We start from the raw sequence: 57,481 nt of genomic DNA, 5'->3' as shown, positions 1-57,481 counted from the left end.
GTGTTTTTTATATCTCTTTATTATAAATAGATTGCGATAAATGTATTTTGTTTGTATTTTTTTAGTACTTTTTTTGATGTTGTATGAATTCATTCTTACCAACAAGGCTTTCCGGTGATTATTGTTGGTGAGTAGTCGAGTAATGAAAACATGACTTAGCACGCTGAGATATGTTGACGAGTCTTAAAATAAAAACACCACATAGGAATTGAAAAATGAACAACATTGGTTTCCAAATCAAAAATCGCAAAAGAAAAATTGATAGCCGCATCGTAGCCAGCTTTAAAAGCCTTCCTGTTGCTAACGTTAGCGACTGCATGAACCGCTTATTTGCAGGTGGATCCAACATTCGCCCTATTCATGATTCAACAGAAGTTATCGCAGGCGCCGCTTTAACCGTTCGTACTCGCCCTGGCGATAATTTGGTCTTACACCATGCGATTGATATCGCTGAACCGGGAGATATCATTGTTGTTGATGCTGGCGGCGATCAGACAAATGCAATGATGGGAGAAATCATGGCTGCTCTTGCTATAAAAAAGGGCGTAGCTGGAATAATTATTAATGGCGCGATTCGTGATGCGGCTGAAATTCGACGAATGGGGTTGCCTCTTTTCGCAACAGGCGTTTCTCATCGAGGTCCCTACAAAGATGGTCCAGGAGAGATAAACACACCTATATGCATTGACGGAATGGTTATCGAAGCTGGCGACCTAATTTTAGCCGATGGAGATGGCGTACTGTCTGTAAGTATTGATCATGCTGAAGCCATTTTGGCTGCTGCTCAAGCGAAATATGCTGCAGAACAAGTTGAAATCGCAGCGATAGAAGACGGAAGCGTTGATCGCAGTTGGGTCGTCAATGCCTTGAAAGCACGTGGCTGCGTTTTCGAATAAAAACAATAAGTTATGAGGGTATTAAAAATGCGCCAAGAAAGAGTAGTTGCCAGATTTGAGGCATGGATTAATCCAATTTTCGACAAAATAATAAACGAACGCTCTGATACAAAACTTGAAGTTATCGACTTTAACGACAGCGAAGAAAGTGTGTGGGCTAAACTAAAAACAGTGGATGTATTACATTTACGCCCGACGTTAGATGAAATTCCTCCCAAATGGCGAGTCAGTAAGGAGTTACTGGCTAAATGTCCAAACCTGATATGTGTTTCTTCCACTGGCGCTGGTTATGACACTATTGATGTCGAAGCCTGTACAAAGGCTGGTGTGGCTGTCGTTGGGCAAATGGGCATCAATGCTACTTCAGTAGCTGAAATGGCTGTTGGCTTGATGCTTTCTGTGTCACGACGAATAACAGAATCCGATAGAGTTCTAAAAAGTCGACGAGGGTTTAGTCGAGAAGAGCTTATGGGACATGACCTTTGTGGACGCGTTTTAGGGATTGTTGGTTTAGGGTATGCGGGATCGGCTACCGCGAAACTGGCTAACGCATTTGGTATGAAGGTCATTGCTTTTGATCCGTATCTTACCTCCGAAGAAATGACATCGAGAGGAGCTACTTCAGTAGATTGGGAACAGCTACTCAATGAGTCAGACATAATTTCACTTCATTGCCCAAAGGACAATTCAACGCGAAATATGTTCAATGCAGAGGCATTCTCAAAGATGAAAAAAGGCGCTCAGTTTGTCACCACTGCCCGTGGAGGTATTCATGATGAATCTGCCTTATACCAAGCATTAAGTACTGAGCATTTAAGTGGCGCAGGATTAGATGTATGGGAAGAGGAGCCTCCAGCGTTGGATCATCCTTTATTATCTCTACCCAATGTAGTTGCGACCTATCATACGGCAGGTGTATCTCATGAAGGTCGCTATAATGTCGCATCACAAGGAGCGTTACAAATTAGAGAAATACTAGACGGAAACAAGCCGTCTCGATTAATCAATCCTGAAGTATGGGAAGTATTTCTTAAGCGCAATTCACTTTAAGGAAGTATGATTTTACTTGGTATTTTAAATAGATAGTTTTTTAAAGAATAACTATCTAAGGCTTAATGATTGAAAGGGCAGATCAGCCAAAGTCTGCTCTTTCGATTAGCATTTCTCAGCATCGAACCATCGATGTACTCAATGCGATGCTTAAAAAAACATCCTTGGCACGATGAAGCAGTGAATCGACTAAAGCCTAAATACTTTCATCAGTTCTGATCAAGCCTATCAATGAAGTTCGGAGATTAAGATGTCCAGCAATGAGTCTATAAAAACAAATAAAACCACGATTAATACAGTTTATTCTGGGCCCTCCAAAAGAACAACTCGGTTACTTTCTCGTGTATTAAGCTTGGACGATTTTGAAATTGAAGCAAAAAAGCTGCTACCACGCCCTATATTTGGTTATATTTCTGGTGCGGCAGAGAACAATGTTTCTCGAAAACGCAACCGAGAGTCCTTTGATGATTACGAGTTTTTACCTCGTGTACTAAATGATGTTTCTAAAAGAACAACGACAACCGAGTTATTTGGAAAGACCTATGCGGCACCTTTCGGTATAGCGCCGATTGGCTTAAGTGCTCTCTATGCTTATCGAGGCGATATTGTGTTAGCGAAAGGAGCGGCGCAAGAAAACGTACCTATGATATTGAGCGGCACTTCTCTCATTCGCTTAGAAGAGGTAATTAAAGCCAATCCAGACGCTTGGTTTCAAGCCTACTTGCCCGGTGATGATGCAAATATCGATGCTCTACTGCAACGTGTTGAAAAGGCCAACTTTAAAACATTAGTTTTGACTGTCGATACTTGTGTTCCAGCCAATAGAGAGAATAATGTCCGTGCAGGCTTCAGCACTCCACTTAAGCCTAGTTTTCGCCTCTTGCTTGACGGAATACTTCATCCGCGATGGTCTATTGGGACCTTCTTAAAAACAATAACTTTTCATGGTATTCCACATTTTGAGAACAGTTACGCTCATCGTGGAGCTCCTATTTTATCACCTACTGTCGAGCGTGATTTTTCATTTCGTGATCATCTAAACTGGTCTCATGTAGAAAGAATTCGTAAGTTATGGAAAGGGACATTTGTGATTAAAGGTATTCTCAATCCAGAAGATGCCCGGAAAGCAGTTGAAATAGGCGCAGACGGTATCATTGTTTCCAATCATGGTGGGCGTCAACTGGATGGTGCAATCGCTCCTCTTCATGCATTGCCTGCTATTGTTCAAGCCTGCCCCAACATTCCTGTTATGATGGATAGCGGCATTCGTCGTGGTGGAGATGTTATTAAAGCGTTGGCTCTTGGGGCGTCTTTCGTTTTTGCTGGCCGCCCGTTTGCCTATGCTTCTTCTGTTGCCGGCGAAGCTGGTGTACAGCACGCACTGGGCATATTGAAATCCGAAATGATGCGTAATATGGCACTTGTTGGGGTGAATGATGTTCGCGATATCAATATCAACGAACAAGTTATTCCATACTCAAAGCGAGTTCGCTGAATGGATCCAACTGTAGTGGCCTAGTAAAACGGGCCACTACCTTATCGTTGTGCTAGTTTTTTATCGTTGAACTAGTTTCTACCTTGATCTGACAGACTCCTTATTTTAGTTGGTGTCTGCCAGCTCGGACTGGGCTAAATCCTAATTCTCTTCCATCAAATAATGTGTTCAGTGACGTCCTTCCACAACATGTTTACCCCTGATGAATTCGGTCATTCCTGTAATAGATTATTTGGACTTACCAGACCTTTTTCTCCTTAATTGATTGTAATAAATAAAAATACACATCAAGAATGCTGGAATCCAAAAAAGTTCTTTGCTTGGTCGTTCGGAATTAATACCGACCGATATGATTTTTTGGTCAAACTCAAAACCTAGTTTCTCAGCAGGGGAGGCGAAACTGACAGTGTCAATCAATAGCCCATCATCCTTGGATATTAGGTTTAATCCTAAATCCTCAAAGTGTTCGACTTTACCTACCTTATCTATTTCTTTTGGTAGCAATGTGAAGAAGGTTACTTTCTCACCAACTTTATCAAAACCGTCTATTTGCAACTTTAGATAGTGGTCGCGATCCATTGAATCATAAGTACTCTCTATGTTTTGAAGCGGTACTGATTGAAACGGTGGGTACACTAGATCAAGCCAAAATCCAGGACGTAGCAACGTGAAGGCAATGAGTAGGAAAGCAAGGTTTTCATACCATTTGTTTTTTACAATTAAATAGTTTTGCATTCCTGAGGAAAAAGCCATCATTGCAATAGTTGAAACGCAAAAGATGATTATTCCCCAATACCAAGTGACATCGATCAACAAAAGATCAGTATTGTAAATAAAGATGAATGGTAATAAGGCTGTTCTAAGGCTGTATTTGAAAGCTTGTAAGCCTGTTTTTATAGGGTCTCCTTTTGCAACGGCAGCAGCCGCAAAAGAGGCCAACCCAACCGGAGGGGTGACATCTGCCATTATGCCGAAGTAAAACACAAATAAATGCACGGCAATTAGTGGCACAATGAGTCCATTCTGCTCACCTAAAGATACTATTACTGGTGCCAGCAAGGCTGATACAACGATGTAGTTCGCTGTAGTCGGTAATCCCATGCCAAGAATTAAGCATAATAGAGCGGTTAATATCAGCATAATGAGTATATTTCCCATGGAAAAATACTCAACGAGGTCAGCCAGAACTAAGCCAATTCCTGTTTGTGCAACTGCACCAACTACAATGCCTGCCGCTGCTGTTGCTACGGCAATACCTATCATGTTTCTTGAGCCAGCCTCAAGCGCTTCAAAAAGATCTTTTGTACCTGAACGAACACTTTGTAGAATCGATTCTATTTTTTCTTTTCGGAACACCGCCTTTAGTGGTTTTTGCGTTAATAAGATAAAGATCATAGCGCTTGATGCCCAGAAAGAAGAAAGGCTAGGCGACATTTGTTCTACCATTAAGCACCAAATTAAAATCACTACGGGCAACAAGTAATGCAATCCACTCATTAGTGTTTGTTTGAAGTTTGGCAGTACGTTTAGATCGGAATCGTCTTCTTCTAAATCCGGATACCTAGAGACGACTTTAATAATGTAGAGATACGATGCTGAGATACTTAATAGGATGATATATATGGCACTGTCATGGAAAAGACCTTTTACCCAGGACACACTAAAATAAATAAGATAAGACAATGCCGACATTACTAGGAAGCCAAATAGGAATTTACTGGCTTTTATTAGTAGGCTAACAGATTTCGAGTTGTCCTTTATCCCAACTGCACCCATTTTTTGTGCTTCTAGGTGGACAATAAAGATTAATGATATATAGGATATTAACGCGGGTAAAAAAGCGCTTTTAATCACTTCGCTGTAAGGGATTCCTATGTACTCAACCATTAAGAATGCAGCGGCACCCATTACTGGCGGCATTATCTGACCGTTAACCGATGAGGCAACTTCTACCGCCCCTGCCTTTTCTGCAGAGAAGCCAACTTTACGCATCATTGGAATGGTGAATGTGCCTGTTGTGACAACATTAGCGATAGAGGATCCAGACACAAGGCCAGTCAGACCTGATGCTACTACAGCGGCTTTTGCAGGACCTCCTGAATATTTCCCTAATACTGAAAAAGCCGTTTTAATGAAAAAATTACCTGCTCCGCCTTTTTCTAATAACGCACCGAATAATACAAAGAGAAAAACAAAACTCGTGGATACTCCTAAGGCAATACCAAAAACGCCTTGTGTTGTCAGCCATTGATGATTGATTAATGAATTAAAACTTACTCCTTTATGCGCAATCATGCTTGGCATATAAGGCCCTAACACGGAATAAAGTATAAAAATTAGGGCTATGCTTGCTAGAGGTAATCCTAGTGAGCGCCTTGTTGCCTCTAGGACTAATAGCAATCCAATTCCGCCTACAATCACATCTTGTAGTATTGGACTGCCTGGGCGTTGTGCTAATTGGTCATAAAATACATATAAATAAGCTCCTGTTGAACTGGCTACTAAGGCAAATAGCCAATCTAATCCTGATACGCGAAACTTGTTTGATTTTTCAGTGGCAGGAAAAGCAATAAAGACGAGAAATAACGCAAAAGTAAAATGAATATATCGGGCTTCTATACTGCTAAAAATACCGATATTAAGTATGAAGGGGAGAGGTGAGGCTATCCATAATTGGAAAATAGCCCAGCTAACCGCTAGGAATACTAGAAGTTTTTTTTCCACGCCTTCTAAACGTCTTGCTCCAACATCAACAGCATATACAAGCTCATTGAGCGAAGCGTTATTTATATTACTCATAAAACAATCCGATAATGAAAAAGAACTATGTGCGTCTAGTACGCACATAGAGTGATAGGCTAATGAGGATTATTCTATCCAACCGCGTTCTCTATAATAGCGCTTAGCTCCTTCATGTAATGGCGCTGATAGGCCGTCTTCAACCATATTCGCTTCAGTTAAATGAGCAAATGCAGGATGAATTTTCTTTATTCTGTCTAAATTAGTGAAAACCGCTTTCGTTATGGCGTATATGACATCATCTGGAGTGTCTTTGTCGGTAACTATGGTAGCAACAACACCATAGGTGTTTATGTCATTTGGGTTTCCTTTATATAGTCCACCAGGAATAGTTGCTTTTGCATAGTATGGGTATTTTTTGATCAGTTGATCAATGTCATCCCCTTCCACTGGGATGATTTTTGCCTCCGTTACTGTTGTTGCCTCTTGAATTAGGCCAGAAGGATGACCTGTGACGATCGTAAAAGCATCAATATTGTTGTCACTTAATGCTGAGCTTTGTTCTGTGCTGGTTAGCTCCGAGGCAAGAGAAAAGTAACCAAAATCTAGTCCTTTAAAAGACATAAGCGTATCCATTGTGGCTCGTTGACCTGAACCAGGATTACCTACGTTTACCCTTTTACCTTTTAAGTCATCAAAGCTTTTGATACCGGACTTTGTGCTTGCGACTATAGTCAGTGGTTCTCCATGCATGGAAAACACTGATCTTAGATCATCAAATTTAGTGTCAAATTGTTTTAAACCGAGCATGGCATTAAAGCCAACATCTGATTGCGCGACACCAAGATCTAAATCTCCAGAGCGAATACCGTTAATGTTTGCAACGGACCCACCAGTAGATGGCGCATTACATTTTATATCTGAGTCTTTTAAGTTGTTAACCAATCGACAAATCGTTTGTCCTACTACGTAATAGGTGCCTGTTTGTCCACCTGTTCCTATCGTTACGTAGCTTTCTGCACTTGCTGTTCCAGACGCTGCAGCAATGCTAAGTCCTAATATTGTTCCTGATAGATATTTGCTGATGTTTTTCATGTCAGTACCTACTTTGTAGTTATCGTGGTAGCTTTTTAGAGCTGTATTCGATTCAAGCAGTATTTTCATGCTAAGAAAAACGATTTAAATAGATATATTAGTAGTAGTTTTTAGAATGTTATTTTTGTTTTTAATATTCCTTTTTGTCACTATTTAGAATGCGAAAAACTCCCTTTTTTTGATGCGCAAAAAATGTGACTCTGACTCGATTCATCGCAATCTATAGAGAATGACATTATGAATACGGAAAACAATATACCGTCAGCCATTGATCAGCTTAAGAGCATACCGACTACGGTTATTAGTGATGCTCTGGGAAGAAATCGCGGCATTAGTGGGTTGAAAAAATATCACCAACATAGTTTGAAGTTAGTTGGCCGAGCATTAACGATAAAGTGTAGTCCTGGTGATAACTTGTATGTTTATAAAGCACTCAAACTTGTGCAAAAAGGAGATGTGCTTGTTGTTGATGGTCGAGGCGCAGTAAATAACGCTCTGATGGGCGAGTTGATTATGCTCCAAGGGCTTAAAAATGGCTGTGAAGGTTTTGTTATAGATGGTGCGATTAGAGATGTGGAAGCCTTTAGGAATACTCCTGTTTACGCCCGCGATACAACCCATTTTGGTCCTTTTAAAAATGGACCGGGTGAAATAGGTGTTCCCGTTTCTATTGGTGGTCATGTTGTTTGTAATGGCGATTTTATTGTTGCTGATGATGATGGTGTTGTGTCTTTTTCGCCTGAACAAGTAGATGAAATCATACAAAAGTCTCTAGAGATTCTTAAGAAAGAAGAAGGGATTATTGATCAAATCAATACGAACAGAATGGATTGGGTTGATTTGATTCTAAATAAAGCAGGAATATAAAATGATATCGAACGTGTTATCTCAAAGAGTAAATAACCTTAATGAATCGGCAAGCTTAAATACAGCAGCACTTGCCCAAAAGCTGATCTCAGAAGGGAGAGATATCGTCAATTTTTCAATTGGCGAGCCTGACTTTAACACCCCTGATGCAGCCTCTCTGGAAGCTATTAAAGCGATAACAATGGGAAAAACCCATTACTCAAATCCTCAAGGAAACCTTGATCTTCGTGAGGCGATATGTGAAAAGTTACAACGAGACAACGAATTAGCCTACAGCACAGACGAGGTGATCGTCGGAAGTGGCGGTAAACATATTATCTACCACACTTTTTTAGCAACAATTGATCCTGGTGATCAGGTGATTGTTCCAGCACCTTATTGGGTATCTTATCCAGATATTGCATCGCTTTGCGGTGGCGAACCAATTATCGTTCAACCAGACCCTGTTAGTTTGAAGTTAACATCGACAGAACTAGAAAAAAATATAACTCAGAAAACCAAATGGGTTGTTTTGAACTCACCTTCAAATCCAACTGGGGCTGTCTATACAGAAGCAGAGTTACAGTCGATCGCCGATGTACTGAGGAAACATGAACACGTACTAATTTTGTCGGATGAAATTTACGAAAAATTTGTTTATCCACCTGCGAAGCATATTTCCCTCATTAATGTTGCTCCTGATTTAAAAGAACGAACCTTGATAGTGAATGGGGCATCTAAAGGCTACGCTATGACTGGGTGGCGTATAGGGTTTGGTGCAGGGGCGAAAACACTGGTTTCAGCGATCAAAAAACTCATATCACAAACAACTACCTGCCCAAGCTCTATAAGCCAAGAGGCGGCAAAAGTTGCTTTTGGTGACAGTCAGCCTTCCATTGTAATGCGCGATAGTTTTCAGGTTAGAAGAGACACCGCTGTTGCTATTCTATCTTCATCTAGCTTTTTAAGTGAGATACATAAGCCTGAAGGGGCTTTTTATCTGTTCCTTAACTTAGAGAAGATCATCGGCAGTAAAACGGCTGTAGGGCGAGTATTGGTTACAGATAACGATATTGTGAATTTTTTACTAGAAGAAGCTAATGTCGCAACGGTATCTGGTAGTGCCTATGGTATGTCGCCTTATTTGCGTATCTCATTTGCCTGCTCTATCGAGCAAATTAAAAAAGGCTGCCAATCTATTGTTGATGCATTAAGTACCTTGCAAGCTGGGTAATAGCGTCCTCCCATTTTGATTATATGACCGTCAATAATCAACCACTGGAGTTTTTTCAGTGGTTTTTTTATTTTGGCTATTTAACGTTGTTATTAAAATAAGGTACAAGTACTTCTTGGCAATTGAGTATTGAAAAATATTTAGATGTGTCGTTTCGCTAAAATGGTATACGTTGGAGAGCAATGGTGATTACGTTCAAGCAGATAGAGGCTTTATATTGGATTGCGGAATTAGGCAATTTCGCGTTAGCCGCTGATAAACTTAATACGACACAATCTGCTATTTCTAAACGGATTAACGAGCTCGAATCTGTCTTTGACATGGAAGTATTTGATCGTTCGAGAAGAAATGCAAAGCTGACTGAAAAAGGTGCTGAGCTGTTAGCCTTATCGAAAGATATGCTCGATATGCGAGATCATGTTTTGGAACGAATGAGCAGCCCCGAAACACTCCATAAACGTTTTAGAATTGGAGTGACAGAATTGACAGCCCTCACGTGGCTACCAAAGTTAGTGAAGATGATTTCGCAAAGTTATCCTAAGTTAATAATCGAGCCTCAAGTCGAGCTAAGTTCTACTCTGCTTGAAAAATTAGGCAATGATTCATTAGATATGATTATTGTGCCTGATGTTTATGACGATGCTGCCTATAAAGTGTGTCGGCTGAAAACGGTTAAAAATGCTTGGATGTGTACACCTGATTATGTATCGGCAGATGACGTCTTGGATTTCCAACGTTTATCCCAACTTAATGTGCTCACGCAGAGTAACCTCTCAGGTACAGGAGTTATTTATGAACGTTGGTTTGCACAAAACAATCTGAAAATATCACGGACGCTACTGAGCAATAGTCTAGTTGCGCAAATAGGTTTGACGTTATCTGGGATAGGAGTGAGCTATTTACCTATTGCTGCAATGAAAAAGTATTTAGATAGTGGGTTTTTAAAAATACTCCATGTTACCCCTCAACTCCCTGAAGTAAGATACGCGGCTCTATACCGTGCAGATAGAGATTCAAGGTTATACAGCGATGTAACTTGTTATGCGGCTGAAACTTGTGATTTTGATGGGGTTTTAATAGGCGGCTCTTAACAGTAGAAACTTATGTTTTCAAAAAAGATAAAAAAGCATCTACGTGTATGTTTTGCTCTCTGGTATTGGTGACCGCAATGATTGATGTGCTTGTTTCTAAACCTTCTATTGGTATAAATACCACATCTTTAAAGTGATTTTTTGATATGGATTGCGCAACAAGGGTTACACCCAAACCTGCTGATACTAGTGATAATGCGGTATGGATTTCAATGGCTTCATAAGAAACTTCAGGCTTTGAGTCTTTTGTGGCTAAAGCATCTAAGATTTTTTCACCATAGCGAGTTACTGGATCTTTCGGGTAGATAATAAAAGGTTCTTTGTCGATATCTTTCGGAATTAATGATTTTTTTTCGGCTAGCGGGTGGTGAGCCGGTATCGCGACAACAAAAGGGTCTTCCATAATTAAGGTGTGTGTTTGATGATCTGGTGGTGAAAACTTGCCAATAAATCGCGAAATACCAATGTGGATGCGCCTATCAACTAGAAGGTCTGGTTGATATTCAGATAACACTTCTAATAAATCTAAATGAACGCCTGGATAAGCTTCGCGAAATGCTCTGATTGCTTGAGGCATGATGGTAAATAGCGTTGATCTCACCACGCCAATACTTAAGCAGCCGCTCTTGCCTGTCGCGATATCGTGTGTTTCTTCATCCAGTTTTGTCATCTGAGCTAACAGGTCTTTTGCCCTTGGATAAAAGTATTTTCCTAATGCGGTCAATTCCATAGGGCGAGTTGAGCGATCAAAAAGCTCTCCCCCTAAATGGTTTTCTAGCTGGCTGATTTGCATGCTAATTGCTGTCGGGGCAATAAAAAGATGCTTCGCAGCTTGAGTGGCGCTGCCACAACTAACGACTTCACAAAAATATCTGAGCTGTTTTAAGTTCATTTTTTCTTATCTTAAGTTCAAAAAAAGCATGTTTGTTTAAGTTTTTACTTTAGCTTAAATTGGAATTAAGTTCAAAGGAGAATGGTATGACTAAACAAACAATAAAAAATGACGAGTTGTTGAAACGCCTTAAAGAGCTTGGTGCAGCAACTGTCTATGAGGCTCAAGGAGCAAAAGGCGCGCTTGATAGCGGAATGAAACCTTTGAGTAGCAGCATGACTCTAGCAGGTCCAGCTCTAACATTAGATTGCAAACCTGCTGATAACCTGATGATTCATTATGCTTTATTGCAAGCAAAGCCTGGCGATGTCTTGGTCGTTGATGCAAAAGGCTTTTTAGAAGCTGGACCATGGGGTGATGTCCTAACCGAGCAGGCATTGGCGATCGGTTTAGCAGGTTTGGTAATCAACGGGTCCGTTCGAGATGCAAAAGCCATTATCGAAATGGGGTTTCCTGTTTTTTGCAGAGGGATAAGCATCAAGGGTACTGGAAAAAACCAGCCTGGTGAGGTGAATGTTCCGATTTGTATTGGCGATGTTCAGATTTGCCCTGGAGATATCGTTATTGGAGACCAAGACGGTCTTGTTATTGTTAACCCTGATAAAGCGCAGAATGTTTTAGAAATGGCTGAGTTGAGAGAATCAAAAGAAGTTGTTTTTAGAGAGCAGATAAGAGCGGGTAAAACTACGTTAGAGCTATTAGGGTTAGAAAGTAAATTTTTATAACGATCTAAATAAACTTTCCTAAAAAAATAATAAAGGAATCTACAAATGAACATTACGCTTGATCTAGTTCAAACCATGGGTTTGGCTGTCGTCGTCCTTTTCTTAGGTCGTTATTTCAAAGGTAAAGTGCCTATATTTCAAAAATACTTCATTCCAGCTCCTGTCATTGGTGGTTTGTTTTACGCCATTTTGATGCTAATTGGCAAACAAACTGGCTTATATACAGTGACCCTTGATAAAGGGCTTACTAACTTTCTGTTGGTCTTATTTTTTACCTGTACTGGTTTTATGGCCAGTCTGCACGTGATCAAACGCAGCGGTAAACAAGGGGCAATTCTGGCTGTGGCAGCGGTTTCCTTACTATTCCTACAAAACTTGCTTGGCATAGGTTTATCTAAACTATTGGGTATTCATGCACTGCTTGGGGTAAGTATGGGCTCTGTTGCTATGTCTGGTGGTATTGGTTCTGCTGCGGCATTTGGTCCATCATTTGAAGCATTAGGTGTTCAATCCGCTACTGTTACTGGAATTGCAGCTGCAACATTTGGTTTGGTTATGGGCAGTCTTGTTGGTGGTCCCGTAGCAAAACGTTTGATTGAAAAGTTTGATTTAAAAAGTAGTGCTAATAACAATGAAGTAGTAGATCTTGAAGATGATGATGCTCATAAACGTACGCCACTCGGTACCGTTTCTGTTGTGTTATTGACTATGGCTTTTGGCTCGGTTCTTGTCTTATTACTTAATAAAACTGGCATTACTTTCCCATATTATGTGGGTGGTGTTTTCGCAGCAGCAATTGTTAGAAACGTATGTGACTACAATGACTACAAGCTTAAGATGAGCCATATTGACCTGATTGGTAGTATCTCGCTTAGCTTATTTTTAGTACTTGTTATTATGTCGCTAAAAATTTGGCAGCTGTTCGACCTTGCGATACCAATGCTTGTTGTTCTTGTGTCTCAGATGATAATGATGGTGTTATTTGCCTACTTCGTTACCTTCCGTTTGATGGGGAAAGATTACGAAGCTGCGGTTATGGCTGCGGGTCATTGTGGTGTTGGTTTAGGTCAAACGCCTAATGCCGTTGCAAACATGGCGACTGTTATTGATCGTTTTGGACCTGCGCCAAATGCTGCTGTTATGTTGCCTGTTATTACAGTGATCTTTATCAATATTTGTAACCCATTTATCATTACTTTGTTCATGAATTTGTTTAGCTAAAGGGCTAAATTCGTAATGGGTTAGTAAGCTAGTTAGGCTGATTACCTGTATCAAAAAACAGCATGAAAGTTTATCGCTTTCATGCTGTTTTTTTATTTCAGCTCCCTAAAATTTTAAATATGCTTAAGGCTAAAACCTAAACCGCAAGTTTTCTCTCGTCAGTTGATCAATCGAAGTTTTGCCCATGAGTTTCATGTCTCGTTCGAGTTCGGCTTTCATTAGACCGAGTGCGCGTTCTACGCCAGGCTGTCCTGCGGCAGCGAGTGGATACAAGTACATGCGGCCTATGCCGACGGCTTTTGCGCCGAGGGATAAGGCTTTGAGTACGTGGGTGCCGCGCTGTACGCCGCTGTCAAAGATGACATCGATTTCATCACCCACTTCATCGACTATTTCCGCTAGCTGATCGAAAGAGCTGCGAGAGCCGTCAAGTTGGCGTCCGCCATGGTTGGAAATGATCACGCCAGTGCAGCCAATTTCTACCGCTTTTCGAGCGTCTTCTCGGCTCATGATGCCTTTTAAGCAGAACTCTCCATCCCAGAATTTCACCATTTCTGCCACGTCGTCCCAGTTCATTGATGGGTCGAGCATGTTGGTAAAATAGTCACCAATCGAAGTGGCGCCTGAGCCCATGTCGATATGTTCTTTAAGCTGCGGCAAACGAAACTTTTCGTGAGTCACGTAGTTAATGCCCCACATGGGTTTGAGAACAAATTGCAGCATGCCTTTTAAGTTCAATTTAAAGGGAATAGCGAAACCGGTACGCAGGTCTCGTTCCCGGTTACCGCCAGTAATGGAATCGACAGTTAGCATCATCACCTGTACGCCGGAGTCTTTGGCCCGTTGCATCATGGCGCGGTTCAGTTCTCGGTCTTTATGGAAGTAAAATTGATAGACCTGAGGCGTGGTGGTTTGCTTGGCGATTTCTTCCATGCTCACCGTGCCAAGGGACGATACGCCAAACATGGTACCGTATTTTTCGGCGGCACCAGCGACGGCTCTTTCCCCATCATGATGGAACAAGCGTTGTAAAGCAGTGGGCGAACAATAGATTGGTAGGGCGAGTTTTTGTCCCATCACGGTGACGGATAGATCCACATCTTTTACGCCAGTCAGGACGCTGGGTACAAGGTCGCAGGTTTCAAACGCGGCGGTGTTGCGGCGGTAAGTCGTTTCGTCGTCAGCGCCGCCATCAATGTAATTAAAGATCGGACTTGGCAGGCGTTTTTTGGCTAGGGTGCGAAAGTCTTGGAAGTTGTGGCAGTCTTTGAGACGCATGGATTTTGCTCCTTTTATTTTGTTCATTAACTATAGTCTCAGTTCTATTTGTGATAAATACGACATAAACTAATAAACTCTTTCCTAAAACATCTTAATAAAAAAGGGGCACGACATTGAACGCAGCCGATTTAACACTTTTCGTGAACGTTGCCGATGCGGGTTCTTTTAATAAAGCGGCGCAGCAAGCGGGTCTATCGACACCAGCGCTGAGCAAACGCATCAGCAAGCTTGAACAAGACCTTGGTGCGCAGTTAATTCATCGTACTACAAGACGACTCAGCCTGACCGAAGCGGGGGAGAGCTTATACGTTCACGCCAAAAATATAGAAGGCCAAGTGAGCGATGCCATTGCCTCGGTATCGGCGTTTAGCCAAGGCCTAACGGGCACGATAAAAATGTCTGTGCCGACAATTTCGGGGGAGTTGCTATTGGCTGAAGCAGTGGCGGATTTTTGTCAAAAATACCCGAATATTACCGTGGATATGCGCCTTGAAAATGACTTTGTGGATTTGGTGGGCGAAGGACTGGATCTGGCGATTCGTACTGGCAAGCTCGAAGATTCCAGCCTGATTGCTAAGCCTCTGATTCAATCAAACTGGGTGGTTTGTTGCTCACCTAGTTATATTGAGCGTCATGGTGAAGTCACGAATTTAGAAGCGCTAAAAGATCATAATTGTTTGGCTTATACCTACCAAGCCCAAGGCTCATTTGATTGGCGGTTTACCAAGCAAGGTGTCGGCAAAAAAACAGTGGAAGAAAGCGTGCGCATCAGTGGCAGCTTTGCTACCAATAACGCCCAGGCGTTACGCAAAGCTGCCTTGGCAGGCTTTGGTATTGTCTATGTGCCGCGTTGCTGTGTGTATGAAGATCTGCAACAAGGCAAGCTCGTCGCCATCTTGCCTGATTACCAACCGCGGCGACTTGGCGTTTACGCTATTTATCCATTTACTAAATACCTGCCGGAAAAACTGAGATTACTGATAGAGCACATCAAACAGGCTTATCAGGATAAGAAAGAGTATTTTTAAAAGGTCGTTTATATAAGGTGCTTTTCATTCAGCTGTTTTGTCCTTATTCTTAATTTTTTAATGGTTTTATGATGGGAGCGCTTATGTCTGGTCAAGGTTCAGGTGGCAATGTAATTGCTGCACTTTGTAATGTTTTTATTCCTGGATTAGGTCAACTTGTACAGGGGCGTATTTTTATGGCGCTGTTTTTTTTCGTTACAACATTCGTTAGTTATGCGTTAGGAGCCACTGTGATTTTGTTCTTTATGTGGTTGGTTGGTGCTGTCTTTCATCTTTGGTCAATAATTGATGCCGCTCGCTTTTCTCGGTTTCGTTCGGTTTTATGATACGCAGTTAAGGTATTAACAGATAAAGATTGATAATCGAAAGGAAGCAAGGCGTGATTAAGAAAAGAAAACCCATTGTGGCGTTAGTATTATCGATCCTTTCACCGGGCTTAGGGCATGTCTACGCTGGTAATGTTAAGAAAGGTTTATTGCTGTTTTTACTTCAATACGGCGTACTTTTTTTATTAGGTAAGCTGGGCTTGTTATCGACAGCTTATGGTATTTGGTTTTTGATTCTATTTTTAGCATGTCTGTATTTATACGCCATGTTCAGTGCAGTAAGGCTTGCTTTAGCCAATAAAACCTACGAATTGAAACCTTATAATCGATGGTATTGGTACTTGGCTATTTTTGCTTTGATTCTGGTTGTTAGCCAAACTCTAATTTCGTCTCGTGGCTCGATGCTAGGTTTTGAGTTGTATCAAGTTCCTTCTAATCCTATGAAACCAACTTTACAACCTGGTGATTACATTGCCGTCGATACACAAGATCAGTCTTTAAATATTGGCGATGTGGTTGTGTTTCGTTATCCCAATAATAGACAAGTGCTGTTTACGCAGCGAATTGTCGCCTTAGGGAATGACAAGGTTGCTATTAAAGATGGCCAAGTTATGTTAAATGGTGAGCCAGAGCTAATTGCCTCAGTAGATGAGAGTTTCCGATGCAGTGATGTTTCTATTTCTATGCCAGAAAGAGTTGTGCCAGAAGGCCAAGTATTTTTGTTGGGTGATTGGCGAGATAATAGTAATGACAGCCGTTACTGGGGCGCGTTACCTGAATCTGATGTGATTGGTATAGTCACCTATATTTGGCTTTCAAAAGAGTTTAGTCGGATTGGTAATAAGATTAAGCGGTAATTTATTTCAACTAAGTACTTTAGTTTTTGTTTAGAAAGACAGAATAAGAATTGATGAAAGGAAGAGATGGTGTACATCTCTTCCTTTTTTATGAGATAAAATTTTAGAACTGTTTTTTGAATAGACGATCTAGTGAGAAATGAGCCCCGCCGAACGCTGCGATTAACAATGCACCAGCAGTCCAGAAGATAGAGGCAAGTTCTGCTTTTAGTTGTACTGAAGTAAGAAAAGCGCCGCCGCCATCCGCTAAGCGTTTTATGCCATTTGGAGTAAAAAAATCACTACCAGAGTTCAGCGCATCTATGCCTGCTTGAGTTAATAAAGCATCGCCATAAGGATGAGCGAAATGGAACCATAATGTGATGGCTAACATGACTGCATTTGCCAGAGCGATTGGTCGAGTTAGCAAACCCACCGCAATGAACATACCGCCAAAAAATTGCATCCCCGCCAACATTGGTGACCAAAGCCAACCTGGATAGAAGCCTAAGTTTTCAACAAAGCCGACTTGAGCAAAGGGAGCTATGATCTTTGGCCAGCCCTCAACAACAAGCATTCCGCCGATAACAATACGGAACAGTGCCCAGCCAAATGGTTGAGCAAACGTATTGTAGAAGCTGCTCATAAATGGCAAATAAAGGTTATTTTTTTCATTTTTAAAAACAGGTAATTTAGACATGCTATCCCTCTCGACTTTAGTGGTTTCCATAGTGGTCTCCATAAGTGAAAGATTATCATTAGCAATTTTTATGACAGCTGATTTGGATCAATATATTGTTACTAAAAGAAGCGAGTAGAAAGATATATTAGAGGAGAAACAGATAGCCAAAAGGCTATCTGTCTAACAAATGTTGATTGGCGCAGTTTTGTGATATATCACCATTAAGTGCATTGATCAGGTTGTCCACAGCGCAAGTAATCATAGCAAGACGTGTTTCTGCCGTTGCTGAGCCGATGTGTGGAAACAAGACTGCATTGTCGAGTTTACAAAGCGGTGAGTCGCCCGATAGCGGTTCGACTTCAAAGACGTCTAAACCGGCTGCACGAATAGTGCCATTGCTTAGGGCGTCGACAAGAGCCGCTTCGTCAATCACTTTGCCACGGGAACCATTGATGAAAATAGCGCTTTTCTTCATCATGGCGAATTCTTTTGCGCCAATCAATCGTTCGGTTTCTGGTGTTAACGGCGTCATCACACAGACGAAGTCTGACGTTTGAAGCAGTTCTTCCATCTCCATATAAGTAGCGTTTAAGTCTTGTTCAGCATCTGGTTTACGATTGCGGTTGCTGTATTGAATCTTCATATCAAAACCAAAATGCCCACGCTTAGCAATCGCATAACCAATGCGACCCATACCAATAATGCCAAGGGTTTTACCGTGCACATCTGTACCGTAAAGGGCTTCGCCTATGTTGCTGGTCCAGCGACCTTCTCGCACCATGTTAGATAGCTCAACAGCACGTCGAGCCGCACACATAATCAGAGTGAATAATGTATCGGCGGTGGTTTCGTTCAGTACGCCAGGTGTGTGCATCAAAGGAATGCCACGCTCAGTGAGATAATTTAAGTCATATAGATCTGTGCCGACGGAAATCGTTGATGCGGCTTTTAGCTTAGGTGCAAGGCTCAATAGCTCTGAACTCATTTTAGTGCTGGTGCCAATTAAGCCTTCCGCGTCAGCAAGGGCAGCTATGAAGGCACCTTTGTTATCTTCATTGATATTATTAAAGAAGGTAACGTCATACTGTGCTTCAAGTCGCTGGCGTTCTTCTGCTGGAATGTCTCGGTACAAAATTACTTTTTTCTTCATCCTACTATTCCTTTTTAGTTGCCTCTTTCTAGGTCGCTCTTCTCTAAACTGCTTTCTCTAAATCATTGAGGTGTGCACGAGTTGGCAAGCCTTCGCTGTCGCCACGAACCTGGACTGTCAGAGAGCCGAGCAGGTTTCCGCGACGAGCGGCTTGTTCTATTGTTTTACCATCTAGTAGAGCAGATATCACGCCAACAGCAAAGCTATCTCCCGCTCCAACTGTATCTACTACTTTTACTACAGGGAAGCCAGCGACTATGCCAGATTCACCATTACGGGTTTTAAAGTATGCGCCTTTGCTACCGAGTTTGACGATAACCGTTTTGACGCCACGCTGAAGATAAAAGTCGGCAATCACCTCTGGTTGATCACTATTGGCGAGGATTTTACCTTCTTCTATACCTGGTAAAACAATGTCGCTGGCAAAAGCAAATTCATTGATGGTTGCTACCATGGTTGCTTGATTAGGCCAAAGGGAAGGGCGTAAGTTTGTGTCAAAAGAGACGCTGCAGCCTTGTTTCTTAGCGAGTTCTAACGCGTGTTTTGCTGCGTCTCGCATTGGTACCGATACCGCTGCGGCGACACCAGTTAGATGCAAATGTGCGCCTGCTTTGAATAAAGTGTTGTCAATGTCTGTTGCGCTTAATGTTGACGCGGCAGAGTTACGACGGAAATACTCGACCTTAGGATCGCTGCCATCGGTTACATTGGACTTCAGCATAAAACCAGTAGCATGGTTGGCGCTTTCAGAAATCCAATCAGTGCGAATGTTTTCTTTGCTTATTGCTTGGCGAATAAACTGCCCAAAGCTGTCTTTACCTACTTTACTAATATAGCTGGCTTCAAAACCTAAACGTGCCATACCGATAGCGACATTGACTTCCGCCCCAGCTAAAGAACGATGGAATTCTTCAATGTCAGCGAGTTGCCCCGGTGTTTTCGCTACAAACATGGCCATTGCTTCACCAAGAGTAACAAAAGAGTGTGTTTGATTTGTTTCCATAATGGATGATTCCTTCTTGTTTTTAGCCTATATCAACAATATAAATGGCATGAATATAACGGCAACCAGTACTAGTATGATGACTGAAATATATGGCATAACCGCTTTGAATGACTTGTCTATGGACAGTTCGCCAATGGCACTTGCTATTAACAAACACAAACCATAAGGCGGTGTAATTAAGCCAATGGATAAAGTAATAATAACCACAATGCCGAGTTGAACTGGGTCGACTCCTAATGTAAGTGCGACAGGATAAATAACCGGTACAAACAGCACCATGGCTGGAATGGCATCCATAAAGGTGCCGATAAATAGGAAAAAGGCCACAATAATGAATAGGAACAAGTATTCATTATTGCCTATTCCACTGAAAAAGTTCGATACCATCGCATTGATTTGATAATAGCCAAGGAATTCCCCGAGAGCCGAAGCTGCCGCCAAAGCAAATAGTGATAAGCAGCTAAGCTTTAAGGTTTCGGTGAAAATCTTTGGCAAATCTTTGAGGCTGATGGATTTGTAGTAATACGCACTAACGAAGTAAGCATAAACTGCTGAGAACGCTGCAGCTTCTGTTGGAGTGAAGACACCAAAAACAATACCACCAATAATGATAAGAGGCGTGATCATCGCAGGAATGGCGTCTTTGCTTAGAGCGATAAATTCCGCACGACTGATCTTTTCCATCATCGGCAAGTTGTCACGTTTGGCAATAATACTAATGACAAACATCATTCCAAGGCCGATCAAAATCCCAGGCACCATGCCGCCGATAAACAATTGCCCAACCGAGGTATTCGTCAGTCCACCATAAATTACCATGGTAATACTAGGTGGAATAATGCCACCAATGGTAGACGAGGCGGCTGTAACTCCAACCGACATTTCGCGACTGTAGCCTTTGTTGATCATGTTAGGTATGAGGATTTTTCCCACGCCAGCTGTATCGGCAGTAGACGATCCACTAACACCAGCAAACAACATGGAGACCAATACGTTTGCGTGACCAAGCCCGCCCGGTTTGCGACCGACTAAGGCGATAGAAAAGTTGATAAGTCGATGAGATATCTGGCCGCTGTTCATGATGTTAGCTGTTAACACAAATAGTGGCACAGCGAGTAACACATAAGAGTTAAGGCCGTAGAACATCTTCATTGGGATCATGGTCGTTGGCGCGCCAGTCATGGTACCAATACCCACTAAAGAAGCGATACCGATAGAGAAGGCAATGGGTATCCCAAGAATAATAAGACCAACAAATAATAAGGTGATTAACGCGAGTTCCATGAAGCCCCCTTGAAGCAAGACAATGTTTTCGCTTCGTTGTAGATATTATCCACCAGATAAACACTGGAGCTAATAAAGGTGATTGGCATAATCAGCCACACATAGCCTTGTCGAAATTCAGGGATACTGATCCAGCGCGAGTTCCAAAATGCTTGAGTGATTTCAACACTGTATAGCGAGCAGAATAAACAGAAAATCAACATGATAAGATTCTGAATAATCACTAAAACCGAGCGTTTATCGCCTTGGAAATAATGCGTGAGAACGTCAAAACCAAAGTGTTTGTTTTCTTTTACCATGACTGCTGTGCCAAGGAACATGGCCCAGATAAAAGAATTTACGGCGATTTCTTCCGTCCATAACACCGAAATACCTAGGTAGCGAGTAACTACTTGAATCAAGGTCGCGGCGAGGAAAATCACCAGTAGCAAAACGCCTAAACTGATTTGGAGTCGAGCAATAAAATTAGTCAGTATTTTCATACCATATATCCTTGAAGCTCCGAGGAGTCCTCGGAGCTAGGCTAGCAGAGAGCGTTATTTAGTCTGACGGATGGTTTCAAGAACCTCTGTCATGCCATTTTTCGCCGCCCACTGATCTTGGATAGAGCGTGCTTTTTCAATGAAAGGAGTGCGGTCTAACGTATTAACGATGGCACCATCATCAATGGCTTTTTGCTTGTAAGTAGACTCTTCACTATATAACGCTTGGCGTTCCGCTTTAGTCGCCTCTTTTACTGCTTGGTTGAAGGCCGTACGCTGTTCATCATTGAAGCTTTCCCATACTGAATTACGCACTAGCAATAGACGAGTGGTATAGTCATGACCGGTTTCAGAAATGTACTTACCGTTGGATGTTTTGTGGTGTTCCATTGGAATGAAGTAGGGATAAGCATTTTCGGCAGCATCAACCACATTGCTTGATAGCGCTTGGTAAAGTTCAGCCCAAGCAACTGAGGTTGGTACAGCGCCGATTTCTTTCCAGTATTGAGACACTACGCCGGACGTTTGAGTACGGATTTTCATGCCTTTTACGTCTGCAAAGGAATTAACCGGTTGCTTGCCATACCAGTGACGAACACCGGCGGTCCAATAAGCGGCGACACGGTACTTTTCACCAGACTTGGTATAGATGATGTCGGCAATATCCTTACCTACTTTGCCATCAACCACTTTTTCCCAATGGCTGTAATCGTTAAACAAGTACAACAAAGAGAACAGGTCCACTTCTTCAATACCTGATGATGTCATAAAGCCAGGTGAAACCAGAACCATGTCCGCGCCGCCAAGTACCAGTTTTTCAACCAATTCATTTTCATTGGTACCAATGGTTCCTGCGTGTACTTCTACATTGAAAAGACCTGATTTATCGGCGACTTCTTTCAGTTTCAGCATGCCAGTTTGGTATGGACTAGAGAGGTTGGTTTGATTGTGGGCAGCAACGATTTTAATCGTGTCAGATTTGGCTGAGTCATCACTGCATCCAGCGAGAGAAATGGCAGCAGCAGCGGTTAGCAGAGTAAATAGTTTTTTCATGGTAACTCCATTATGGATCGATTTTTATGATTATGATGATCACACTTTAGGCAAAAGACGATATCATGGAATCGATTCCATGAATAGAGTTTGTCAATCGCTTTTAAAAAATTATATGGTTGTTTTTTAGTCAAATTGTTTTTATCTAAATACTTTTTGTAAAGGCACTAGGTGGAATGACGAATAACGAGTTCGGCTTTTAGTTTTATGTGTTGTGCGGGGTTGTTGTTACCTTGGACTCTAGCAAGCAAACGCTCACAAGCGGTTTGGCCTATGAGTTGGGTTGGTTGGCGCATAACGGTAATGCCGCCTTCGAACAGTTGCGCCCATTCAGGATCGTCGATGCTGATTAAGCCTATTTGTGTACCGATGCGCATGTCTAGTTGTTTTAAGGCTTTCGCGGTACTCATCATGGCGACACCATTTGTGGTAAAGATGGCTTTTTTACGGTGTGGGTTTGCATCTATGAAAGCTCGAATTGCTTTGGAAAGCTGGCTGACTGTCATGTTTTCGATTTCAATGATGTCACAAGACATATTTTCATGTTCTTGGGTAAAGGTTTTTATTGCATCAACTCTAGCTTGGCGAGGGTCAATTTCAAGAGATTTGGTAATGACGAGAATGGCTTCATAAGCCTTGGTTTGCAAATGTTGGCAAGCTTCTTTTGCGGCGGCTTCATTATCCAAGCCAACGGTATCGAAGCCAAGTGAGGTATTGATTCTGTCCACCAGAACAATAGGGCAAGATATTTGTGCCAAACTGCTAATTTGTTTCTGCGCCATGCCCGATGTGTTCACTATTATTCCATCGACTCGGTGCGCTTCTAGCAATGCTAAATAGCGATCTTGCAGCTCTTTTTCATTGTCTGTGTTACAGACCATCAACATGTAACCTTCGCGACGACAAATATGCTCCACACCTTGTAAAACGTCTATGGAATATGGATTGGTGACATCGGCGAGCATGAGTCCAATCAGTTTTGAGTGGCCTGCTCGCAGCATGCGAGCCGAATGGTTAGGACGAAAATCCAGATGAGCAATGGCTTGCGCGATTTTTTCTCGCAGCTCTTCTGATAATTTGTCTTGTTCCCCATTAAGGTAACGTGAAACACTGGTCTTACCCACTTTAGCGTATTTCGCAACGTCTGAAATAGTGGTGAAGTTTTTGTTGTTTTTCTTCAGCAATGTGTTGTCTCAATGGTTAGATTGGCGGAAATTACATCCCATATGAGCAAGTATACAGGTAGGCGTTTTTCCGTACTGTAAACTATGATCCTAGCAAGGCGCAATTGTGCTGAGCTGATTCGATGCTCGATTTTTCTCTCTTTTTCATTTTTTACATTTACAGGCTTATCTCTTTTGATAGCAGGAGTTTTATGAAAATTTTCAGCTGCCAGCAATGTGGACAGACGGTGTTATTTGAGAACACTCACTGCGAGCAATGTTCTTCATCATTGGGCTTTTTGCCAGATCAATTGGTAATTAGTGCGTTAAAGTCGATTGATAATGCTTGGTACGCCATGGCCGATAAGTCCATCCCAGCAAAGCGCTGGTACTACTGTGAAAACCATCAACATCAAGTGTGTAACTGGATGGTGGAAGAGGGCGGCAGCACTTTTTGTATGGCGTGTGAATTGAATCGTCATATCCCGAATTTAGAAAAAATAGAAGAGCGTCAAGCATGGCAACAACTGGAGTTTGCTAAGCATCGCTTGGTGTATTCTTTGTTGCGTCTTGGTTTGCCTTTGATAAGTAAAAAAACAGAACCTGAAGACGGTTTGTCTTTTGATTTTATTTCCGAAAATAACGTGGTGCCAGAAGATGTGAGCGCCATGACAGGCCATGCTTCTGGACAGGTGACTATTAACGCTGCTGAGGGCAATTCGGTTGATCGTGAGCAAATGCGCGAGGACATGAAAGAGTCTTATCGAACCGTCATTGGACATTTTCGCCATGAAATTGGCCATTATTATTGGGATCAGCTGGTTTTTGATGATGAACAGGTTTTAGCAGATTTTAGAGCGCTTTTTGGTGATGATCGTGCCAGTTACGCCGATGCGTTAGAGGCTCATTACAAAACGCCAAACCCAGATTGGCAGCAGTCTTTCGTAAGCGTATATGCATCTTCACATGCTTGGGAAGACTGGGCAGAAACATGGGCGCATTACCTGCATATTGTCGATACCTTGGAAATGGCCAGCGATCTTGGTTTGAGTCTTCAACCTGTTGGTTCGAATCGACAAAACCTTGCAGTGATGGTGAATATCGATCCTTATCGACACGATAATTTCGACGAGATTCTCGCGCAATATGTGCCGTTGACTTTTGCAGTAAACAACCTGAATCGTGGTATGGGGCAACCGGATTTATATCCTTTTGTCTTGGTTCCCGCAGTGCGGAATAAGCTGGCTTTTATTCATCGTTTATTGATGGCTTACCAAGCCGAATAGCTGGTAATTAAAGCCAAATCGTCTGATATGCGGCTGTTGGATTACCAGTGGCTGCGTATTTTAACGACTTATTCATGGCGACAAATAAGGCGATCCGTTATCATGCTCGGCAATTGGAATGTGTTACGTCACTTCCAGTCATTCAATTCTCTAGGATCCCAATGAAAAAGACATTTAAGCTATCTCATCCAACAATCAAGTACCCACGCTTAGTTGAAGCGACGAAAAACGAAGTTAAAAAATACCTAAAAAGAGAGCGTAATAAAGCTTTGCCTGAATACGCTGACTTTTGGGGATTTGATTGTCGCTTTGGTCAAACAGAAGCGTTGGCTGAAGAGATTCATGTCGCTCAAATCAATGAAAAAATCAGCTTTGCCGAAAGCCAAGAGTGGACTGAGTTCTATCTTGAAATTCTAGCTGCGCCAGCACAGCGTACAAAACGTGACGCTGCTGATGAGCAAGAAGAAGATGAAGATCTAGAAAACGCAGAGAGCGACGACGAGCTATAAGCTCGCGACTAGATTGCGGACACTAAAAACACGCCAGATCAAGACACTTTGATCTGGCGTTTTTGTTTTAAATTCACTTCTTTGTTTATCCTTCTATCAATTGTTCAACTAAGTAAAAATATTAACCTTTCTCAAAGCCTTGTTTCCTTTTTCCTGACTCTTTAATCACTTGTTCGCGTGTCGAGCGGCCTTATCATTAAGGGATCGCAGGCCCTTTTTTTCATTTGCCTGCTAACTTTTTTAGAGATCTTTGTGCAAAGGTAATGTTTAGGTTGGAGACAAAGCGATGAGTAACGACGCAAATGGTTTAATTGATAGTTTGTTCGAGCGGATCAAAACAGCAGAGAACAATACAGGTGAACGTGATAAAGAGGCGGAAAGCCAGATTAATAAACATTTGGTGGCAAATCCTGCCGCGCCTTATTACATGGCGCAAACTATTATCATGCAAGAAGCTGCATTAAAGCAGTTAAATGCTCGTGTTGAAGAGCTAGAGCGTAAAGCGTCGACAAAGCCTAGTTCTGGTGGTTTCCTGTCGGGGTTATTTGGTGGGGAGCAAGGTTCTTCAAAACACTCTTCTCAGTACTCTTCCCAAGGCACTGCACAGCAACGTTCTGGTTGGGGCGGAGGAAATGGCTCACAACAAGGCTTTGGGCAATCAAATAGCCAGCAATCAAATTCTCAGCAGTCAAACAATCAAGCCTATAGTCAGCCGCAAGGCGCGGGACGTGGCAGTAGCTTTTTAGGTGGCGCGCTGCAAACGGCCGCTGGTGTAGCTGGTGGTATGGTCGTTGGGAATATGTTGATGAACATGTTTAGTCATCATTCTGAAGCAGAAATGGCCAATGTTATTAATGAAACGCCTGCGGCCTCTGATCTTGGACAAGAGCCAGACCTTGGATCTGCATCAGGTTCTGGTCAGGAGAGTTTTGCTGATAGCGGTGGTGGTTTTGGTCAGGCAGGCTTTGATCAATCAGGTGATAGTTTAGATCCTAACCGAGGCTTTGGTCAGGCGGGTTTTGACCAAGCCAATATGGATCAAAGTGACATTGATTCTGGCGGTGTTGATCAGGGTGGATTCGACGATATGGGCGGCTTTGATGATTTTGGTAGTGATGACTTTATTTAGTCATAAGCTCTGATAAGTAAAGAGACCAGATTAATTTCGAATCTGGTCTCTTAGTGAGGGTCTTATGCTTTATGTCACTTCAACAAAACTCATAAAGCCTGTTTTTAGGTGTTCGATAATATGGCAGTGATACATCCAGCGCCCTGGGTTATCGGCAACTAATGCAGCAAGCACAGTTTCGTTTTGACCAAGCAAAACCGTATCCGTATGAAATGGTGTGATGGCCTTTTTGTTCGAACTTAACACGGTAAACGTATGACCATGTATGTGAATCGGATGGTGATACTGGGTTAAATTAGATAGCTCGAATATATAAGTTTTACCACGTTCTAGTGTGGCAAGAGGATCAGGAATGTGACCTTTTGACATGCCTTCCCAAGAGCGACGATTCATTGTCCAAAAGTTGTAGCTGACTTCGCCATCTTTCTCAATCGGCGTTATGTTCGCGTTCCACTCAAAAGCAAATTTAATAGTTTCCGCGTTATCTAAATCTGGAGCGGGAATTGGGTTGAGTGGCAGCTTAGGTAAGCTGCGGTCTTTAAACTGGCTAGCCACGGCTTTGATGGTCACCATAGGTTTACCCTTGTGCTTAAAGGTGACAGTTTCTCCGACTTTGCTAGGCGCGATCACACCAAGATCAAGGCGCATTCCTGGCCCTACTGCGTGCTCAGTTAAGGCAATTGGCTGGGCAATCGGATTACCATCAATGGCGAGGATCTGAGCCTGAGGATCGGTTGAGTTCACTTGATAAAGTAGGGTGTTATCCACATTCAAGAAGCGCACGCGAATAGCTCCGCTAGCAGGGACTTCATAGGTTGGGTGAATCTGGCCGTTGATTGTCATTACTCGACCGGGTGTTCCCATGCGAAAAGCATTTTGTGGCGTCGTCAACGCGGTAAAAGAACCATCGTCTTTGATGTGCCAGTTTTTCATGCAAAGCACCAGATCTTCATCAAAGTCTGGCTTCTCCGCTTCATCAACGATCAGTGCACCAACCAAGCCTTTGCCAAGCTGTTCTACGCTGTTCATGTGTGGATGATACCAAAAAGAACCGGCATCTGGTGGCGTAAACTCATAGTCAAATGTTTCGCCGGGCATAATTGGTGGTTGGCTTAAAAACGGCACGCCATCCATTGCAATCGGGATTCTCATACCATGCCAATGAATCGTGGTGGGTTCGTTTAACTTGTTGATCACACGAATACGAACAGGCTGATGTTGCTTGGCGCGAATCACAGGCGCAGGATAACCGCCATTAAAGCAAAGCGCTGGCGTGCTTCCACCTGAAACAATGTTTACATCGGCTGGCGCGACGATCAATTCATAGTCGAAACCAGCAGACGGTGTAGCAGCAAGAATGACTCTAGGTAGCGTACTTGTCATGGCCACTAAGAGGCTGGATTTTATAAAATTACGTCTGTTCAAAACGGTTTTTCCTATGAATTGTTTGATGATTATTCGCAATGGTTATTTTGCTGAATCATCTGAGTGAAAGCGTCTAAAGCCGGAAAATGGCCACCATCATTGCGCCAAATAAAGCGGTTTTCAATAGTTTCTAATTCTGCAAACTCATATCCAACTAATCCCATGCCCGATTGATATTGTTCGTAAATGCCTTTTGGAACGAGCGATATGCCGCTTCCAGCACTGACGCAGCCAATAATGGTGCCGTAACTGGCGATACTGGTGATGGGCGTTTTTACCTTGTTTTTCCTTAGCCAAGTTGCTAGTGCAGCTCGATATGGGCAGGCTTCCGGCCACATAAAAATGGCTTTTCCTTCTATATCATTCGCGGATTTGATAGGGGCAGCAGAGGCGGAGGAAATAAGCACCAGATCTTCATTGAAGAAAGTGGTGCTGTCTAAAAAAGGTCGGTCAATATCAACGGCGACAATGGCGCCATCTAATCTGTGATGCTGTATGTCGTCTACAAGTTGTGACCAAGTCCCCGTTTTAAATTGCAGCTCAACGTTTGGGTATTGCGCGTGAAACTTTGTCAGCATCGGTGGTAAACGACTGGTTGCCGAGGATTCAATAGCACCAATGCGCAGTGGACCAGATGGTTCAGACGTTGGATCAACGGCTCGTTTGGCTTCTTCTGTTAATGCTAAAATTTTCTCGGCATAAGTTAGAAACACTTCTCCAGCTGGTGTAATGCGCAGTCCGCGTCCTTCTCGGTAAAACAGCGACACTTTTAACTCAGCTTCAAGTGCCTTAATTCTCGCTGTCACATTAGAGGGAACACAGTGCAATGCTGTGGATGCTTGTACCACGCTACCAAGATTAGCGACCGTTTTGAACATTCGGATTTGAGCTAGTTCCATCATTCATTCCAAGTGAATACTGGATGCAGTATTCGTTAATTGTTGTATTGCGCCTTTCTCTTAATACTAACTCCTTCTTAGACGGCGAGTGAATTTAAAAAGGGTTATATATGCAAAAGGTGAATAGAAAGACGGAGGCCAAGCTGGTTATTGCTACGATGTTTGTTGTGGTGTGTTGGGCGTATTCGCCAATCGGTATTCATCTTGGTCTTGCATCATATTCGCCCGGTCAGTTAGCCCTATTACGCTTTATTATTGCCTCGATTTTTATGGGAATAGTGGCGATTTATCAGGGTGTGCAAGTGCCCAAAGTGAAGGATATTCCCTTGTTGTTTGTGCTTGGCTTTTTTGCTGTGGCCTTGCATCACATTGCGTTAAATTTTGGTCAGCGAGGGGTGAGTGCGGGTGCTGCGAGTGTGTTAGCGCAATCAACGCCGATTTTTACCGTGATTATTTCGCGCTGTGTTTTAAAGGAGCGAATTAATTTATGGCGTTGGTGCTGTGTATTCTGCGGCATGATAGGCGCACTGATCGTAGTGATCGGTGATAAAGGCATCGGCAATATCAGCCTTAATGGTTTATTGATTCTTGTGGCGGCTTGCTCTTGGAGTGTGTATTTCATTCTGCAAAAACGTTATTCGCAGAGTTACAGTACCTTAACCATGGTGTGTTATACGGTATGGACTGGCACAGTGGTTTTGTTGGTATTTTCTCCCGGCTTATTGGATTCGATGCAGGCTTCCAATTTTCAGGTGAATTTTGCTGTGGTGATTTTAGGCATCTTCCCGAGCGCATTGGCGTACGTGGCCTGGGCTTATGTTTTGTCGCACACGGAAGTCAGCAAAATATCCATTGTGCTGTATTTGATTCCGCCTACTTCTATGGTAATAGCGTCGTTTGTTTTGGGTGAGTTGCCTTCTGTTTTGGTTGTGCTAGGTGGAGGTATTGTGATTTTGAGCGTATTGGCAATGAGCTTAGAAAGGGTGTTTCGCCATAATGTCTTTGTTAAAAGATAGTATGGCAAAACACGCTAGTGGCTATTTATAATCCTGCGCCGAGCTATTTATAGCCCTGCGCTTGCAAGGTAAATAAATGTGCGTATTGGCCTTGTTGAGCCAGTAGCGATTCGTGAGTGCCGCGTTCTTTGATTTGTCCATGTTCCATGACGATGATCTCGTGTGCGAGACGCACAGTGGAAAATCGGTGAGAAATCAGAATTGCCATTTTGTCTTTGGTGTGTTCTTGGAAATGCTGGAAAATATTGGCTTCTGCCTGAGCATCCATCGCAGCTGTCGGTTCATCTAATACCAAAATATCCGCGTCTTCGCGCATAAAGGCGCGCGCCAAGGCGATTTTTTGCCATTGCCCACCAGACAATTCTTGTCCACCGCGGAACCAGCGGCCCAGTTGGGTTTGGTAGCCGTTTTCAAGTTGATCAATAAAGTCGGTGGCCTTGCCAAGTTCGGCGGCTTTTTTCCATCCGGTTTGATCATTGAATCTGTCATTATCACCAGCGCCGATGTTTTCGCCAACAATAAATTGATAACGCACAAAGTCTTGGAATATAACGCCAACACGCTTTAGCAGCGCGCTTTCTTCCCACTCCAGCAAGTCCAAGCCGTCTAGCAAGATTCGTCCTTGAGTTGGGTTATAAAGACGAGTCAGCAGTTTGATGAGAGTGGTTTTGCCTGAGCCGTTTTCACCGACAATCGCGAGGCTATGGCCTGGGCGAATGTGTAGATTGATGTTGGCAAGGGCAGGTCGTTCACTACCTGGATATTGGAAAGAGACGTTCTCAAATCGAATGCCATCGTTTGGAGTTGGTCCTACTAACAAACCGGATGTTGAAAGCGGCGTTTCTTGCTCTAGATATTCGTAGAGGTTGGATAGATACAAATTGTCTTCGTACATGCCGCTGATGGCAGTGAGCGAGGCAGACACTGAGCTTTGACCTTGCTTGAATAAGAGCAAATACATGGTCATTTGACCCAAGGTAATCGCGCCAATAATGGTGTCGCTGACGATCCAGCCATAGGCGCCATAAAACACCAAGGTGCTGATGACGCCAAGGGCGAAGCCCCAGCTTTCGCGACGTAAAATCAGTCGTTTACTTTCTTTAAATAGCTTGATGAATATTTCTGTGTAGCGCTGTAAAAAGCGGTCACCCAATTGATACAGGCGAACTTCTTTAATGTTGTCTTCCCGAGCCAACAAGGTTTCCAAATAGTTTTGCTGACGCACTTCTGGCGAGCGCCAACGAAACATCAAAAAAGCATCGCCCGAAAACTTGGCCTCAGCGATAAAAGAAGGCAAAGCGCCACAAATCAATAACGCCAATGCCCACGGAGAAAAGTGCCACAGCAAGACCGCAAAGCTGGATAATGAGATAGCATTTTGCAGTAGGGCAAAGGTTTTATTAACCAGAGCAAGCGGGCGGCTGGATGCCTCGCGACGGGCGCGAACTAGTTTGTCGTAAAATTCAGAATCTTCAAAATGAGACAGGGTTAAGCTTTGGGCTTTTTCTAAGATCAATAAGTTAACTTTTTGACCTAACAAGCCTTGTAAAATAGCCTGCTGCGCGGTCAAGGCGCGTTGCGCGGCGGCAATCACCAACACCAAGATTCCCTCTAACACCACATAGTTGAGTGCAGTTTGATAATGCAGAACTTGATCCTGCTTGTAACTTTCCATTGCAGCCAGTACGGCATCGACGATTAACTGCCCAACATACGCCATCGCCGCAGGTAGCACGCCAGCAACTAGCGTTGCTAGTGCCAAGCCAATGGTTAACGCAGGTGAAGTTTTCCAAACCAAGTCAATAGCGCGACGGCTATAACGAAAGACACCAAACATATTTTTATCGACAGTATTATTAGGCGAAGCAGCAGGTTTCATTAAAGGTCCTAGAAGTCAGGAAATGAACACGGAGGAATAGACAGTATAAGTCATTAGGTCGTAATTTTATCCATTAAAAAAAACGCCCCTTAGTGCTTGATAAGATGATTTCTCGCGTTTTACTCGTTTGGCTATAGTGAAAGCTAATGGAATTTATACTGGCTGTTTAGCCATAGAATGTGAGAGATCTGTAATGAGTGAGAAATTGGCTAGGTTGGCGCTTGATCAAGCAGGAAGTGGAACACGGTCTGTATGGAGCGGCGAGCAGATGAAGCATCCTTATCGTGCGACGCAAACTCCTATTATCGCGAGTGCCGCTTATGGCTACCAAGATATCGACGAATGGTACGACGTTGCTTTGGGGGCCGCCCCCGGTTTTATTTATAGCCGTATGAGCAATCCTACCGTAGAAACCTTAGAAGCCAAGATTTGTGGCTTAGAAAACGCTGAGTCGGCGGTTGCCTTTAGTACGGGCATGGCGGCGATCAGTAGTGTGCTTTATACCTTTTTATCAAATGGCTGCCGTGTTGTGTCGACGAAAGACAGTTATGGCGGCACCAATAAAGTTTTTGAAGAATTTTTACCGCGCATGGGGGTGAGCGTTACGCTTTGCGAAACTCACAGTCACGAGCAAATCGAAGAGGAAATCGCCAAAGGTTGCGATGTTTTGTATTTGGAAACACCGACTAACCCGACATTGAAAATTGTCGATGTGAAACGTCTTGTGGCGGCGGCTAAAAAAGTCGGTGCCTTGGTGATTGCGGATAACACTTTTGCGACACCACTGAACCAAAGTCCTTTGGCGTTGGGCGTCGACATTGTTGTTCATAGTGCGACCAAGTTCTTGAGCGGTCACGCCGATGCTATGGGCGGTTTGGTATGTGGCTGTGAAGAGTTAATGGCAAAGGTTCGTCATTATCGAGAAATTAATGGCGCGTCGTTGGATCCATTTTCGGCGTATTTGATTATTCGTGGTATGAAAACCTTGGCACTACGAATTCGTCAGCAACAAAGCAGCGCACTGGCGATTGCGGAATATTTATTGACTGAAACTTTGGTTGAAGCGGTAAATTATCCAGGTCTGCCAAGTCATCCGAATCATGCTATTGCCTGTGAGCAAATGCGAGGCTTTGGAGCAATTGTGAGTTTTGTTCTGGTTGGTGGTATGGATACGGTGAAGATCTTATTGCCGCAATTACAATACGCTCATTGTGCTGGTAACTTGGGCGCGGTAGAAACCATTTACGGGCCAGCCAGAACCACAAGCCATGTTGAAAATACTTTAGAAGAGCGTTTAGCGCTGGGCATTTCTGAAGGTTTAGTGCGGATATCTGTGGGGATCGAAGACACTGAAGATTTAATCGCTGATTTACAGCAGGCGTTTGAAAGAGTCAGGGCGCTTTCTCGCTCAGAAACTGACTTGGCTTAATTCTGAGCAAAATGAAAAATACAGTGGAATGCATTAGCGTTTCAATAGGGACTGTTTGTCGCAACTCCTGTATTATGCGCCGCTAGAAAATGGCGTTCGAGTAATGCATTTAAAACAGATTAGGGTTTGTTTTTTCAAAAATTGGGGACATAAAAGAATGAAAAAAATATTTATTAGTGCATTGGCTCTATGTAGCGCAACGTTGGCATCAGCTTCAGATAATGACCTGTGGGAAAAGTCTACGTTAAACCAAGTACTTAACCGTGGTGAGCTTCGCGTTTGTGCTGAAGCTGGTTATATGCCTTTTGATATGCGCGATAAAAAAGGTGACATTGTTGGTTTCGACGTAGATATTGCGAAAACTATGGCAAAAGCAATGGGCGTAAAATTAGATATTCGTAACACGGCATGGGATGGCATCATTCCAGCGTTGTTGACTGACAAGTGCGACATTATTATCTCTGGTATGACGATTACACCTGAGCGTAACTTGAAAGTGAACTTTACCGATCCCTACATTGTTGTAGGTCAGACGATTCTTTTAAGTCCTAAGCTAAAAGGTAAAGTTACCAACTACCGTGATTTAAACGATGCTAAATACACCATAGCGACTAAATTGGGTGCGACATCCGATTACGCCGTAAAAAGATACATGAGCAACGCTAAGTTGAATCTGTTTGAAACAGAATCAGAAGGTGTGCTTGAAGTGGTAAATGGCAATGCTGATGCTTTTGTTTATGACTTGCCTTATAACGCTATTTATTCTGCTCAGAATGAAGGCAAAGTACTGCATTTAGACGAGTCTTTCACCTATGAGCCACTTGGTTTTGCGATTCGTAAAGGTGACCCAGACTTCATGAATTTCTTGAATAATTACCTTGCGCAAATCAAAGGCGATGGTACCTATGACAAGATCTATCAAAAATGGTTTGCTAGTAGCTCTTGGATCAGCAACGTTCAGTAATATGGTTATCAACAAAAAGTGGCGCAGTGTAGCGCCACTTTTTGTTGACTCTTCTTTGAGTTAAAAAACACGACGGGGAACTTCTCATCGATGGAAAAACAACCTCATCTACTTTTGTGGAAAGCGGTCTTTGTTCTAATCATGATAGGACTTGGCTTTGGCATTTATGCTGGTAGCAAAAGTATTGACTACACTTGGCGCTGGGAACGTATTCCGCAGTACATCATTAACACCGAAGCCACGACGGTTCGATCTCCCTTTGATGGCACAGCCACAATAGAGAAAGGTAATAAGCTGGTGGTGACTTCCGATTATGGTGACGATCCGTTAGTAATTAAAAAGTTTGATAACTTGCTGGTTAATAATGGCGATTTAGTGTTTGAAGGTGATCCTCTTGTCGAAGTAGAAAACTGGAATATTGGCCCGCTGACTTGGGGGCTAGTGATGACATTACAATTGTCTGTGGTGTCGTTAGTTTTTGCTGTGGTTATCGGGTTGTTTGCTGGTTTGGCTCGTATATCGACTAATCCTGCATTGCGTTATTTATCTGTTACTTATATTGAACTTATTCGTGGTACGCCATTATTAGTACAGATTTTTATCTTCTACTTTTTTATTGGCACCGTGTTGGATCTAGATCGTTTTACTGCAGGTGTGGCAGCCTTGTCTGTGTTTACTGGCGCCTATATCGCAGAAATCGTGCGTTCTGGTATTCAGTCAATTAGCCCCGGTCAAATGGAAGCGGCACGCAGTTTAGGAATGAATTACGTTCAAGCCATGGTTAATGTGATTTTGCCACAGGCGTTTAAGCGTACTCTACCGCCAATGGCTGGACAGTTTATTAACCTGATTAAAGACTCGTCTTTGGTATCGGTAATTTCCATTACTGATTTAACCAAGGCTGGCCGAGAAGTGGTGAGTTCTACTTTTGCGCCATTTGAAGTATGGTTTGCCGTTGCGCTTATGTACTTAGTGTTAACTGGCGCCTTGTCTTGGGCCATTCAGCGTCTTGAAAAGAGGTTATCTGCCAGTGACTAATATGACCGATAAGAGCATCATTCAAGCTCGTAATATTGAAAAGATTTACCCGAATGGCTGTCATGCCTTAAAAAACGTTTCTCTCGATATTAATCGTGGTGAAGTCGTAGTGATTATTGGGCCAAGTGGCTCAGGTAAGTCGACGTTTTTACGTACTTTGAATCAGTTGGAAACCATTTCTGATGGCACGATTCACATTGATGAAGTTAGCCTGACAGACAGGAAAACCAACATCAATAAAGTGCGCGAAGAAGTGGGCATGGTGTTCCAGTCCTTTAATCTTTTTCCACACAAAACGGCGCTTGGTAACGTGGCTTTATCTCCGATTAAGGTGAAGAAAAAGCCTCGTGCTGTAGCGGAACAAGAAGGCCGTGAGCTACTCAAAAAAGTAGGTCTAGCTGAACGCATGAATAACTATCCATCGCATTTGTCTGGTGGTCAGCAGCAGCGTGTGGCAATAGCAAGAGCGTTGGCCATGCACCCTAAAATTATGTTGTTTGACGAGCCAACCAGTGCCCTTGATCCAGAAATGGTTGGGGAAGTGCTGGACGTTATGAAAAGCCTCGCCAGCGATGGCATGACCATGGTCGTGGTGACGCATGAAATGGGCTTTGCTCGTGAAGTAGCGGATCGCGTAGTGTTCATGGAAGAGGGCGAGTTAGTATTTGAAGAAAGCCCTGAGCGCTTCTTTAGTTCTGACAATCCGCGTCTACAGCGTTTCCTTGGTCAGGTTCTTTAGTTTTGATGACAAATCTTGGCCACAATTGTTGGTCAAGATTCTCTCCTTTATTGGGTATTCATCATGAATAAGAAATCCCTTCCTCCGTTAAATTGGCTGCATACTTTTGAAGTATCAGCTCGATGTCTTAATTTCACTCATGCAGCGGAAGAGTTGTGCTTAACTCAAGGTGCCGTTAGCCAGCAGATTCGTTTGCTGGAAAGCCATTTGGGCGTGTCGTTATTTAAACGTCTACCGCGTGGTTTGAGTTTAACGGAAGAAGGGCGTTCTTACTTTCCCGTGGTAAAAGACGCCATTTCTCGTTTAGCTGTTGGCACGAACGAGATCTTTACCCAACATGATAAACAAACCATCAAAATTTGCGGTAGCTTGTCGTTCTTTTCTCACTGGTTAGCGCCCAAACTGGCTGATTTTAGTGAAACTTATCCTCAGTATGATATTCGCTATGTGAGCAATATTTGGGTACAAGCATTAGACGATGAAGACGATATGGAAATTCGCTGGGGACATGGCGAATGGACAGGATTGATCTCGCAGCGACTGACTTGGGATCGCTTGGTGCCTGTTTGTTCACCTGAATTGATGGCGCGATCACCTTTGCTGGAGCCAGCGGATTTAGCGAATCATTCGCTTCTGCATGTTATCGGTTACGAAGAAGGGTGGGGCTATTGGCTGAATATAATGGGTGTGGATAGTGTTGATTCGTCAGTGGGCATGCAATTCGATACGCTTGTCTCGACATTGCGCATGGCAGAACTTGGGCAAGGTTTGGCCTTGGCGCGTTCTTCTATGGTTGAAGACATGTTGAATGAGGGAAAACTAGTCGCGCCGTTTGGACAAGGCATTGAAGCCAGTGAATCGTTTTATTTAGTGCGACGATCTGGTGCTGAATTACATGGTGCTGCGGCTGTGTTTTTCGATTGGTTGGTCCGGCAAGCTCATCTTGCCAAAAAATAGGTGATCTGTTGATTGAAGCCTTTCGTATAAGTCTCATCATGGTTATTACTTAAGGGCATATTTTGACTCCAGACAATATTTTAACTCCAGACAAGTCAAGAATTATCGAAATGGCTTGGGAAGACCGCACGCCATTTGAAGCTATTCAAACTCTTTATGGGCTTTCTGAGCCTGAAGTTATTTTGTTAATGCGCAGCAATCTAAAATCTAAGGCCTTTAAAAATTGGCGAGCTAGAGTATCTGGGCGTGCGAGTAAACATCTGGCGTTACGCAATCCTGATATTTCTCGTGGTTATTGTAAAACGCAGTATAAAATTCGCGCTAACAAAGGCCATTAGTTATTTGAACCATTATTAGCTTTGGAGTAGTAACGAAAGGGATGCGGCATTACGCAGCATCACTTTCACGAAAATCGACTATCTCGTCATCAAACACAACCGTGCTTTCGTCTTCCTCATAAACCACATCTTCATCGGGTTCTATCACTAGATCTTCCAGCGCTTTTTTAGGTGCCGCTTCTGCTAGATCAAGCTGTGCGTTGGATGCTTTATTCGTTTTTTTAGGTTTCTGAGGACTTTTCTTTTTGTTGCTAAAGACGTCCAAAATAGAGTCTTTGTTCTGTGCGAGATACATGGAAAGCGCTTCCTTTTGGCTATGGTCTCCAGCTAGTTCGCTTTGATCCAAAATCTCATATAGCGCTTCAGCAGTATCCAACAATTTGTCGTACGCATCGGCTTCCGCTTTTGAAGTAAACGTCATTTTTTCGATTCCATCGCGTTCTACAACATATTTGATAATTACAGGCATAATCCACCTCGTGAAAAATAATACTGTATAAATATACAGTTTTTTTTCATTGTTTGTCTAGCGCTTTTGTTTGTTGATCCTAGCAATGATTGTTAAAGTAGTAGGCTTAATAAAGGAAACACTTTTTATGCCTGTTGATTTTTCCCAATTAGACTTTTCCATTTTAATGGATCATGTTGAGATTGTTTTAACAGTCGCTTGGATTTTATTGTCTTACATTGTTCGACGTTACACTAAGCGCGCTATTCGACTTCATCAAAAGACAGAACACGATAAAAAACGTCAAAGAATTAATACGGTCGATAATATATTTAATTTGCTTTTGGTTGTCGGTCTGGTTCTCATTTGGTCATCAGAATTACAAAATATAGCGATCTCAATCGCCGCCTTCATGGTGGCATTGGTTATTGCAACGAAAGAGTTTATCGCTTGCATTGTTGGTGCGTTTTATCGTGCTAGCACACGTCCATATCAGGTTGGTGACTGGATACGTATCGCTAATTATGAAGGGGAAGTAACAGACAGCGACTGGCTATCGACAACCTTATTCGAAGTCGACTTAAAAGGCGGTAGCTACACTTACACAGGCCGTACGACTGTGGTTCCAAATAGCGTTTTGTTGTTGCATACAGTGCAAAATCTGAATTATATGCGCCGTTATGTTACTCATACTTTTTCTATCTCTCGTAGTGCTGATGACGTGAATTTGTTTACGATAAAAGAGCAAATCTTAGAAAAAATTCGCGAGTACAGTGAACATTTTCATGACGTTGCGATACGCTATAACAGCCTTATTGAGAAACGCTTGGACATCAAAATATCCGGCCCTGAGCCGCGAGTTCGTATCACCACGACAGTTGAAGGTTATAATGTTTTTAGTATTTCACTGTTTTGTCCAACTGATGAAGCGGTTGAAATAGAGCAAAAAGTTATCGAGGACTTTATGATATTCTGGTATGAAAAACGTGATATGAATACCAACACAATTGGGGAAGAATAATGCGATTTACTCGTACTTTTGTAACCCTTATTTTGATATCTACTTCTGTGCTTTTGGCTGGTTGCAATAGTTTTCGTGTGAGCGAAGATGACGTGAATAAAGAAGTTGCTAAGCAACTTGCGCAGCCACAAGAAAATCATATCAAGTTTACCTTAGACAGTAATACTCTCAATTTGGATCTTGTTGTGACATCTGCACATATCGACTTTACTGAACGTGATGGCGGTTTAGTGCTGGTTGATATGATTAGTAAAATGACCGGGACGTTAACCGCGTTTGGCCAGACATTTTCATTGTCAGCTCGGGTAAATCCTTCTTTTGAATCCGGTGTACGGATCGAAGAAGATCGCCTGTACTTGGTCGCGCCAAAAATTACCCAAATTGTGGTAGAAGGCTCAAGCTTTAACGACAAAATGCTGCGATCCACTTTAGGATCTTTGCATGATGATTTTGAAAAGGCACTGGTGCAGTATTTTGATGAACACCCTGTGTATGTGCTGAACCATTCTCCGTTTGAAAAAACCGCTGCGTCTTTGGTGAAGGACATCATCATTAAAGAAGATTCCTTAGAGCTTTCTATATTTTAGATAAGACGGGTCTAGGTAAGTTTCTGCGAAGTCACTATAATGCCCTAATACTATAGAACCAGATGGACTAAGCTCTGACGCTTAATCGTTGAATTAAAAATGAGGAAACAGCATGTCGATTGCAGACAATCAAGTCGTTCAATTTCACTACACTTTGCGTCATGGCGAAGAGTTGATCGAAACCTCTGCGGGTAAAGACGCCGCGGCTTATTTACATGGTCATGGCAATGTTATTCCAGGGCTTGAAAAAGCAATGGAAGGAAAAGAAGTTGGTGATGAGTTTGAAGTGACTGTTGCTTGCGCTGATGCTTACGGCGAGCGTCATGAAGATCGTCAGCAACAAGTGCCTGTAAAACATTTACAAGGCGCGAAACGCTGGAAAGCTGGCATGGTTGCTATGGTGCAAACCGATAAAGGCATGCGTCAGGTGACTGTTGTTAAAGTAGGTTTGAAACACGCCACTGTTGATTTGAATCACCCATTGTCCGGCAAAGATTTGACTTTCAACATTCAAATCGTTGACTCTCGTGAAGCAACGAACGATGAAATTGCTCATGGTCATGCGCACGGTGTAGGTGGTCATCACCACTAAGAGGAAAGCTCTTTGAGTTTGAATAGAGTAATCTCTAAAAGCCCCTGTTACGGATGACGTAGCAGGGGCTTTTGCATTTTGGTGCTTTAGGGTGCTAGCAATTGGCTGATTTTAATCAAGTAATCGCAGGAAATATTAAAAATTAATAAGAATCGTTATCAACTGCTTGACAGATCTGGCTTTCATGCACATTATTGATAATAGTTATCATTTATATTTTGTGTTTTGGAATTTTAGAGGGCGAAGCGATGAGTCATTATTTAGTGCCATTTTCAGTGCTCGAGCAGACCATTCAAGGAGGGCAGTGTGCAGACTCTCCAGAAGTGCTCTATCATTATTTGAACCTAACAGAAGAGTACGCTGAGCGATTGAATATTACCGATGCGACTTTACTGCATCAAAGAGTGTTCAATGTCTTGCTGGATACGGTTTGCGATACAAGTATCGCACCTCACTGGCGTCAGACTTGTTTAGATAAGGTGTATTTGCCCTTGTCACATCTCAAGCATTTAATTGTAACGTATCAAGATGCTAAGAATTACTTCAAGATGGAGCATAATTTACGGATTCTGAGCCATTATTTTATTTCTTCCTTCGAACAATAAGGACTTTATTTACTAATGAAAATGCGTATTGAAAAAGACAGTATGGGCGAATTAGAAGTTCCTGAAAAAGCACTTTATGGCGCCCAAACCCAGCGAGCTATTAATAACTTTCCGATTAGCGATGAGCCACTGCCTGAAGCCTTTATTCGCTCTCTTATCTTAATTAAAGCAGCGGCTGCACGAGCTAATGAATCTTTAGAATGCATTACACCGGAAATGTCTAAAGCGATTCAAAACGCCTGTGACGAACTATTAAATGCTGACGATCTGATGCAGCATTTCCCCGTCGATGTTTTCCAAACGGGCTCTGGTACCAGCTCGAATATGAACGCCAATGAAGTGATCGCCACATTAGCCAGTGCGTACTATTGTTCAGAGGTAAATGGTTCAGCGGTGAATCCAAATGATCATGTGAACTATGGTCAAAGCAGCAACGACGTGATTCCAAGTGCGATTCATGTCAGCGCGACGTTAGAGTTAACTGGTCATCTGCTTCCAGCATTAGTTCATCTAAAAGACACCATTCTTGAAAAAGGTACTGCGCTTGCGGGTTATACGAAAACTGGCCGAACGCATCTGATGGATGCTATGCCGGTTCGATTGGATCAAACTTTTCATGCTTGGGCTGCACAACTACAAGACAATATTGATAACCTAACTTATCTTGAAAGCAAAACCACTCAGCTTGCCCAAGGCGGAACGGCAGTTGGAACCGGTATTAATGCTCACCCCGAATTCGCTGAACTATTTGCCAAAGAGCTGTCTAATCTAACAAATGTCACTTTCAGCAAGGGTAATAATTTTTTCGCTTTGATTGGTTCCCAAGATACGGCTGTCGCCTTATCTGGTCAGTTAAAAGCAGTTGCAGTGACCTACATGAAAATTGCCAATGACCTTCGTTGGATGAACTCTGGCCCATTAGCGGGTTTAGGCGAAATTTCTCTACAAGCCTTGCAGCCTGGTTCGTCTATTATGCCGGGCAAAGTGAATCCAGTGATTCCAGAAGCAACGGCTATGGTGGCGGCACAAGTGATTGGTAACGACGCGGCAATCACTATCGGCGGACAGTCTGGTAATTTTGAATTGAACGTCATGTTACCAATGATTGCTAAGAACTTGCTAAACAGCATCAAGCTATTGGCAAACAGCGGCCAGCTTTTAGCAGATAATGCTATTGCGACGCTAACCGTGAATGAAGATAAATTGAATCAGGCATTGCATCGTAACCCTATTTTGGTAACCGCACTTAATCCGATTATCGGTTATGGCAAAGCCGCAGAGATTGCGAAAAAAGCCTACAAAGAAGGTCGTCCAGTGGTCGATGTGGCTGAAGAAGAAACCGACCTAAGTCGAGAGGAATTACTTGCCTTACTAGATCCAGCTAAGTTAACTCACGGCGGGATCTAGTACAGGATATATAAGGTTTCCTTATTTGGTTGTTCCCTTACCAAATAACGAAAACGAGCCAGCCTTCGTGCTGGCTTTTTTGTTACTTTGAAATCCTCATGTCAGCATTTCTTTCGCTTTGATCGACGCAAAGAATATTTTTCAAGTATCTATCGCTATCAATACATCAACTCTTCCTTACGTACTACTGAATGTGCACAAAATAATAAATCCTCATCTGTCTATAAAATAAGCGGACACTAAATATTGACTGACTGTTTTCATGGTGGAATAATTTAGTTGCATAGGCAAATACTGTTTAGGCAATTAAATTTATATCTCTTTGACTAGGTTAATCATGACACAACCCCCCCAAGACTCTCATGAGCTTTTATTTAGCAATATTGGTTTTTTGCTCGGCAAAACCAATCAGATAAAAGATCGTTTTCTTGATCAATATCTGGTCGAGGAAGAGATTACATCAGGCCAAGTTAAAGTGTTGTTTAGACTCTACTTATCGAATAATCAACGCTCTTCCGATATTAGCAAGGCCTTGGGTGTGGATGGCGGTGCAATGACTCGAATGTTGGACAGATTAGAGAAAAAACATTTTATTCAACGAATCGCTGATCCTGATGATCGTCGTTCTGTTCTGATTCAATTAACCGACACTGGACAAGTTGTGACATCTCGTGCGCTCCCTCTTGCTCAGGCCGCTATTAATAATTTAACTGAATGTTTAACGACGGAAGAAAAGCAAAACTTACTACATTGCTTAAGCAAAATTGTCAGCTCTTCTCTTTCAGAAGAGTGCCATCTGTCTAATAAGAAGGATGAAAAATGTTAAAGCTGGTGAAAATCACTCCCTTTATGTTGTTATACTTTCTCTATGGTTGTGCGCCACCGTCCAGTATTAAAACGCACAACACCATGGATGATGAGTCATTAATAAGCCACGCGAGTAACTTAGATACGAAGAACTTGTACTCGTCGAATTGGCCAAGTCAATCTTGGTGGTTATCTCTTGAAGACTCCCAACTGAACCAGCTGATAGCAAAGGCGCTAAAAAATAGTCCTGACATCCAAATGGCGAATGCAAATTTAGAAAAAGCATCGGCTTTTGTTATGTCTGCAGACAGCAAATTTGATCCTGTCGTATCTGCCGATGCGGGTGTTACACGCTCTCGTTTGTCTCGTGTGGAAGATTATAGTTACCAAGGTAATAAGTATGGAACCGTCTATAATCTTGGCTTAAATATGAACTACTCTTTTGATCTATGGGGTGGCAATAAGGCCGCATGGATTGCTAGCGTTAATGATCAAAAAGCCGCTGAGATAGATCATCAAGCGGCAAAAATAAATTTATCTTCAGCCATTATTCGTATCTACATACAGCTTGCTAATGCCTATTCTTTAGAAGATTTAGCAAAAGAAGATCTAGAGCGAACTCAGCGTATCGTTTCGATTACGCGGCAGTTATTATCAAATGGCCTAACATCAGACGATCACTTATACACAGCTCAGGGTAATGAAGCCTCAGCAAAACAAGTACTAAAAAACCGCACTCTGTCTATTCAGTTATTAAAAAATGCTTTGGCAACGTTAGTTGGAGCGGGTCCTGATCTCGCTAATACAATTAATCGACCTGATGCACACATGGGCACCAAACTTAATCTTCCGGAACAATTACCTGCTAATTTAATTGCCCATCGCCCAGACATTGTCGCAGCTAAATGGCGCGTTGAAGCGGCAAACAAAAATATTGAAGTTGCTAAAACACGTTTTTATCCAAATGTTAATTTAAGTGCATCGGCTGGCTTTAAAAAGATTGCTGGTGACTCTATGTTTGGCGAAGAAAGTCGTTCTTGGAGTGTTGGGCCCGCCATCTCTTTGCCTTTGTTTACGCAAGGACTTAAAGCTAACTTGATTGATCAGACAGCTTCTTATGATGCTGCGGTCGCTCAATACAATAAGACGATTGTTAAAGCCTTCGGAGATGTAACGGATAGCGTTTTATCTATTAAATCTATCAATGAGCAAATACAAGACGCAGAACAAAGCCTTCAGCTAGTAACTAAAAGCTATCACATTACAGAAAAACGTTATCAATCTGGAATGGGTAGTCAACTTGAAGTTTTACTCATTGAAAATCAATTACTACAAGCAGAGTCAGTAACAACTCAGTTAAAAAATCAACTTCAAGAACAACAGGTTGCGCTTATTGAAGCGTTAGGTGGTGGTTTTGAAGATGGCCAGTCGACATCTGTTTCTAAACAATAATGGTGAACAAAATTATGCAAGACAACGTTGAAAATACAGCGGCACCAAAGAAAACCCAGCGTAAGAAGGGGTTAATAATCCTTTTCGGCATTGTTGTATTGGGTGCAATCGGGACTGCTTGGTACTACGAATCGTTTGTGGTTGGCAATCAAACAACAGATGATGCTTATGTTGAAGGCAATATCGTCTCTATTACGCCAGAAACAGTTGGTACTGTTACACAAATTACCGCAGATGACGGTGACTTTGTCGAAAAAGGACAAGTTTTAGTACGTTTTGATAAAGCCGATGCGGATCTTGAGTATGAAAATTCTAAAGCAAAATTAGCCCAAGCGGTCCGTCAAGTAAGAGCTATGTTTAATAATGTGACGCAAGCCGAAGCCGTTGTCGATGCCAATAAGATTGCCTTACATAAAGCAGAAAGAGATTATGATCGTCGTAAAAATATGGTCAAAGCAGGTGGTTTGTCTCAAGAAGACCTAAGCCACGCAAAAGACATGGTCGATTCGGCTCAAACTCAACTGGCTGTTGCTATCGAGCAATTGAAAGCTCAGTCTTCCATGATATCTGGCACTACCGTAGAAACTCACCCAATTGTTCAATCCGCGATTACGGATGTGAAGCAGGCTTATTTAACCAAACAACGCACTGACATTGTCGCTCCTGTCACCGGATATGTGGCTCGTCGCCAAGTACAATTGGGGCAACGCGTCTCACCAAGTTCAACTTTAATGGCGGTTGTCCCACTTAATGATGTTTGGGTAGATGCTAATTTTAAAGAAACCCAACTGAATAGCATGCGTATTGGCCAACCAGTTTCTTTGATAAGTGACCTTTATGGTGACGAGGTAGTTTTTCATGGAACAGTGGAAAGTTTAGGGATTGGTACTGGCAGTGCGTTCTCTGTTTTACCTGCACAAAATGCCACAGGTAATTGGATTAAAATTGTTCAGCGTTTACCTGTCCGTATTAAGTTAGATACCCATGATATTACGAGCCATCCTTTACGCATTGGCTTATCCATGAATGTTGATGTGGATACATCAAACACGTCTGGTAAGTTGTTATCGACCATCAGCCCTGAAAAGCCGCGTTTTGATACTAATGCTTATGATAAGCCTATGGAAAATATTCAACAGATTATCAGTCAAATTATTAAAGACAACGATGTCCAGCTTAGTCATGCATCGACAAACAAGTAGTAAGGGCTGTCTATGAGTCAACAAGAAGGGTTTCGCCCAGCTAATATGGCTCTGTGTGTCTTTGCCATCTCGCTGGGCGTGTTTATGCAGGTGCTGGATACCACTATTGCAAACGTGGCTCTGCCGACTATCGCAGGCAATATGGGCGTGAGTTTTAACCAAGGTACTTGGGTTATTACTTCCTTTACCGTTTGTCTTGCGATTGGTTTACCAATCACGTCTTGGTTAAGCCGAAAATTTGGTGAAGTACAGCTGTATATTGCGGCCTTGCTAGGCTTTATTATTACCTCATTTTTATGTGGTATAGCGCAAAACATGACTGAAATGGTTTTATTTCGCGCTATACAAGGTTTAACAGCAGCACCTTTGTTTCCAATGAGTCAGGTGCTTTTGATGTCTATTTTTCCGCGCGCGAAACGGGGAATGGCTCTCTCTTTAATAGGCATGGTCGCCGTAGTGGGCCCCATTGTGGGTCCCATACTTGGCGGTTGGTTAACCTACAACTACAGTTGGCCATGGATTTTTTTTATTAACATTCCAGTAGGGATTTTCTCGATAGTTGTTATCTCTGCGCAGTTTAAAGACCGGCCTCAGCAGAAAACCAAACCGAAATTAGACATCATCGGATTAGCAACCATGGCGCTTGGTGTTGGTGTACTGCAAATCGTGTTAGACAAAGGCAATGATTTAGATTGGTTTTCCAATAATTGGATTATTGCTGGGGCTGTTTTTGCTGCCATCATGCTGACTTTTATGGTGATTTGGGAGTTAACAGACGACCATCCAGCGATCAATCTTCGTTTGTTTGCTAATCGAAATTTCTGTGTCGGCACTATATTACTGACATTGGGGTATGGCGGATTTTTCAGTATTAACCTTATTCTTCCACAATGGCTTCAGACTCAAATGGGTTATACCGCATTATGGGCAGGATTAGCCGCAGCTCCAATGGGTGTTTTACCATTGTTGATGTCGCCGTTTCTGGGTAAATTCGGCAATAAACTCGATATGCGCTGGTTAGCAGCAAGCTCATTTTTGGTTATTGGCATAAGTTGTTATTGGCGAACTCTATTTAATTTAGAGGTCGATTTTACGACGATCGCACTTATACAGTTGTTTATGGGAATTGGCATTGGCTTATTCTTTATGCCAATGACGACGATCTTGATGTCAGACTTAAATGGTCCTGAAATCGCAGATGGCGCCTCTTTGTCTACCTTTATTCGAACCCTTGGCGCTAGCTTCTCGTCTTCTTTAACCGCCTGGATATGGACCCGTAACTCAAGTGCCCATCATTCAGTATTAAGTGAAAACATATCGCAATATAACCCTATTGTGTCACAGCAACTGCAAGACCCAAGCACAGCAAGCCTGATGAGCTTTAATCAAACAGTCACGTCACAAGGGTTAATGCTGTCAACCATTGACCTCTTTACTATGCTGACAGTCTTATTTTTAGTTCTGACACCCTTTATATTCTTTACGAAAAAAGCGGCTAGTGGACATTAAGTAATAAGTTTCTAGCCGATAACCCAAATACGTTTAAGGCGTTTTGGAATGTCGGCTAGAAGCTAAGTGTAGTGATAGTGGTATTGATAAAAAAATCATAAGGCGATCAGGCGTTTAACGCCTCATCCACAGCGGCTTTAGCGTGAATGTAAGTAGTATCAAATAAAGGTACAGTAACGTGTTCTTGCTTGAGCAGTAGGGTGATTTCCGTGCATCCTTCGATGACGGCTTCCGCTCCGGCTGCTTGAAGTCGATTAACGATGTCGATATAAATTTTTCTCGATTCAGGAAGAATTTTACCGAGACATAATTCCTCGTAAATAATTCTATGTATGTCGTCCCTGTCTTGCTTCGATGGTGTGATTACCTCTAAACCATATTGCTCTTCTAATCGCTTAATATAAAAGTCTTCTTCCATCGAATAGCGAGTACCGATAAAGCCAACTTTTTGATGTTTTTGTTTAACGAGTTCCTTAGCGGTGGCATCGGCAATATGCAGTAGAGGAATTCTTACCGCATTTTGAACAACATTCGCCACCTTGTGCATGGTATTAGTTGCGATAAGTATGAAATCAGCATCAGCTTGTTCTAAACGTTTGGCTTCAGCAGAGAGGATTTCTCCTAACTGTAGCCAATCGCCTTGATGTTGCAAACACTCAATTTCAGCAAAATCGACACTGGATAAAACGATCTTAGCGGAATGCAGGCCGCCGAGTTTTTGTTTGGTCAACTCGTTGATGCTTTTGTAATACAAAGCTGAGGATTCCCAACTCATTCCGCCAATAATGCCGATCGTTTTCATTCTGCGTCCTTTAGTTTTTATCTTGAATCTATAAAGTTTAACGCTGTTATTGAGCAGTCGTAATGCACAGATGGCAAAATTAATGAAGCAGACTGTAATGGAACAATGGCACAGTTAAAGGCTTCTGGTCATAAATACACTGTAAGGATCAAGTTTGTAATCGGAGAACGGTCCACATTCAATAAAGTTATGTTTGGTGTAAAGCTTTCTTGCTGGCGCGAAGAAGTCTTGTGATCCTGTTTCTAAGCTGATTTTATTGAGCCCTTTTTGCTTGGCTGCATCGATGATATGACGAAGTAGGGTAGAAGCAACGCCTTTGTTGCGAGCGGCGCTGGTGGTACGCATAGATTTAATTTCACCATGTGTTTCGTCCAGTACCTTAAGCGCTCCACAGCCTAGCAATTGGCTATCTTCCCAAACCGTCCAGAAGGTAATGTTCGGTTTTTTTAATCCGTTTAAATCTAATGCAAAAACGCACTCAGGCGGTGATGCCGCAAACATGTCTGCGAGGTGTTCTGTGAGTAATTGTTCTATTTCTGGGCCAGATAAATTGTCGATTCTGATATCCATTTAGTGTGCTTTCCAGTTCGGTTTTTAGAAAAAAAGATGTGTATAGCATGTTTTTAAGATTCAAAAATTTAAGCAATTTCCGTACCTTATTTCAGAATGTAGAATAGTGCGAGAGAGGCATGTTTAAAGTGTATACTCGCTGTAAGCTGTTGTCGGTGAGAAAGGACAATTGCTATAAAATGGGCGAAGTACGATATGACAGACCAATTAAATTTACGACCAGCAGAGATGGCAGACGCCGAAAATTTATTCGTGTGGCGTAATGATCCAGACACCCGCAAAGGGTCTCATAATAGCGATGAAGTTATATTTGAGTCACACCTTGCTTGGCTTGAAGCGTCATTGGACTTTCCTGAACAAAACAAACCTGAAAAAAATAAGCCCAAACAAAGGCTTTTGTGGATTGCTGAAGTTAATGGTGTAGCGGTTGGAACTTGTCGAGCGGATCGCGTGGAAAATGCGTGGGAATTATCTTGGACTGTTGCACCGGAAGCGCGCGGAAAAGGATTTGCCCATCAAATGTTATCTAAATTGGTGCATTACTTCGATGAACCATTAGTGGCACTGGTTAAGGTAGGTAATATTGCCTCGATGAAAGTAGCAGAACGTGCTGGCTTTGTTCTAAAGCAAGACACAGAGCAAGAAGGCGACATTTTGCTCTATACTCGTCGGCCTTCTTAGATTGCTTGCGTGAAAAAACTAATCATCAAAACGAATGCGAACTTTCGGCTCGTTAGGCTTTTTCTCGGTCGGTTTACGTAATGGATCGACCAGCTTTTCCAATCCATTAATTTTAATTTCTAACGCCAGTTGTAGCCATTGTCCTAGATTGCCATTCGGCCAGCCTTCGTGAGCAAACCAGAGTAAATAGGCTTCCGGTAGATCAATCAAAACACGACCTTGGTATTTACCAAATGGCATAGTTTGACGAGCAACTTGAACTAGATCTTCTTGTGAAAACATGGGCTTCGCTTAATGATGCTTAAGAGTGAGTATGTGGTGCGTATTTAAACATACGTGGGTTATTTGGCAAATGGTGGATCTTGTTTAAAACGCTGAATCAGATAATCACAAATACTTTGTAACTTCGGTGATGGTTGCCGTACTTTCGGATAAACCAACCAAACGCCGCTGTATGGATATTGATATTGTGTTAACAAGGGAATGAGCTTGCCGCTGGCGAGATCGTCAGAAACATAATAATCAGGCAGTTGCGCGATACCCAAGCCTTTACGTACTGCATCCAGCAAAGCAGGGCCAGAATTACTGCGCCATTGGCTGCCGACTTTTACTTCTTTGCGCTGTCCATCTTGTTGAAACAGCCAATGATTTTTCGAACCGATCAAGCATCGGTGTTTGTTCAATTCGGCTAATGTATGCGGCATGCCGTGCTGATCTATGTATTCTCGTGACGCACAAAGGTATTCGACCCTATCACACAAACGGCGTGACAAATGGCTAGAATCCTTCATAGCCCCCATGCGAATAGCTAGATCGTATCCTTCTTCGATCAAATCTACCGAGCGATTGGTGAGGTGAAAATCCAGCTCTATTTTTGGGTGGTGCAATAAAAAATCGTTCATCAATGGCGCAATATAGCGTTCGCCAAAGGTAGTGGCACAGGTCATTTTGAACGGGCCAATTGGTGCTTGGTTGAGGGTGGAAATCACTTCTTCCGCGCTACTCAGTGCTTCAGGTAAACCACGACAGTGTTGATAATATAAATCACCAGCATCGCTTAAACGAATACGCCTTGTAGTTCGAAACAACAACGTCGTACCAAGCTCCGCTTCGAGTTGAGTAATTAGTCGACTAATATGAGACGCCGACACGCTGAGCTTAATCGCTGCCGCTGAAAAGCTACCTTGTCTGACGACTTCGACAAAGGCTTCCATGGCTTCCCAATTTTTCATCTCATTACCCTGCAATCGAAACGCTTAGATTAGCGCATTTTTAATAAAGTAAAAAATGATTGTTGCCATATGGCAATAATCATTTTCCAAATGGGAGATTATCCTTGTAATCATTTACGACTACACTAGTTGAATCGAAAATGAATCAATATACACATTGGAGTGCGCTATGAAATGTAAAGCTGCTGTTGCTTGGGGTCCAGGCCAACCACTTAAAATCGAAGAAGTTGACGTTCAGGATCCGCAAAAAGGCGAAGTACTTGTTCGCATGGTCGCAACAGGCGTTTGTCACACAGACGCGTTCACCTTGTCTGGTGAAGATCCAGAAGGCATTTTCCCTGCGATTCTTGGCCATGAAGGTGCCGGTGTTGTTGAAGCCGTGGGCGAAGGCGTTACCACGCTTAAAGTTGGCGATCACGTTATTCCTCTATACACCGCAGAATGTGGCGAGTGTAAGTTCTGTAAGTCTGGCAAAACCAACCTTTGCCAAGCAGTCCGTGTTACCCAAGGTAAAGGCCTAATGCCAGACGGTACTAGCCGTTTTAGCATTAATGGCGAGCCAATTTTCCATTATATGGGTACGTCTACCTTCTCTGAATACAGTGTGGTTCCGGAAATTTCTTTGGCGAAAATCCACGTTGACGCACCGCTAGAAAAAGTCTGTTTGTTAGGTTGTGGTATCACAACAGGTATCGGTGCAGTACTAAACACGGCGAAAGTTGAAGAAGGCGCAACGGTTGCTGTCTTTGGTTTGGGTGGCATTGGTTTGTCGGTTATCCAAGGTGCTCGCATGGCAGGAGCTTCTCGCATTATCGCTATCGATATCAACGAATCTAAATTCGAAATGGCGAAACAATTCGGCGCGACTGATTGCATCAATCCGAAGAAATTTGATGCACCAATTCAGCAGCTAATCGTTGATATGACAGACGGCGGCGTAGATTACTCATTCGAATGTATCGGTAACGTTCAAGTAATGCGTCAAGCGCTTGAGTGCTGTCACAAAGGTTGGGGCGAATCCATCATCATCGGTGTTGCTGGTGCTGGCCAAGAAATCTCTACTCGTCCATTCCAATTGGTAACCGGTCGAGTCTGGAAAGGCTCTGCTTTTGGTGGCGTAAAAGGTCGCAGCCAATTGCCTGGTTACGTAGAAGACTACATGAACGGCAAGATCGAAATCGACCCATTCGTGACACACACTATGCCGCTTGAGAGAATCAACGAAGCGTTTGATTTGATGCACAAAGGTGAGAGTATTCGTACAGTTATTCTTTTCGATAAATAATCGTGATCATACCGTTTTGATAAGCCCGCTAAGCGGGCTTTTTTAACACAGCTAAGGAGACAGCTATGGAATTGTTATCCAGCACCAAAAGCTTCGGCGGTTGGTTGAAGCGTTATAAGCATGAAAGCTTGTCAGTGAAAAGCGAAATGACCTTTGCTATTTATCTGCCGCCACAAGCAGAAACGCAAAAAGTCCCTGTTTTGTATTGGTTGTCAGGTCTGACCTGTAACGATGAGAACTTCACACAGAAAGCAGGAGCGTTTCGTAAAGCGGCAGAATTAGGTTTGGCCATTGTTTGTCCTGATACCAGCCCACGTGGCACGGATTATCCGAACGAACATGAAAGCTACGATTTCGGTTCCGCTGCAGGGTTTTATATCAATGCGACGGTTGAGCCTTATTCGAATACCTACCACATGTACGATTATGTGGTGCAAGAGTTGCCGCATTTGGTTGAAGCGAATTTCCCAGTGACTGACAAGCGTTCTATCTCTGGTCACTCAATGGGTGGTCACGGCGCTTTGATTTGCGCGCTGAAGAATCCAGGTATGTATCAATCAGTCTCGGCTTTTGCACCAATTGCGAATCCAACCAACTGTCCTTGGGGCGAAAAAGCCTTCACCGGATACTTGGGTGAAGACAAAGCCACTTGGAACGAATGGGATGCGACTTTGCTGATAGAGAATGCCAGTGAACGCTTACCTTTGTTTATCGATCAAGGCGAAGCTGATAACTTCTTGGTAGAACAACTAAAACCAGAAGCTCTAGAAGCTGCTTGTGAAAAAGCTGGACACCCGATCACGTTACGCCGTCAACCGGGCTACGATCACAGCTACTTCTTCATCGCCAGCTTCATCGACGATCACCTAGAACATCACTCCAGAGCCTTGAGTTAATCACTGGTTTCTCTTCATTGGAATCAACAAAAGCGAGCCATGGCTCGCTTTTTTATTGCTGGAAGTTTCGACACTGTTCAATTAGTGCATCGATGTTCATATTTTGTTCTGTGCTGTCGGCGAGGCGGTTGATTTCGCTGTCTCTGTATTGGTCGTAATCGAATGCGGCCGCTTGGTCGACGCCTGCCCAGTTTAGTAAGGCCTGCAGGGCTTCTGGGTGGTCAAATACGCCATGAAGATAGGTGCCGATGATTTTGCCGTCTTCTGATATGTAGCCTTCTTGTTCGCCGTTTTCTTTGTTTTGTTCGTTATCTAAGAGAGCAAAGTGGTTTATTGTCGTATTGGCTGAAAAGCTCGACACGCCAGAGTGGATTTCGTAGCCAGTGACTTTTGCGTAATTGTTTGAAGAGCGGGATGAACTGCCTGAAAAGGCAAGTTGTCCATGACGTTGTTTAAGTTGTTTTTCTTCTTTAAGGACGGTTTCCATTGGTATAAAGCCAAATCCAGTCGATTGTGTGTTGGCGTGTTGGTTTTCTAGCCCCAGCGGATCGAGCAGTTGCTCGCCGAGCATTTGATAGCCACCGCAAATCCCAATGACTTTTCCGCCGTATCTTAGGTGTTTGTTCAGATAGTCTTCCCAACCTTCTTGTCGCAAAAAGGCGAGGTCGCTTTGCACGCTTTTGCTACCGGGTAGGATCACTAGATCCGCTGGTGGAATGCTTTCGTTCGCACCAACCAGTGTAACTTGAACATCAGGGTGAAGGCGTAGCGCGTCCCAGTCTGTGTGATTACTAGTACGCGGCATAATAGGGATGACGATGTTTAACTTTGCATTTGTGTCAGTTTTAATGGGGCTTTTGGCAACGGCGTCTTCGGATTCTAAGTGGAAACCTTTTAAGAAGGGGAGCACCCCCAAAACGGGTTTTCCAGTGCGTTCTTCGAGCCAGTCAAGGCCAGACTGTAATAAGCTAATATCGCCACGAAAGCGGTTTATCACAAAGCCAATGACTCGATCTTGCTCACTTGGGCTAAGTAAATCCAGCGTTCCAACGAGGTGAGCAAACACGCCGCCTTTGTCGATGTCAGCGATGATAATAACTGGACAATCGATGCTTTCGGCAAAGCCCATGTTTGCGATGTCGCGAGCGCGTAAATTAATTTCCGCTGGGCTGCCAGCGCCTTCAATTAAAACAGCTTGGTATTGTTCGGCTAGGCGATGATAAGAATCCAGCGCGGCGATTTTGGCAATACTTTTGTATTCGTGATAACCAACCGCATTCATGTTACCCACGGCTTTGCCTTGGATGATGACTTGCGCGCCTGTGTCTGTGTTGGGTTTAAGCAGAATCGGGTTCATGTCCACGTGTGGTTCAAGCCCCGCGGCATAGGCTTGCACAGCTTGGGCTCGGCCTATTTCATTGCCATCTTGCGTGACAGCGCTGTTTAATGCCATATTTTGTGGCTTGAATGGCGCGACTTGTATACCTCGACGAACGAATAAACGGCACAATGCCGTGACTAAGGTGCTTTTTCCGGCGTCCGAGGTGGTTCCTTGGATCATTAAACTAAAGGCTGGCATTCAGTATCATCACGCTTTAAATCAATAAGGTGATAGAATTCTACCTTACCTTCTTATCTTGTTAAGTGAAAAAACGACCAATATTTATGATCCTTTCTAATTTAGACAGTATTATTGATGCCTTTTTTGATAACTTCTTAGCTTTTTCTTCCAGCACCAGTTTGATTTTAGTATCGGCTTTGGTGCTTGATCGCTTATTAGGTGAGCCCAAAAGTTGGCACCCTTTGATTTGGTTTGGTCGCTGGGTGGATCTTTGTCGCAAGCATATCCAATTGCCCTTAGAGGCTTCGCAATCTCGTCAGCGAATGGTTGGTATGTTGGCTTGGCTGGTGGCGGTTTTGCCTTGGTTGCTGATTTTATTGGTCTTGTTTTGGCTATTACCAAACTGGCTGGATACTCTTTTGTCTGTGTTGGTGTTGTATTTCGCCATTGGTTGGCAGAGTTTACGTGAACATGCTTTGGCGATTTATCAGCCTTTATCCGCATCGCCACTATCGATGGAAAAACTTGATGAAGCGCGTCTTGCCGTGAGTTATATCGTAAGCCGTGATACTCAAAATTTAGATGAATCGGCAGTAGCGAAAGCGGGCATTGAGTCGGTATTAGAAAATGGCAGTGACGCGATTTTTGCTCCCATCTTTTGGTTTCTTATATTCGGTGCGCCTGGTGTGCTTTTGTATCGCCTTGCCAATACGCTTGATGCTATGTGGGGCTACAAAACAGAATCCTTGCTGTATTTTGGTTGGTTTGCGGCACGTTTTGATGATGTGCTGAATTATGTTCCAGCTCGCCTTGTTGTTTATACCTATGCCGCTTGTGGTCATTGGCGTGCTTCTATTCGTAGTGCGCGACGTCCTTCTGCTCGTTGGAAAAGCCCAAATGCAGGCCCTGTAATGGCGGCAGGCGCTGGCGCGTTAGGCGTTCAATTGGGTGGCGAAGCGCCGTATTTTGGAAAAGTAGAAACCAGACCAATTCTGGGGGAAGGTGATTTACCGATACCTCATCATTTAAAAGAGGCTATTTGGCTGGTGGATAAAAGCGTATTTTTATGGGGATTGGTTATATGTCTGTTGGTCTGAAATCTTCTAAGTTAGACAGCACTTCAAGTTTAGGAAATGTTCCAAATCTAGAAAGCACGCCACCGAAACATGGTGGCGATTTAGCTTATTGGCAACGTAAGGTTGGCAGCAAGGCGTTAAATTGGTTGGATTTATCTTCAGCATGCAATCGTGAACCTTGGCCGATTCCCGAAATAGCGCCTTCCTTGTGGATGGATTTACCCGATCAAGCGGATTTACTAGACGAAGCCGAGCGCTATTTTGGCCGTCGTCCCAATGCAATTGGCGCGGGTTCGCAGCATATTATTGAGTCTCTGCCGCCGATGTTGCTGGCTTGTCAGTCTTCAACTCAGCTCGTCGCAAATCAAACAGTTTTTGTGCCTCGTATTGGTTATCAGGAACATGCTTTTGCTTGGAAAAAGTGGGGCTTTGATATTGCCTATTACGATGCTTTAGAGGAGTTATTAGAGCAAGAATGGGCTGTTGCTGTGGTGATTCAGCCAAATAATCCAACCGGAGAAATCGCATCAGGCAAGGCTTTGTCTCAGCTTATTGCTCATGCGGAGCAAAAAGGCGTGCATTTAGTAGTAGACGAAGCCTTCATTGATGCTTGTCCTGAATTAAGCCTATTGAATCACCAAAATAGTTCAGATTTGAGTGAGTCGCTTTTTATTATGCGATCGGTTGGTAAGTTTTTTGGTTTGGCAGGAGCTCGTGTTGGGTTCGCTTTTTGTTCCAGTAAATGGCAAGCCGCGCTAAATAATTTGCTTGGACCTTGGCCTGTTGCCACTGCGAGTCTGTATTTGGTGCAATTAGCCTTTGCTGATAAAGCTTGGCAGTCTCAAGCTTTGCAAGGCTTAAAAGTACGACAAGCTGCATTTGTTGAACGTGTGATGCCAAAATTCAATACTATTTTTGATTCTCAAGATTATGTATTGAGTCCGCTGTTTGTGACTTGGTTTCTCGATAGTCATGAGTATGCAGCGCAAGTTTTTGAAATGTTGCATCAAGTCGGTGTTCATACTCGCTTAGGCGAAGGTTGGATTCGTGTGGCATTACCGGCTTTGCGTGAAATGGATGCTTTAAATAGCGCATTGATTCGTTTATTGAAAACAGAGGGAGGCCGAGAGCTAGCATGAAGCATCTCGTTTTAGGTGGCGTTCGTAGTGGTAAAAGTGCTTTCGCTCAAGAACAAATAACGGCTTGCGGAAAACCAGTCTGTTATGTGGCGACGTCTCAAGTGTGGGATGACGGCATGGCAGACCGAGTGCGCTTGCATAAAGACAACCGACCGAGTGAATGGCAATTGATAGAAGAGCCGTTAGCATTGGCAAGAGTCTTACATTCTCTTAATTCACCTGATCAAGCAGTCATCGTTGAGTGTTTTACCTTATGGATGACGAACTTATTGTGCCTAGAAGATGAAACTCGTTTGGAAGATGAAAAACAAGCGCTACTAAAAGCGGTTGAAGTATTCGAAGGGGATTTAATTCTAGTATCGAGTGAGGTGGGTTTAGGTATTATGCCGATGAATGCGCTGGCTAGGCGTTTTGGTGATGAGGCTGGCGCAATGAATCAGGCGCTAGCTAAATTGACCGATCGGGTAACTTTTGTTGCGGCCGGCCTACCATTGCCGCTAAAATCCTAATCTTTTATTTCCACTCAATCTTTTCTTGTATTATGTTATTCCCTTAGTGGCACATAATTGAGAAATCAGAACCAATAGCGAAAGGCGTAGGAGCTTTGATGACCCCTTATTCAAAAGATTTTCCGGTATCTTGGGAAGAGTTACATAGGAATGCTCGCGCTTTGTCTTGGCGTTTGCTTGAGCAAGGTCCTTGGAAGGGAATTATTGCGATTACTCGTGGCGGTTTAGTGCCAGCGGCTATTTTATGTCGTGAAATGGATATTCGCCTGATTGATACGATTTGTATTGTTAGTTACGGTGCCGGCGAGAAAGGCGATGGAGTAATGAAGCAAGGTGAGCTGAACGTTTTGAAAGGCGTAGAAGGCGACGGTGAAGGATTCATTTTGATTGATGATCTAGTTGATACAGGGCGTACTGCGGCAAAAGTACGTGAAATGTTGCCTAAAGCTCATTTTGCGACCATTTACGCAAAACCTGCTGGTAAGCCATTGGTTGATACTTTTATTACCGAAGTAAGCCAAGATACGTGGATACGTTTTCCTTGGGATATGGAATATACTTTTTCAACGCCCTTGGCGGATCGTCAAGCAAAGTAAGTATTCACTTCAGCCACATATATTCCTTAAAAAGAAAGTCTAAAAAGAAAGCCTCAACAGAAAGTTAGTTATTGTTTGACACAAAAGAAGCGAGAGAGCTTGCAAAATTACACAAAACTCTCGTTTCTTTTACACAGTTTTCAGCTAACTTTATGGTTATATTCGTCTCTAAACAAGAGTTAAATAAAAGTTAAGGTCGGCTAGAAAATGGCTATTTCACGCATTTTTAATACAAACATTTTTATACAAGTACAATAGGATTTTAATATGTGGCAAACGTTAACTAAAGTTGCTTTGGCTGGTATTTTATCGTTTGCGATG

58 protein-coding genes (1 of these 58 running past the window's edge) are annotated in these 57,481 nt (G+C 42.9%); 38 read left to right on the top strand and 20 right to left on the bottom strand.

Features of this window, described 5'->3' with window-relative positions; all coding sequences use genetic code 11:
- The first annotated feature begins 215 nt into the window (after positions 1-215).
- From BUA59_RS16105 to BUA59_RS16095, 3 genes are all read left to right on the top strand, one after another.
- Positions 216-896 (top strand): RraA family protein, encoded by a 681-nt coding sequence (locus BUA59_RS16105; protein ID WP_072840701.1) that lies wholly within the window; start codon positions 216-218, stop codon positions 894-896.
- Positions 897-923: 27 nt separating this feature from the next.
- Entirely contained in the window at positions 924-1,946 is a 1,023-nt protein-coding gene (locus BUA59_RS16100) for a hydroxyacid dehydrogenase (protein ID WP_072840700.1), read from the top strand.
- Positions 1,947-2,196: 250 nt separating this feature from the next.
- On the top strand, positions 2,197-3,441 hold the full coding sequence (locus BUA59_RS16095; protein WP_072840699.1) for an alpha-hydroxy acid oxidase: 1,245 nt from the start codon (positions 2,197-2,199) through the stop codon (positions 3,439-3,441).
- A 228-nt stretch (positions 3,442-3,669) separates the two neighbouring features.
- Here the strand turns inward: BUA59_RS16095 and BUA59_RS16090 are convergent, their stop codons facing one another.
- Both BUA59_RS16090 and BUA59_RS16085 read right to left on the bottom strand, forming a co-directional pair.
- Positions 3,670-6,240 (bottom strand): TRAP transporter permease, encoded by a 2,571-nt coding sequence (locus tag BUA59_RS16090; protein ID WP_072840698.1) that lies wholly within the window; start codon positions 6,238-6,240, stop codon positions 3,670-3,672.
- A gap of 69 nt (positions 6,241-6,309) precedes the next feature.
- A complete protein-coding gene (locus BUA59_RS16085; RefSeq protein WP_072840697.1) occupies positions 6,310-7,275 on the bottom strand; it encodes a TAXI family TRAP transporter solute-binding subunit in 966 nt (321 codons plus the stop codon).
- Between the two features lie 237 nt (positions 7,276-7,512).
- Here BUA59_RS16085 and BUA59_RS16080 point away from each other — a divergent pair, with 237 nt between their 5' ends.
- The 3 genes from BUA59_RS16080 to BUA59_RS16070 all read left to right on the top strand — a co-directional run bounded on the left by BUA59_RS16080 (position 7,513) and on the right by BUA59_RS16070 (position 10,446).
- Positions 7,513-8,142: an RraA family protein gene (locus BUA59_RS16080; RefSeq protein ID WP_072840696.1), complete on the top strand. Its 630-nt coding sequence runs from the start codon at positions 7,513-7,515 to the stop codon at positions 8,140-8,142.
- Position 8,143: 1 nt separating this feature from the next.
- The gene (locus BUA59_RS16075) at positions 8,144-9,355 is read left to right on the top strand and encodes a pyridoxal phosphate-dependent aminotransferase (RefSeq protein ID WP_072840695.1); all 1,212 of its coding nucleotides are present in this window, start codon (positions 8,144-8,146) and stop codon (positions 9,353-9,355) included.
- 182 nt (positions 9,356-9,537) lie between these two features.
- Complete coding sequence (locus BUA59_RS16070; protein WP_245813167.1) at positions 9,538-10,446, top strand: LysR family transcriptional regulator; 909 nt, start codon at positions 9,538-9,540, stop codon at positions 10,444-10,446.
- A gap of 10 nt (positions 10,447-10,456) precedes the next feature.
- On the opposite strand, the gene BUA59_RS16065 is transcribed toward BUA59_RS16070, so the two are convergent.
- Positions 10,457-11,338: a LysR family transcriptional regulator gene (locus tag BUA59_RS16065; protein WP_072840694.1), complete on the bottom strand. Its 882-nt coding sequence runs from the start codon at positions 11,336-11,338 to the stop codon at positions 10,457-10,459.
- Between the two features lie 86 nt (positions 11,339-11,424).
- Between BUA59_RS16065 and BUA59_RS16060 the strand changes: the two genes are divergently transcribed.
- Together BUA59_RS16060 and gltS are read left to right on the top strand one after the other, a co-directional pair.
- Positions 11,425-12,063, top strand: a complete 639-nt coding sequence (locus BUA59_RS16060) for a 4-carboxy-4-hydroxy-2-oxoadipate aldolase/oxaloacetate decarboxylase (protein WP_072840693.1) — start codon at positions 11,425-11,427, stop codon at positions 12,061-12,063.
- 45 nt (positions 12,064-12,108) lie between these two features.
- Positions 12,109-13,284, top strand: coding sequence for a sodium/glutamate symporter (gene gltS / locus BUA59_RS16055; protein ID WP_072840692.1), 1,176 nt, complete (start codon positions 12,109-12,111; stop codon positions 13,282-13,284).
- A 129-nt stretch (positions 13,285-13,413) separates the two neighbouring features.
- Here the strand turns inward: gltS and BUA59_RS16050 are convergent, their stop codons facing one another.
- Positions 13,414-14,562: an alpha-hydroxy acid oxidase gene (locus BUA59_RS16050; protein WP_072840691.1), complete on the bottom strand. Its 1,149-nt coding sequence runs from the start codon at positions 14,560-14,562 to the stop codon at positions 13,414-13,416.
- A 116-nt stretch (positions 14,563-14,678) separates the two neighbouring features.
- Here BUA59_RS16050 and BUA59_RS16045 point away from each other — a divergent pair, with 116 nt between their 5' ends.
- The 3 genes from BUA59_RS16045 (at position 14,679) to lepB (ending at position 16,776) form a co-directional block, all read left to right on the top strand.
- A complete protein-coding gene (locus tag BUA59_RS16045) occupies positions 14,679-15,593 on the top strand; it encodes a LysR family transcriptional regulator (RefSeq protein ID WP_072840690.1) in 915 nt (304 codons plus the stop codon).
- A gap of 83 nt (positions 15,594-15,676) precedes the next feature.
- Entirely contained in the window at positions 15,677-15,919 is a 243-nt protein-coding gene (locus BUA59_RS16040) for a hypothetical protein (protein ID WP_072840730.1), read from the top strand.
- Positions 15,920-15,972: 53 nt separating this feature from the next.
- On the top strand, positions 15,973-16,776 hold the full coding sequence (lepB, locus tag BUA59_RS16035; protein WP_072840689.1) for a signal peptidase I: 804 nt from the start codon (positions 15,973-15,975) through the stop codon (positions 16,774-16,776).
- Between the two features lie 103 nt (positions 16,777-16,879).
- On the opposite strand, the gene BUA59_RS16030 is transcribed toward lepB, so the two are convergent.
- From BUA59_RS16030 to BUA59_RS16000, 7 genes are all read right to left on the bottom strand, one after another.
- A complete protein-coding gene (locus BUA59_RS16030) occupies positions 16,880-17,485 on the bottom strand; it encodes a DoxX family protein (protein ID WP_245813166.1) in 606 nt (201 codons plus the stop codon).
- 124 nt (positions 17,486-17,609) lie between these two features.
- Positions 17,610-18,587: a 2-hydroxyacid dehydrogenase gene (locus BUA59_RS16025; RefSeq protein WP_072840688.1), complete on the bottom strand. Its 978-nt coding sequence runs from the start codon at positions 18,585-18,587 to the stop codon at positions 17,610-17,612.
- Between the two features lie 43 nt (positions 18,588-18,630).
- A complete protein-coding gene (locus BUA59_RS16020; RefSeq protein ID WP_072840687.1) occupies positions 18,631-19,590 on the bottom strand; it encodes a sugar kinase in 960 nt (319 codons plus the stop codon).
- Positions 19,591-19,617: 27 nt separating this feature from the next.
- A complete protein-coding gene (locus tag BUA59_RS16015; protein ID WP_072840686.1) occupies positions 19,618-20,877 on the bottom strand; it encodes a TRAP transporter large permease in 1,260 nt (419 codons plus the stop codon).
- Positions 20,862-21,359, bottom strand: a complete 498-nt coding sequence (locus tag BUA59_RS16010) for a TRAP transporter small permease (protein ID WP_072840685.1) — start codon at positions 21,357-21,359, stop codon at positions 20,862-20,864. The genes BUA59_RS16015 and BUA59_RS16010 overlap by 16 nt, the downstream gene beginning before the upstream one ends.
- Positions 21,360-21,413: 54 nt before the next feature.
- Positions 21,414-22,412 (bottom strand): TRAP transporter substrate-binding protein, encoded by a 999-nt coding sequence (locus BUA59_RS16005; protein ID WP_072840684.1) that lies wholly within the window; start codon positions 22,410-22,412, stop codon positions 21,414-21,416.
- 167 nt (positions 22,413-22,579) lie between these two features.
- The gene (locus tag BUA59_RS16000) at positions 22,580-23,596 is read right to left on the bottom strand and encodes a LacI family DNA-binding transcriptional regulator (RefSeq protein ID WP_084122481.1); all 1,017 of its coding nucleotides are present in this window, start codon (positions 23,594-23,596) and stop codon (positions 22,580-22,582) included.
- 191 nt (positions 23,597-23,787) lie between these two features.
- Between BUA59_RS16000 and BUA59_RS15995 the strand changes: the two genes are divergently transcribed.
- From BUA59_RS15995 to BUA59_RS15985, 3 genes are all read left to right on the top strand, one after another.
- Complete coding sequence (locus tag BUA59_RS15995; RefSeq protein ID WP_072840683.1) at positions 23,788-24,861, top strand: zinc-binding metallopeptidase family protein; 1,074 nt, start codon at positions 23,788-23,790, stop codon at positions 24,859-24,861.
- 161 nt (positions 24,862-25,022) lie between these two features.
- Positions 25,023-25,370: a DUF6172 family protein gene (locus tag BUA59_RS15990; RefSeq protein ID WP_072840682.1), complete on the top strand. Its 348-nt coding sequence runs from the start codon at positions 25,023-25,025 to the stop codon at positions 25,368-25,370.
- A gap of 286 nt (positions 25,371-25,656) precedes the next feature.
- Entirely contained in the window at positions 25,657-26,499 is an 843-nt protein-coding gene (locus tag BUA59_RS15985) for a DUF2076 domain-containing protein (RefSeq protein WP_072840681.1), read from the top strand.
- A gap of 69 nt (positions 26,500-26,568) precedes the next feature.
- Here the strand turns inward: BUA59_RS15985 and BUA59_RS15980 are convergent, their stop codons facing one another.
- Entirely contained in the window at positions 26,569-27,924 is a 1,356-nt protein-coding gene (locus BUA59_RS15980; protein WP_245813165.1) for a multicopper oxidase family protein, read from the bottom strand.
- Between the two features lie 29 nt (positions 27,925-27,953).
- A complete protein-coding gene (locus tag BUA59_RS15975; RefSeq protein WP_072840680.1) occupies positions 27,954-28,823 on the bottom strand; it encodes a LysR family transcriptional regulator in 870 nt (289 codons plus the stop codon).
- A gap of 110 nt (positions 28,824-28,933) precedes the next feature.
- On the opposite strand from BUA59_RS15975, the gene BUA59_RS15970 reads away from it, so the two are divergent.
- The gene (locus BUA59_RS15970; protein WP_072840679.1) at positions 28,934-29,839 is read left to right on the top strand and encodes a DMT family transporter; all 906 of its coding nucleotides are present in this window, start codon (positions 28,934-28,936) and stop codon (positions 29,837-29,839) included.
- Positions 29,840-29,882: 43 nt separating this feature from the next.
- Here BUA59_RS15970 and BUA59_RS15965 read toward each other — a convergent pair whose 3' ends face one another.
- Complete coding sequence (locus tag BUA59_RS15965; protein ID WP_072840678.1) at positions 29,883-31,718, bottom strand: ABC transporter ATP-binding protein; 1,836 nt, start codon at positions 31,716-31,718, stop codon at positions 29,883-29,885.
- A gap of 193 nt (positions 31,719-31,911) precedes the next feature.
- Here BUA59_RS15965 and BUA59_RS15960 point away from each other — a divergent pair, with 193 nt between their 5' ends.
- The 6 genes from BUA59_RS15960 (at position 31,912) to BUA59_RS15935 (ending at position 37,183) form a co-directional block, all read left to right on the top strand.
- Positions 31,912-33,147, top strand: a complete 1,236-nt coding sequence (locus BUA59_RS15960; RefSeq protein WP_072840677.1) for a cystathionine gamma-synthase family protein — start codon at positions 31,912-31,914, stop codon at positions 33,145-33,147.
- Positions 33,148-33,304: 157 nt separating this feature from the next.
- Positions 33,305-34,111, top strand: coding sequence for a transporter substrate-binding domain-containing protein (locus BUA59_RS15955; RefSeq protein WP_072840676.1), 807 nt, complete (start codon positions 33,305-33,307; stop codon positions 34,109-34,111).
- A 90-nt stretch (positions 34,112-34,201) separates the two neighbouring features.
- Positions 34,202-35,149, top strand: a complete 948-nt coding sequence (locus BUA59_RS15950) for an amino acid ABC transporter permease (protein ID WP_072840675.1) — start codon at positions 34,202-34,204, stop codon at positions 35,147-35,149.
- Position 35,150: 1 nt separating this feature from the next.
- Positions 35,151-35,888: an amino acid ABC transporter ATP-binding protein gene (locus BUA59_RS15945; protein WP_072840674.1), complete on the top strand. Its 738-nt coding sequence runs from the start codon at positions 35,151-35,153 to the stop codon at positions 35,886-35,888.
- A gap of 63 nt (positions 35,889-35,951) precedes the next feature.
- Complete coding sequence (locus BUA59_RS15940; RefSeq protein WP_072840673.1) at positions 35,952-36,845, top strand: LysR substrate-binding domain-containing protein; 894 nt, start codon at positions 35,952-35,954, stop codon at positions 36,843-36,845.
- A gap of 62 nt (positions 36,846-36,907) precedes the next feature.
- The gene (locus tag BUA59_RS15935; protein WP_269777515.1) at positions 36,908-37,183 is read left to right on the top strand and encodes a TIGR03643 family protein; all 276 of its coding nucleotides are present in this window, start codon (positions 36,908-36,910) and stop codon (positions 37,181-37,183) included.
- Between the two features lie 49 nt (positions 37,184-37,232).
- Here BUA59_RS15935 and BUA59_RS24330 read toward each other — a convergent pair whose 3' ends face one another.
- Complete coding sequence (locus tag BUA59_RS24330) at positions 37,233-37,652, bottom strand: YebG family protein (RefSeq protein ID WP_072840671.1); 420 nt, start codon at positions 37,650-37,652, stop codon at positions 37,233-37,235.
- Between the two features lie 127 nt (positions 37,653-37,779).
- On the opposite strand from BUA59_RS24330, the gene BUA59_RS15925 reads away from it, so the two are divergent.
- The 9 genes from BUA59_RS15925 (at position 37,780) to BUA59_RS15885 (ending at position 46,813) form a co-directional block, all read left to right on the top strand.
- The gene (locus BUA59_RS15925) at positions 37,780-38,652 is read left to right on the top strand and encodes a mechanosensitive ion channel family protein (RefSeq protein ID WP_072840670.1); all 873 of its coding nucleotides are present in this window, start codon (positions 37,780-37,782) and stop codon (positions 38,650-38,652) included.
- Complete coding sequence (locus BUA59_RS15920; protein ID WP_072840669.1) at positions 38,652-39,239, top strand: DUF1439 domain-containing protein; 588 nt, start codon at positions 38,652-38,654, stop codon at positions 39,237-39,239. The genes BUA59_RS15925 and BUA59_RS15920 overlap by 1 nt, the downstream gene beginning before the upstream one ends.
- Positions 39,240-39,351: 112 nt before the next feature.
- Positions 39,352-39,831, top strand: coding sequence for an FKBP-type peptidyl-prolyl cis-trans isomerase (locus tag BUA59_RS15915; protein WP_072840668.1), 480 nt, complete (start codon positions 39,352-39,354; stop codon positions 39,829-39,831).
- A 248-nt stretch (positions 39,832-40,079) separates the two neighbouring features.
- Positions 40,080-40,436: a hypothetical protein gene (locus tag BUA59_RS15910; RefSeq protein WP_072840667.1), complete on the top strand. Its 357-nt coding sequence runs from the start codon at positions 40,080-40,082 to the stop codon at positions 40,434-40,436.
- 15 nt (positions 40,437-40,451) lie between these two features.
- Positions 40,452-41,843 (top strand): class II fumarate hydratase, encoded by a 1,392-nt coding sequence (locus tag BUA59_RS15905; RefSeq protein ID WP_072840666.1) that lies wholly within the window; start codon positions 40,452-40,454, stop codon positions 41,841-41,843.
- Between the two features lie 337 nt (positions 41,844-42,180).
- Positions 42,181-42,669, top strand: a complete 489-nt coding sequence (locus BUA59_RS15900) for a MarR family winged helix-turn-helix transcriptional regulator (RefSeq protein WP_072840665.1) — start codon at positions 42,181-42,183, stop codon at positions 42,667-42,669.
- Entirely contained in the window at positions 42,663-44,102 is a 1,440-nt protein-coding gene (locus tag BUA59_RS15895; RefSeq protein WP_072840664.1) for an efflux transporter outer membrane subunit, read from the top strand. The genes BUA59_RS15900 and BUA59_RS15895 overlap by 7 nt, the downstream gene beginning before the upstream one ends.
- 14 nt (positions 44,103-44,116) lie before the next feature.
- A complete protein-coding gene (locus BUA59_RS15890; RefSeq protein ID WP_217653744.1) occupies positions 44,117-45,304 on the top strand; it encodes an HlyD/EmrA/EmrK family protein in 1,188 nt (395 codons plus the stop codon).
- Positions 45,305-45,316: 12 nt separating this feature from the next.
- Positions 45,317-46,813, top strand: a complete 1,497-nt coding sequence (locus BUA59_RS15885) for a DHA2 family efflux MFS transporter permease subunit (protein ID WP_072840662.1) — start codon at positions 45,317-45,319, stop codon at positions 46,811-46,813.
- A gap of 106 nt (positions 46,814-46,919) precedes the next feature.
- Here the strand turns inward: BUA59_RS15885 and BUA59_RS15880 are convergent, their stop codons facing one another.
- The gene (locus tag BUA59_RS15880) at positions 46,920-47,615 is read right to left on the bottom strand and encodes an aspartate/glutamate racemase family protein (protein WP_072840661.1); all 696 of its coding nucleotides are present in this window, start codon (positions 47,613-47,615) and stop codon (positions 46,920-46,922) included.
- A 114-nt stretch (positions 47,616-47,729) separates the two neighbouring features.
- Positions 47,730-48,185, bottom strand: coding sequence for a GNAT family N-acetyltransferase (locus BUA59_RS15875; protein ID WP_072840660.1), 456 nt, complete (start codon positions 48,183-48,185; stop codon positions 47,730-47,732).
- Between the two features lie 195 nt (positions 48,186-48,380).
- Between BUA59_RS15875 and BUA59_RS15870 the strand changes: the two genes are divergently transcribed.
- Positions 48,381-48,866 carry a GNAT family N-acetyltransferase gene (locus BUA59_RS15870; protein ID WP_072840659.1) on the top strand — a complete coding sequence of 162 codons (486 nt, stop codon included), beginning with the start codon at positions 48,381-48,383 and terminating at the stop codon, positions 48,864-48,866.
- A gap of 18 nt (positions 48,867-48,884) precedes the next feature.
- On the opposite strand, the gene BUA59_RS15865 is transcribed toward BUA59_RS15870, so the two are convergent.
- Positions 48,885-49,148 carry a DUF3820 family protein gene (locus BUA59_RS15865; RefSeq protein ID WP_072840658.1) on the bottom strand — a complete coding sequence of 88 codons (264 nt, stop codon included), beginning with the start codon at positions 49,146-49,148 and terminating at the stop codon, positions 48,885-48,887.
- Positions 49,149-49,207: 59 nt separating this feature from the next.
- Entirely contained in the window at positions 49,208-50,098 is an 891-nt protein-coding gene (locus BUA59_RS15860) for a LysR family transcriptional regulator (protein ID WP_072840657.1), read from the bottom strand.
- A gap of 169 nt (positions 50,099-50,267) precedes the next feature.
- Between BUA59_RS15860 and BUA59_RS15855 the strand changes: the two genes are divergently transcribed.
- Together BUA59_RS15855 and fghA are read left to right on the top strand one after the other, a co-directional pair.
- On the top strand, positions 50,268-51,383 hold the full coding sequence (locus BUA59_RS15855) for an S-(hydroxymethyl)glutathione dehydrogenase/class III alcohol dehydrogenase (protein WP_072840656.1): 1,116 nt from the start codon (positions 50,268-50,270) through the stop codon (positions 51,381-51,383).
- A 65-nt stretch (positions 51,384-51,448) separates the two neighbouring features.
- A complete protein-coding gene (fghA, locus tag BUA59_RS15850; RefSeq protein WP_072840655.1) occupies positions 51,449-52,279 on the top strand; it encodes an S-formylglutathione hydrolase in 831 nt (276 codons plus the stop codon).
- A gap of 52 nt (positions 52,280-52,331) precedes the next feature.
- Here the strand turns inward: fghA and BUA59_RS15845 are convergent, their stop codons facing one another.
- Positions 52,332-53,858: a cobyric acid synthase gene (locus BUA59_RS15845; RefSeq protein WP_072840654.1), complete on the bottom strand. Its 1,527-nt coding sequence runs from the start codon at positions 53,856-53,858 to the stop codon at positions 52,332-52,334.
- 86 nt (positions 53,859-53,944) lie between these two features.
- On the opposite strand from BUA59_RS15845, the gene cbiB reads away from it, so the two are divergent.
- From cbiB to BUA59_RS15820, 5 genes are all read left to right on the top strand, one after another.
- On the top strand, positions 53,945-54,937 hold the full coding sequence (cbiB, locus tag BUA59_RS15840; RefSeq protein WP_072840653.1) for an adenosylcobinamide-phosphate synthase CbiB: 993 nt from the start codon (positions 53,945-53,947) through the stop codon (positions 54,935-54,937).
- Positions 54,922-56,055: an aminotransferase class I/II-fold pyridoxal phosphate-dependent enzyme gene (locus BUA59_RS15835; protein WP_072840726.1), complete on the top strand. Its 1,134-nt coding sequence runs from the start codon at positions 54,922-54,924 to the stop codon at positions 56,053-56,055. Before cbiB ends, BUA59_RS15835 begins: the two co-directional genes overlap by 16 nt.
- Positions 56,052-56,564, top strand: coding sequence for a bifunctional adenosylcobinamide kinase/adenosylcobinamide-phosphate guanylyltransferase (gene cobU / locus BUA59_RS15830; RefSeq protein WP_072840652.1), 513 nt, complete (start codon positions 56,052-56,054; stop codon positions 56,562-56,564). The genes BUA59_RS15835 and cobU overlap by 4 nt, the downstream gene beginning before the upstream one ends.
- A gap of 98 nt (positions 56,565-56,662) precedes the next feature.
- Positions 56,663-57,160: a xanthine phosphoribosyltransferase gene (gpt, locus tag BUA59_RS15825; protein ID WP_012071340.1), complete on the top strand. Its 498-nt coding sequence runs from the start codon at positions 56,663-56,665 to the stop codon at positions 57,158-57,160.
- A 267-nt stretch (positions 57,161-57,427) separates the two neighbouring features.
- Positions 57,428-57,481, top strand: partial view of a DUF2914 domain-containing protein gene (locus BUA59_RS15820; RefSeq protein ID WP_072840651.1) — the 5' end (the start) only. It continues 354 nt past the right edge of the window; 54 of the gene's 408 nt are visible here — the first part of the coding sequence; its start codon is at positions 57,428-57,430; the stop codon falls past the right edge of the window.

The sequence above is a fragment of the Marinomonas polaris DSM 16579 genome (assembly GCF_900129155.1).
Lineage (GTDB): Bacteria > Pseudomonadota > Gammaproteobacteria > Pseudomonadales > Marinomonadaceae > Marinomonas > Marinomonas polaris.
The sequence above is the reverse complement of the archived record's forward strand: the minus strand, read 5'-3'. Positions and strand labels throughout refer to the sequence as shown.

Bases quoted from the DNA above. Each gene is read 5' to 3' on its own strand.
- BUA59_RS16105 (WP_072840701.1), top strand. From the start codon at position 216: ATGAACAACATTGGTTTCCAAATCAAAAATCGCAAAAGAAAAATTGAT.
- BUA59_RS16100 (WP_072840700.1), top strand. From the start codon at position 924: ATGCGCCAAGAAAGAGTAGTTGCCAGATTTGAGGCATGGATTAATCCA.
- BUA59_RS16095 (WP_072840699.1), top strand. From the start codon at position 2,197: ATGTCCAGCAATGAGTCTATAAAAACAAATAAAACCACGATTAATACA.
- BUA59_RS16090 (WP_072840698.1), bottom strand. From the start codon at position 6,240: ATGAGTAATATAAATAACGCTTCGCTCAATGAGCTTGTATATGCTGTT.
- BUA59_RS16085 (WP_072840697.1), bottom strand. From the start codon at position 7,275: ATGAAAAACATCAGCAAATATCTATCAGGAACAATATTAGGACTTAGC.
- BUA59_RS16080 (WP_072840696.1), top strand. From the start codon at position 7,513: ATGAATACGGAAAACAATATACCGTCAGCCATTGATCAGCTTAAGAGC.
- BUA59_RS16075 (WP_072840695.1), top strand. From the start codon at position 8,144: ATGATATCGAACGTGTTATCTCAAAGAGTAAATAACCTTAATGAATCG.
- BUA59_RS16070 (WP_245813167.1), top strand. From the start codon at position 9,538: ATGGTGATTACGTTCAAGCAGATAGAGGCTTTATATTGGATTGCGGAA.
- BUA59_RS16065 (WP_072840694.1), bottom strand. From the start codon at position 11,338: ATGAACTTAAAACAGCTCAGATATTTTTGTGAAGTCGTTAGTTGTGGC.
- BUA59_RS16060 (WP_072840693.1), top strand. From the start codon at position 11,425: ATGACTAAACAAACAATAAAAAATGACGAGTTGTTGAAACGCCTTAAA.
- gltS (WP_072840692.1), top strand. From the start codon at position 12,109: ATGAACATTACGCTTGATCTAGTTCAAACCATGGGTTTGGCTGTCGTC.
- BUA59_RS16050 (WP_072840691.1), bottom strand. From the start codon at position 14,562: ATGCGTCTCAAAGACTGCCACAACTTCCAAGACTTTCGCACCCTAGCC.
- BUA59_RS16040 (WP_072840730.1), top strand. From the start codon at position 15,677: ATGTCTGGTCAAGGTTCAGGTGGCAATGTAATTGCTGCACTTTGTAAT.
- BUA59_RS16030 (WP_245813166.1), bottom strand. From the start codon at position 17,485: ATGGAAACCACTAAAGTCGAGAGGGATAGCATGTCTAAATTACCTGTT.
- BUA59_RS16025 (WP_072840688.1), bottom strand. From the start codon at position 18,587: ATGAAGAAAAAAGTAATTTTGTACCGAGACATTCCAGCAGAAGAACGC.
- BUA59_RS16020 (WP_072840687.1), bottom strand. From the start codon at position 19,590: ATGGAAACAAATCAAACACACTCTTTTGTTACTCTTGGTGAAGCAATG.
- BUA59_RS16015 (WP_072840686.1), bottom strand. From the start codon at position 20,877: ATGGAACTCGCGTTAATCACCTTATTATTTGTTGGTCTTATTATTCTT.
- BUA59_RS16010 (WP_072840685.1), bottom strand. From the start codon at position 21,359: ATGAAAATACTGACTAATTTTATTGCTCGACTCCAAATCAGTTTAGGC.
- BUA59_RS16005 (WP_072840684.1), bottom strand. From the start codon at position 22,412: ATGAAAAAACTATTTACTCTGCTAACCGCTGCTGCTGCCATTTCTCTC.
- BUA59_RS15995 (WP_072840683.1), top strand. From the start codon at position 23,788: ATGAAAATTTTCAGCTGCCAGCAATGTGGACAGACGGTGTTATTTGAG.
- BUA59_RS15990 (WP_072840682.1), top strand. From the start codon at position 25,023: ATGAAAAAGACATTTAAGCTATCTCATCCAACAATCAAGTACCCACGC.
- BUA59_RS15985 (WP_072840681.1), top strand. From the start codon at position 25,657: ATGAGTAACGACGCAAATGGTTTAATTGATAGTTTGTTCGAGCGGATC.
- BUA59_RS15975 (WP_072840680.1), bottom strand. From the start codon at position 28,823: ATGGAACTAGCTCAAATCCGAATGTTCAAAACGGTCGCTAATCTTGGT.
- BUA59_RS15970 (WP_072840679.1), top strand. From the start codon at position 28,934: ATGCAAAAGGTGAATAGAAAGACGGAGGCCAAGCTGGTTATTGCTACG.
- BUA59_RS15965 (WP_072840678.1), bottom strand. From the start codon at position 31,718: ATGAAACCTGCTGCTTCGCCTAATAATACTGTCGATAAAAATATGTTT.
- BUA59_RS15960 (WP_072840677.1), top strand. From the start codon at position 31,912: ATGAGTGAGAAATTGGCTAGGTTGGCGCTTGATCAAGCAGGAAGTGGA.
- BUA59_RS15955 (WP_072840676.1), top strand. From the start codon at position 33,305: ATGAAAAAAATATTTATTAGTGCATTGGCTCTATGTAGCGCAACGTTG.
- BUA59_RS15950 (WP_072840675.1), top strand. From the start codon at position 34,202: ATGGAAAAACAACCTCATCTACTTTTGTGGAAAGCGGTCTTTGTTCTA.
- BUA59_RS15945 (WP_072840674.1), top strand. From the start codon at position 35,151: ATGACCGATAAGAGCATCATTCAAGCTCGTAATATTGAAAAGATTTAC.
- BUA59_RS15940 (WP_072840673.1), top strand. From the start codon at position 35,952: ATGAATAAGAAATCCCTTCCTCCGTTAAATTGGCTGCATACTTTTGAA.
- BUA59_RS24330 (WP_072840671.1), bottom strand. From the start codon at position 37,652: ATGCCTGTAATTATCAAATATGTTGTAGAACGCGATGGAATCGAAAAA.
- BUA59_RS15925 (WP_072840670.1), top strand. From the start codon at position 37,780: ATGCCTGTTGATTTTTCCCAATTAGACTTTTCCATTTTAATGGATCAT.
- BUA59_RS15920 (WP_072840669.1), top strand. From the start codon at position 38,652: ATGCGATTTACTCGTACTTTTGTAACCCTTATTTTGATATCTACTTCT.
- BUA59_RS15915 (WP_072840668.1), top strand. From the start codon at position 39,352: ATGTCGATTGCAGACAATCAAGTCGTTCAATTTCACTACACTTTGCGT.
- BUA59_RS15910 (WP_072840667.1), top strand. From the start codon at position 40,080: ATGAGTCATTATTTAGTGCCATTTTCAGTGCTCGAGCAGACCATTCAA.
- BUA59_RS15905 (WP_072840666.1), top strand. From the start codon at position 40,452: ATGAAAATGCGTATTGAAAAAGACAGTATGGGCGAATTAGAAGTTCCT.
- BUA59_RS15900 (WP_072840665.1), top strand. From the start codon at position 42,181: ATGACACAACCCCCCCAAGACTCTCATGAGCTTTTATTTAGCAATATT.
- BUA59_RS15895 (WP_072840664.1), top strand. From the start codon at position 42,663: ATGTTAAAGCTGGTGAAAATCACTCCCTTTATGTTGTTATACTTTCTC.
- BUA59_RS15890 (WP_217653744.1), top strand. From the start codon at position 44,117: ATGCAAGACAACGTTGAAAATACAGCGGCACCAAAGAAAACCCAGCGT.
- BUA59_RS15885 (WP_072840662.1), top strand. From the start codon at position 45,317: ATGAGTCAACAAGAAGGGTTTCGCCCAGCTAATATGGCTCTGTGTGTC.
- BUA59_RS15880 (WP_072840661.1), bottom strand. From the start codon at position 47,615: ATGAAAACGATCGGCATTATTGGCGGAATGAGTTGGGAATCCTCAGCT.
- BUA59_RS15875 (WP_072840660.1), bottom strand. From the start codon at position 48,185: ATGGATATCAGAATCGACAATTTATCTGGCCCAGAAATAGAACAATTA.
- BUA59_RS15870 (WP_072840659.1), top strand. From the start codon at position 48,381: ATGACAGACCAATTAAATTTACGACCAGCAGAGATGGCAGACGCCGAA.
- BUA59_RS15865 (WP_072840658.1), bottom strand. From the start codon at position 49,148: ATGTTTTCACAAGAAGATCTAGTTCAAGTTGCTCGTCAAACTATGCCA.
- BUA59_RS15860 (WP_072840657.1), bottom strand. From the start codon at position 50,098: ATGAAAAATTGGGAAGCCATGGAAGCCTTTGTCGAAGTCGTCAGACAA.
- BUA59_RS15855 (WP_072840656.1), top strand. From the start codon at position 50,268: ATGAAATGTAAAGCTGCTGTTGCTTGGGGTCCAGGCCAACCACTTAAA.
- fghA (WP_072840655.1), top strand. From the start codon at position 51,449: ATGGAATTGTTATCCAGCACCAAAAGCTTCGGCGGTTGGTTGAAGCGT.
- BUA59_RS15845 (WP_072840654.1), bottom strand. From the start codon at position 53,858: ATGCCAGCCTTTAGTTTAATGATCCAAGGAACCACCTCGGACGCCGGA.
- cbiB (WP_072840653.1), top strand. From the start codon at position 53,945: ATGATCCTTTCTAATTTAGACAGTATTATTGATGCCTTTTTTGATAAC.
- BUA59_RS15835 (WP_072840726.1), top strand. From the start codon at position 54,922: ATGTCTGTTGGTCTGAAATCTTCTAAGTTAGACAGCACTTCAAGTTTA.
- cobU (WP_072840652.1), top strand. From the start codon at position 56,052: ATGAAGCATCTCGTTTTAGGTGGCGTTCGTAGTGGTAAAAGTGCTTTC.
- gpt (WP_012071340.1), top strand. From the start codon at position 56,663: ATGACCCCTTATTCAAAAGATTTTCCGGTATCTTGGGAAGAGTTACAT.